At 71.5% G+C, this 41,442-nt stretch carries 39 protein-coding genes; 25 read left to right on the forward strand and 14 right to left on the reverse strand.

From position 1 onward, the window contains the following. Window positions 1-124: 124 nt before the first annotated feature. Window positions 125-895, reverse strand: coding sequence for a chaplin (locus tag AB0C75_RS34180; RefSeq protein WP_362896136.1), 771 nt, complete (start codon window positions 893-895; stop codon window positions 125-127). A 274-nt stretch (window positions 896-1,169) separates the two neighbouring features. Here AB0C75_RS34180 and AB0C75_RS34185 point away from each other — a divergent pair, with 274 nt between their 5' ends. The 6 genes from AB0C75_RS34185 to AB0C75_RS34210 all read left to right on the forward strand — a co-directional run bounded on the left by AB0C75_RS34185 (window position 1,170) and on the right by AB0C75_RS34210 (window position 4,088). After that, on the forward strand, window positions 1,170-1,571 hold the full coding sequence (locus AB0C75_RS34185; protein WP_362896138.1) for a rodlin: 402 nt from the start codon (window positions 1,170-1,172) through the stop codon (window positions 1,569-1,571). Window positions 1,572-1,834: 263 nt separating this feature from the next. After that, window positions 1,835-2,026 (forward strand): chaplin, encoded by a 192-nt coding sequence (locus AB0C75_RS34190; protein ID WP_362896204.1) that lies wholly within the window; start codon window positions 1,835-1,837, stop codon window positions 2,024-2,026. Window positions 2,027-2,203: 177 nt separating this feature from the next. Continuing rightward, window positions 2,204-2,509, forward strand: a complete 306-nt coding sequence (locus AB0C75_RS34195; protein WP_362896139.1) for a hypothetical protein — start codon at window positions 2,204-2,206, stop codon at window positions 2,507-2,509. 182 nt (window positions 2,510-2,691) lie between these two features. After that, on the forward strand, window positions 2,692-3,102 hold the full coding sequence (locus AB0C75_RS34200) for a rodlin (RefSeq protein WP_362896141.1): 411 nt from the start codon (window positions 2,692-2,694) through the stop codon (window positions 3,100-3,102). Window positions 3,103-3,342: 240 nt separating this feature from the next. Next, the gene (locus AB0C75_RS34205) at window positions 3,343-3,564 is read left to right on the forward strand and encodes a hypothetical protein (RefSeq protein ID WP_362896142.1); all 222 of its coding nucleotides are present in this window, start codon (window positions 3,343-3,345) and stop codon (window positions 3,562-3,564) included. Window positions 3,565-3,680: 116 nt separating this feature from the next. Beyond that, window positions 3,681-4,088, forward strand: a complete 408-nt coding sequence (locus tag AB0C75_RS34210; RefSeq protein WP_362896143.1) for a rodlin — start codon at window positions 3,681-3,683, stop codon at window positions 4,086-4,088. A 142-nt stretch (window positions 4,089-4,230) separates the two neighbouring features. Here the strand turns inward: AB0C75_RS34210 and AB0C75_RS34215 are convergent, their stop codons facing one another. Next, window positions 4,231-4,731: a DUF5949 family protein gene (locus AB0C75_RS34215; protein ID WP_362896144.1), complete on the reverse strand. Its 501-nt coding sequence runs from the start codon at window positions 4,729-4,731 to the stop codon at window positions 4,231-4,233. A 320-nt stretch (window positions 4,732-5,051) separates the two neighbouring features. On the opposite strand from AB0C75_RS34215, the gene rsgA reads away from it, so the two are divergent. Next, window positions 5,052-6,230 (forward strand): ribosome small subunit-dependent GTPase A, encoded by a 1,179-nt coding sequence (gene rsgA / locus AB0C75_RS34220; protein ID WP_362896145.1) that lies wholly within the window; start codon window positions 5,052-5,054, stop codon window positions 6,228-6,230. An 85-nt stretch (window positions 6,231-6,315) separates the two neighbouring features. Here rsgA and AB0C75_RS34225 read toward each other — a convergent pair whose 3' ends face one another. After that, window positions 6,316-6,798 (reverse strand): DUF456 domain-containing protein, encoded by a 483-nt coding sequence (locus tag AB0C75_RS34225; protein WP_362896147.1) that lies wholly within the window; start codon window positions 6,796-6,798, stop codon window positions 6,316-6,318. Between the two features lie 36 nt (window positions 6,799-6,834). Continuing rightward, a complete protein-coding gene (locus tag AB0C75_RS34230; protein ID WP_362896149.1) occupies window positions 6,835-7,821 on the reverse strand; it encodes a helix-turn-helix domain-containing protein in 987 nt (328 codons plus the stop codon). A 328-nt stretch (window positions 7,822-8,149) separates the two neighbouring features. On the opposite strand from AB0C75_RS34230, the gene AB0C75_RS34235 reads away from it, so the two are divergent. The 7 genes from AB0C75_RS34235 to AB0C75_RS34265 all read left to right on the forward strand — a co-directional run bounded on the left by AB0C75_RS34235 (window position 8,150) and on the right by AB0C75_RS34265 (window position 16,423). After that, window positions 8,150-9,622 (forward strand): protein phosphatase 2C domain-containing protein, encoded by a 1,473-nt coding sequence (locus AB0C75_RS34235; RefSeq protein WP_362896151.1) that lies wholly within the window; start codon window positions 8,150-8,152, stop codon window positions 9,620-9,622. A gap of 60 nt (window positions 9,623-9,682) precedes the next feature. Beyond that, window positions 9,683-11,425, forward strand: coding sequence for a pyruvate dehydrogenase (locus tag AB0C75_RS34240; RefSeq protein WP_362896153.1), 1,743 nt, complete (start codon window positions 9,683-9,685; stop codon window positions 11,423-11,425). Window positions 11,426-11,482: 57 nt separating this feature from the next. Then, window positions 11,483-12,256 (forward strand): AraC family transcriptional regulator, encoded by a 774-nt coding sequence (locus AB0C75_RS34245; protein WP_362896155.1) that lies wholly within the window; start codon window positions 11,483-11,485, stop codon window positions 12,254-12,256. Between the two features lie 213 nt (window positions 12,257-12,469). Then, window positions 12,470-13,507, forward strand: coding sequence for an iron-siderophore ABC transporter substrate-binding protein (locus AB0C75_RS34250; protein ID WP_362896156.1), 1,038 nt, complete (start codon window positions 12,470-12,472; stop codon window positions 13,505-13,507). Continuing rightward, window positions 13,504-14,547: an iron ABC transporter permease gene (locus tag AB0C75_RS34255; RefSeq protein ID WP_362896157.1), complete on the forward strand. Its 1,044-nt coding sequence runs from the start codon at window positions 13,504-13,506 to the stop codon at window positions 14,545-14,547. Before AB0C75_RS34250 ends, AB0C75_RS34255 begins: the two co-directional genes overlap by 4 nt. After that, window positions 14,544-15,596: an iron chelate uptake ABC transporter family permease subunit gene (locus AB0C75_RS34260; RefSeq protein ID WP_362896159.1), complete on the forward strand. Its 1,053-nt coding sequence runs from the start codon at window positions 14,544-14,546 to the stop codon at window positions 15,594-15,596. Before AB0C75_RS34255 ends, AB0C75_RS34260 begins: the two co-directional genes overlap by 4 nt. Continuing rightward, complete coding sequence (locus tag AB0C75_RS34265; protein WP_362896161.1) at window positions 15,593-16,423, forward strand: ABC transporter ATP-binding protein; 831 nt, start codon at window positions 15,593-15,595, stop codon at window positions 16,421-16,423. Before AB0C75_RS34260 ends, AB0C75_RS34265 begins: the two co-directional genes overlap by 4 nt. Here the strand turns inward: AB0C75_RS34265 and AB0C75_RS34270 are convergent. Both AB0C75_RS34270 and AB0C75_RS34275 read right to left on the reverse strand, forming a co-directional pair. Beyond that, the gene (locus AB0C75_RS34270; protein ID WP_362896163.1) at window positions 16,409-16,798 is read right to left on the reverse strand and encodes a barstar family protein; all 390 of its coding nucleotides are present in this window, start codon (window positions 16,796-16,798) and stop codon (window positions 16,409-16,411) included. The two genes, AB0C75_RS34265 and AB0C75_RS34270, sit on opposite strands and share 15 nt — an antisense overlap. Window positions 16,799-16,892: 94 nt before the next feature. Beyond that, window positions 16,893-17,291 carry a ribonuclease gene (locus AB0C75_RS34275; RefSeq protein ID WP_362896165.1) on the reverse strand — a complete coding sequence of 133 codons (399 nt, stop codon included), beginning with the start codon at window positions 17,289-17,291 and terminating at the stop codon, window positions 16,893-16,895. Window positions 17,292-17,542: 251 nt separating this feature from the next. Between AB0C75_RS34275 and AB0C75_RS34280 the strand changes: the two genes are divergently transcribed. Beyond that, on the forward strand, window positions 17,543-17,953 hold the full coding sequence (locus tag AB0C75_RS34280) for an ATP-binding protein (RefSeq protein WP_362896167.1): 411 nt from the start codon (window positions 17,543-17,545) through the stop codon (window positions 17,951-17,953). 3 nt (window positions 17,954-17,956) lie between these two features. Here the strand turns inward: AB0C75_RS34280 and AB0C75_RS34285 are convergent, their stop codons facing one another. Together AB0C75_RS34285 and AB0C75_RS34290 are read right to left on the reverse strand one after the other, a co-directional pair. Next, window positions 17,957-19,039, reverse strand: a complete 1,083-nt coding sequence (locus tag AB0C75_RS34285; protein WP_362896169.1) for a DUF2637 domain-containing protein — start codon at window positions 19,037-19,039, stop codon at window positions 17,957-17,959. Between the two features lie 203 nt (window positions 19,040-19,242). Beyond that, a complete protein-coding gene (locus tag AB0C75_RS34290; protein ID WP_362896170.1) occupies window positions 19,243-20,091 on the reverse strand; it encodes a (2Fe-2S)-binding protein in 849 nt (282 codons plus the stop codon). Window positions 20,092-20,236: 145 nt separating this feature from the next. Here AB0C75_RS34290 and AB0C75_RS34295 point away from each other — a divergent pair, with 145 nt between their 5' ends. Continuing rightward, window positions 20,237-20,998: a GntR family transcriptional regulator gene (locus tag AB0C75_RS34295; RefSeq protein ID WP_362896172.1), complete on the forward strand. Its 762-nt coding sequence runs from the start codon at window positions 20,237-20,239 to the stop codon at window positions 20,996-20,998. Window positions 20,999-21,044: 46 nt separating this feature from the next. On the opposite strand, the gene AB0C75_RS34300 is transcribed toward AB0C75_RS34295, so the two are convergent. After that, entirely contained in the window at window positions 21,045-21,830 is a 786-nt protein-coding gene (locus AB0C75_RS34300) for a hypothetical protein (RefSeq protein ID WP_362896174.1), read from the reverse strand. A gap of 193 nt (window positions 21,831-22,023) precedes the next feature. Continuing rightward, window positions 22,024-23,745: a PucR family transcriptional regulator ligand-binding domain-containing protein gene (locus tag AB0C75_RS34305; protein WP_362896176.1), complete on the reverse strand. Its 1,722-nt coding sequence runs from the start codon at window positions 23,743-23,745 to the stop codon at window positions 22,024-22,026. A 288-nt stretch (window positions 23,746-24,033) separates the two neighbouring features. Here AB0C75_RS34305 and AB0C75_RS34310 point away from each other — a divergent pair, with 288 nt between their 5' ends. From AB0C75_RS34310 to AB0C75_RS34330, 5 genes are all read left to right on the forward strand, one after another. Beyond that, window positions 24,034-24,924 (forward strand): xanthine dehydrogenase family protein subunit M, encoded by an 891-nt coding sequence (locus AB0C75_RS34310; RefSeq protein ID WP_362896178.1) that lies wholly within the window; start codon window positions 24,034-24,036, stop codon window positions 24,922-24,924. Between the two features lie 2 nt (window positions 24,925-24,926). Next, on the forward strand, window positions 24,927-25,529 hold the full coding sequence (locus AB0C75_RS34315; RefSeq protein WP_362896180.1) for a (2Fe-2S)-binding protein: 603 nt from the start codon (window positions 24,927-24,929) through the stop codon (window positions 25,527-25,529). Beyond that, complete coding sequence (locus AB0C75_RS34320) at window positions 25,526-27,943, forward strand: molybdopterin cofactor-binding domain-containing protein (protein ID WP_362896182.1); 2,418 nt, start codon at window positions 25,526-25,528, stop codon at window positions 27,941-27,943. Before AB0C75_RS34315 ends, AB0C75_RS34320 begins: the two co-directional genes overlap by 4 nt. Before the next feature lie 224 nt (window positions 27,944-28,167). Continuing rightward, entirely contained in the window at window positions 28,168-29,625 is a 1,458-nt protein-coding gene (locus tag AB0C75_RS34325; RefSeq protein ID WP_362896184.1) for an NCS2 family permease, read from the forward strand. A 68-nt stretch (window positions 29,626-29,693) separates the two neighbouring features. Further along, on the forward strand, window positions 29,694-30,833 hold the full coding sequence (locus tag AB0C75_RS34330; RefSeq protein WP_362896186.1) for an XdhC/CoxI family protein: 1,140 nt from the start codon (window positions 29,694-29,696) through the stop codon (window positions 30,831-30,833). Window positions 30,834-30,872: 39 nt separating this feature from the next. Here the strand turns inward: AB0C75_RS34330 and AB0C75_RS34335 are convergent, their stop codons facing one another. Continuing rightward, window positions 30,873-31,703: a DUF3626 domain-containing protein gene (locus AB0C75_RS34335; protein ID WP_362896188.1), complete on the reverse strand. Its 831-nt coding sequence runs from the start codon at window positions 31,701-31,703 to the stop codon at window positions 30,873-30,875. A gap of 335 nt (window positions 31,704-32,038) precedes the next feature. Continuing rightward, entirely contained in the window at window positions 32,039-33,595 is a 1,557-nt protein-coding gene (locus tag AB0C75_RS34340) for a peptidoglycan-binding protein (protein WP_362896190.1), read from the reverse strand. Between the two features lie 428 nt (window positions 33,596-34,023). On the opposite strand from AB0C75_RS34340, the gene AB0C75_RS34345 reads away from it, so the two are divergent. Genes AB0C75_RS34345 through AB0C75_RS34355 form a run of 3 tightly spaced genes read left to right on the forward strand, consistent with a single transcriptional unit; the run spans window position 34,024 to window position 36,476 of the window. Continuing rightward, window positions 34,024-34,257, forward strand: coding sequence for an acyl carrier protein (locus AB0C75_RS34345; RefSeq protein ID WP_362896192.1), 234 nt, complete (start codon window positions 34,024-34,026; stop codon window positions 34,255-34,257). Beyond that, window positions 34,254-35,528 (forward strand): beta-ketoacyl-[acyl-carrier-protein] synthase family protein, encoded by a 1,275-nt coding sequence (locus tag AB0C75_RS34350; protein ID WP_362896194.1) that lies wholly within the window; start codon window positions 34,254-34,256, stop codon window positions 35,526-35,528. The genes AB0C75_RS34345 and AB0C75_RS34350 overlap by 4 nt, the downstream gene beginning before the upstream one ends. A gap of 18 nt (window positions 35,529-35,546) precedes the next feature. After that, window positions 35,547-36,476 carry an alpha/beta fold hydrolase gene (locus AB0C75_RS34355; protein ID WP_362896196.1) on the forward strand — a complete coding sequence of 310 codons (930 nt, stop codon included), beginning with the start codon at window positions 35,547-35,549 and terminating at the stop codon, window positions 36,474-36,476. Between the two features lie 14 nt (window positions 36,477-36,490). Here AB0C75_RS34355 and AB0C75_RS34360 read toward each other — a convergent pair whose 3' ends face one another. Next, window positions 36,491-38,911 (reverse strand): endonuclease/exonuclease/phosphatase family protein, encoded by a 2,421-nt coding sequence (locus AB0C75_RS34360; protein WP_362896198.1) that lies wholly within the window; start codon window positions 38,909-38,911, stop codon window positions 36,491-36,493. A gap of 267 nt (window positions 38,912-39,178) precedes the next feature. Here AB0C75_RS34360 and AB0C75_RS34365 point away from each other — a divergent pair, with 267 nt between their 5' ends. Further along, a complete protein-coding gene (locus AB0C75_RS34365; RefSeq protein WP_362896200.1) occupies window positions 39,179-39,736 on the forward strand; it encodes a DUF2165 domain-containing protein in 558 nt (185 codons plus the stop codon). Between the two features lie 110 nt (window positions 39,737-39,846). On the opposite strand, the gene AB0C75_RS34370 is transcribed toward AB0C75_RS34365, so the two are convergent. After that, window positions 39,847-41,310: a carboxylesterase family protein gene (locus AB0C75_RS34370; RefSeq protein WP_362896202.1), complete on the reverse strand. Its 1,464-nt coding sequence runs from the start codon at window positions 41,308-41,310 to the stop codon at window positions 39,847-39,849. Window positions 41,311-41,442 lie beyond the last annotated feature (132 nt).

The raw sequence follows: 41,442 nt of genomic DNA on the forward strand, positions 1-41,442 counted from the left end.
GGCGGTGCCCGCTCCCCCCGTCCCGGGGGGGGCCCTGCCCCGCCCCCCACCCCGGGCCCCCCCCGGCCGGGGGGGCCCCCCCGCCCCCCCCGCGCCGGCCGGGCGGCCCCTCCGCGTTGCCGGACTACCTGCGCGAGGCGCGGGTACGGCGCATGAGCACCGCACCGCCCAGCAGCAGCGCGGCGCTCGCGCCGGCGGCCATACCGATGTCACCCGCACCGGTCTGGGCCAGCTGGGTGCCGGGCGTGTTCGGAGCAGGGGTCTCGGCCGGCGGCTGCTCGGCCGGGGGGACCTCGGCGGGCGGTTCCTCGGTCGGGGGAACCTCGGCCGGAGGCTCCTCCACCGGCGGCTCGACCGGCGGGTGCTCGTAAGCACTGTCGTTGACACAGGTGTTGCCGCTCGCGGGGTTGAGCAGGCCGACCACGTTGACGCTGTTGCCGCAGGCGTTCACCGGGACGTCCACCGGTGCCTGGACCAGGTTGCCGGACAGGACGCCGGGCGAACCGACGGCCTTGCCGTCGGCGCTCGCGCCGGAGCCGCTGTGGCCACCGTGCCCGCCGCCCTTCTCGTCGCCGTACGCGCCGCCCTTCTCGTCGCCGTACGCACCGCCGTGCTCGTCGCCGTACGCGTTGTCGTCATGGTGGTCGGCCGAGCTGACGTTCGCGCAGGTGTTGCCGAAGGCCGGGTTGAGCAGGGCGATCACATTGACCGTGTTGCCGCAGACGTTGACCGGAACGTGCACCGGCACCTGCACGGCGTTGCCCGATCCGACGCCGGGGGAGTTCGCGGCGACCCCGTCGGCCGAGGCGTCGGCGTGCGCGTAACCGCCGGCGGCGGTCAGGATGCCCGACGCCGCCGCCATGACGATCATGCTTTTATTCAGAACCTGTCGCATTACATGCCCTTCTCCGGGAAATTCGCGTGGGCGGTGACCCTGGTGGCGGTCATTCCATCGACGCGGACGAATCCATAACGACGCGAAGGTTGCGGGGGAAACTTGGAGATCGGTGGAAATTGTGTAACCACCCGAAAGGGTCACGTACGCGTGTTCGCCCGAGGGGGAGTTCCGGCATTCGGGTGAACGGGGGCGAACGAGGGGAACCAAACGTCCGGCGACGAGTTGATCAGGGTGCTCCGCTGCGGGGCACTCGGTACGAGAAGGGTTCATCGTGATCAAGAAGGTTCTGGCTACGGGCGCCGTCGCCGCCTCCATCCTCGGTCTCTCGGCGACCAGCGCCATGGCGATCGGTGACGACACCGGCACCACCACGGTCAACGGCAACGGCTCCGAGTCCGCGTTCGGCAACAGCGCCACCGCGGGCGACCAGAGCCCGCAGCTCAGCCTCGTGCAGGGCTCGCTGAACAAGCCGTGTGTCGCCCTGCCGGTCAAGGCCAACGTGGGCTCGCTCGTCGGCCTGATCCCGGTCGCCGTCCAGGACGTCAACGTCCTGTCCAACCCGCAGAACCAGCAGTGCGCGGACAACTCCACCCAGGCCAAGGGTGACGAGCCGCTGTCGCACATCCTGTCGGACATCCCCGTCCTCTCGGGCAACGGCGCCGGCAACAGCTGACCGGGCCACAACGACCGGTCCGGGCCGCCGACACTCCTCCATCGTGCGGCCCGGGCCTGCGGCATACGGGCGGTTTTCCGAGAAACAGCGCGCATAACGTTTCGGTGCCGCCCGTCAATCGTTACGTATGACAGCTCCGGAGTCACGAGTGCATTCACGTAATCGCTCGTGCGGCACGAAAGACGTGTCCGCTCAGGACTCCGCTGCAGAAAGGGACGAAAGTGAAGTTCACCAAGGTTGCCGCCGTCGCCGCCGGAACCCTCATGGCGCTCGGCGCCGCTGCTCCGGCCATGGCCGACTCCGGCGCCGAGGCCGCTGCCGTCGGTTCCCCGGGCGTCCTGTCCGGCAACGTCGTGCAGATTCCGGTCCACATCCCGGTCAACGTCTGCGGTAACACCGTCAACGTGATCGGGCTGCTCAACCCGGCGTTCGGAAACACCTGCATCAACGGCTGATCTCCCGGTCGTTCCGAGCCGACGGCTCGTCATGAGAAGGCCCCGGTGCGCGTAAGTCGCTCCGGGGCCTTCTCGCTGTCCACGGTGAAATTACCGTGTGTGCAGTTTCCCCTTGTGCGGCTTGATCGTTGTCCCGGTCAAAGGCGGCGTACGCCGCCCGTAGAAGGGATGCCGGAAATGAAGTACGCGAAGACCGTCGCCGTTGTCGCGGGTTCCGTGGCCGCTCTCGGGGCGGCCACCCCCGCCTTCGCCGCGACCGCCACCCCCACGGCCCCCAGGATCAGCCTCACCACCGGCGTGAACGAGCTGACGTCCACCGCGCCGCAGATCCCCGACCAGGTGGTGAACCCCGTGGTCGGGGCCGTCGGGCAGACCTCCGAAGCTTTGCACGAGGACGGCACGGTCGGCCGGTCGGCGGACGCGGTGGGCGAGGTGGCCAAGGCGGCGGGCCCGCTCATCGGCGGGCTGCCGGTGGGCGGCTGATCCTCCGCACGGCCTCTGCCCGTCCTTTCGCGGCGCTGTTCCACCGCACTGCGCCCCGCGAATTCCGCGGCGGTCCTGCCGGGGAAATCGTTCGGGTGAAATGGCGCAACCGAATGCCGTCCGGGGAGTTGAACAGAGTGCTCCGGACAGGCGGGCAACAGAAATACCAGAAGGGCACGTTCATGATGAAGAAGATTCTGGCGTCGGCGGCAGTCGCCGCCTCCGTCGCCGGTGTTTCCGCCGCCGCGGCCCCCTCGGCCATGGCGATCGGCAACGACAACGGCACCACGTCGGTCAACGGCAACGGCGCCGACCAGTACTACGGCAACAGCAGCACGCACGGCGACATGAGTCCGCAGATCGGCCTGATCCAGGGCTCGTTCAACAAGCCCTGCATCGCGCTCCCGGCGAAGGCCAACGTCGGCTCGCTGCTCGGGCTCGTCCCGGTCTCGGTCCAGGACATCAACGTCCTGTCCTCCCCGCAGAACCAGCAGTGCACCGAGAACTCCACCCAGGCCAAGGGTGACGAGGCGCTCTCGCACATCCTGGACGACCTCCCGATCCTCTCGGGCAACGGCGCGGGCAACAGCTGACACCCCGCGACTTCGGCTCCCCTGCGCCCATCCCGGCCCAGGGTGCACCGTTCCCGCCTCGCCGTGGTCGATGAAGAGACGCGTGGGGCCGTTCCACCCTTGCCGTGACCGGTCGTTGGCCGATCGCGAGGGCGGGCCGGCCCCACCCGTATGTCCGTCGGGTAGCCCGATAGTGCGGGAATTGGGCCGGTTGCCGCACCGACGGTCCACGCCGAGTGCGTGGACGGGTAGGTGCGCCTCATGGACCCGTACGACAGTCATCACGCGTCCGGTCGCGACCGGTTGCCGGAGAGCTCCACGCCCATCTACGACCGGCTGCTCGCCGAATGGCGGGACTCGGCACGGCGCGAGGCCGGGCAGGGCCCGGCGAAGGCATCGGGCCCGCCCGGGGCCCGCGGTTCCGCGCAGGGCCGGAAGGGCGCGTTCGTCCCCGCAGCCCGCGCGGAGGAAGGCCGTAGGTAGCGGCCGGGTCGACAAGTAACGCGCTACAACTCGTTCGAGTGGTGTAGCGGAACCAAACCCTCCGGTTTTGGTTAACAGTACGTTCCACAACGGGACGCTCCGAAAGGTGAAGCGTAATGAAGAAGATGATGGCCGGCGCCGCTGTGGCTGTGTCCCTGATCGGTCTCTCCGCCGCCGCGGCCCCCTCGGCCATGGCGATCGGTGACGACCACGGCACCACCACGGTCAACGGCAACGGCTCCGAGTCGGCGTTCGGCAACAGCGCGACCAAGGGCGACCAGAGCCCGCAGCTCAGCCTCGTGCAGGGCTCGCTGAACAAGCTCTGCGTCGGCCTGCCGGCCAAGGCCAACGTGGGCTCGCTCGTCGGCCTGATCCCGGTCGCCGTCCAGGACGTCAACGTCCTGTCCAACCCGCAGAACCAGCAGTGCACGGACAACTCCACCCAGGCCAAGGGTGATGAGCCGCTGTCGCACATCCTGTCGGACATCCCCGTCCTCTCGGGCAACGGCGTCGGCAACAACTGACACCACCGGATGCGGGCGGCCCGGGGCGTATCGCCCGGGGGCCGTCCGCATCCGGCTGTCCGGCGCGCGCATACGGCGATGCCCACCACTCCACGGGGGGTGGTGGGCATCGCTGCCTGCGTCGCTCGGCGTGGGGAGCGGGTCAGCCCAGGCTGCGTACTGGCATGAGGCAGTGGGCGGAGGAGCTGATGACCTCGGGGTCGCCCACGAAGGAGCGCAGCAGCTCCTCGCTGACCGGCTGTCCGGGGACGGCCACCGGCCACGGACGCGTGGCGAACATCCCGTGCACCCTGCCCTCCGACCGCGCCACCGCGAGCCACTCGGGCGGCACGGTGTACTGCGCCGTGAAGTGAGGAAGCGTCAGGACGGCCTGGCCGGCCTGGACGATCAGCTTGACCGGAAGGTTCGGCAGCTCCGAGGCGTCCAGCGTCTCGCCTCCCACCCGCAGACCACTGCGCTCCAGCGCGGTGCGCATGGCCCTCTCGCCGGCCTCCTGCCCGCCCGGGGCGTCGCCGAGCGAATAGGTGAGCAGGAAAGCGGTCTCACGCCCTGTTCCGGGATTCGACCCGCTCCAGCCGATCAGGATCTGGGTGCCCAACTGGGCAGGGGAGAAAGGGGCGGTGGCGGATTTGGGTGAGGTCATGTCCGGCACCTTAACGGCCCGAGACCGGTCCTTGTGCACGCGTATCACCTGATCGGGGAATATCTCTGCCAACTCGGCACAATCCACTGTGTGTGCTCCCGCTTCCCGGAAAACCCGTTGACGGGCCGGGCGGGCCCCGGGCTACGGTGTACGCAGTTCGAGGAAGCAGGAGGTGAGGACATTGATGACTGTCGTTGCGGTGGGCACTGCCCACGACCCGAAGTGCATCGTTCCCACCCCCGTGGCCGCCGGCTGACCTTGACCTCTTCTCTCCGCGCCTGAGCGCGCGGCGCCGGGGCCGCCCTTGTGAAGGGTTTCCCTTGTCTTCCTCTCTTTCCCAGACCTCCACTTCGCAGGCCACCACCCCGCCGCATCCGCTGGCCGCCTACGGCTGGGACGACGGATGGGCCGACACCTTCGCCCCGTACGCCGAGCAGGGACTCCTGCCGGGGCGCGTGGTGCGGGTGGACCGCGGTCTGTGCGACGTGGTCACCGAGCACGGCACCCTCAGGGCGGACACCGCCTTCGTGGTGCCCCGCGACCCGATGCGGATCGTCTGCACCGGGGACTGGGTGGCCGTCGACGCCGACGGCGACCCGCAGTTCGTCCGTACGCTCCTGCCCCGCCGCACCGCGTTCGTACGCTCGACGTCGTCGCAGCGTTCCGAGGGGCAGGTGCTCGCCACCAACATCGATCACATCGTCATCTGTGTCTCGCTCGCCGTCGAGCTGGACCTGGGACGGCTGGAGCGGTTCCTGGCGCTGGCCATGTCCAGCACCGAAGGCGCCGCACTGCTCGGTGACGGGTCCAGGTCCGCGGAGCACCAGGCGTACGAGGCGCTCCCGCTCGTGCTGCTCACCAAGGCGGATCTCGTCCCCGACGCCACCACGGTGTCCCACCTCGTGGAGGACATCGAGCGCCTCGCCCCCGGGGTCCAGGTGCTCCCCGTCAGCTCCACCACGGGCGAGGGCGTCGACGTGTTCGGCGCGATCGCCGGCGGTGGTACGAGCGTGCTGCTCGGGATCTCCGGCGCCGGCAAGTCGACCCTCGCCAACACGCTGCTCGGCGAGGACGCGATGCATGTGCAGGAAGCGCGGGAGGTGGACGGCAAGGGCCGGCACACCACCACCACGCGCAACCTCCTCGTGCTGCCCGGTGGCGGAGTCCTGATCGACACCCCCGGGCTGCGGGGGGTCGGTCTCTGGGACGCGGAGACCGGCGTCGGCCAGGTCTTCTCGGAGATCGAGGACCTGGCCGGGCAGTGCCGCTTCCATGACTGCGCGCACGCGGCCGAGCCCGGCTGCGCCGTGCTCGGCGCGGTCGAGGACGGCTCGCTGCCCGAACGCCGTCTCGTCAGCTACCGCAAACTGCTCCGGGAGAACCACCGGATCGCGGCGAAGACGGACGCCCGGCTGCGCACCGAGACCCTGCGCGAATGGAAGCGCAGGGGCGCGGAGGGCCGGGCCGCCATGGAGCTGAAGCGCGGCAGGACGCGTTAGGCTCCGGCCCATGTGACGCCGGGGGAGGGGCCGCCTGCCTCGCCCCCGGCGGTCCCGTGTCCGGCGACTCCGTGTCCGGCGGTCCTCAGCCCCAGAAGACGGCGCCCAGCCATGCTCCGACCACCAGCAGGCAGCAGTAGAGCTCCAGGAGCACCGAGTACCCCGTCGCCCGCATCACGGACCCGAGCGACGCCCAGCCCGCCGCCCGGCTGCCCAGGCGCAGGCGCTCCGCGCCGTAGACCGCGCCCACGTATCCCAGGACCCCGCCCACCACGGGGACCACGAAGAAGCCGGTGATGGCCGCGATCCCGCCGGTCATCAGCGTCTTGCGCGGCGCCCCCGACTCGCGTGGGCGGCGCGAGGGCAGCAGCGCCTTCAGCGCCTGGTTCAGCAGGAGGAGGCACGTCGCGCCGATCAGCACGCTCCAGGCGAGCGGAGTCGGGTCCGTCAGTGCCCACCACAGGACCGCGGCCCAGACGATCGCCTGCCCCGGCACACCCGGCACCAGCACGCCCACCAGGCCGAGCAGCATCACCGTTCCGACGGCAACGAGCTGCCACACACTCATTCGACCAGGGTGCCGGAGTACGCCCGGTCCCGCCCGTCAGCGTGGGGCGCGGGCCACCCAGCCACGCTCGTACGCATGCCAGCCGAGCTGCAGCCGGGTGGTGACCCCTGTGAGCTCCATGAGCCCCTTCACCCGCCGCTGCACCGTCCGCAGCCCCAGGTCCAGCTGCTTCGCCACGCTCGCGTCCGTCAGACCGGCCAGCAGCAGCGAGAGGATCTCCAGATCGGTCGGATCCGCGCCCGGACCGTTCTCCTCGCCGATCCCGCTCCCGCCGAGCCGCAACGGCATCGCGTCGCGCCACACCGCCTCGAAGAGGCCCATCAGGGACTCCAGCAGCCCGCTGGCATGGATCACCAGCGCCGCCGGCTCCGCCCCCCGGCCGGTCAGCGGCACCATGGCCAGCGTGGCGTCGGAGACCACCAGCTTCGTCGGGACCCGGTCGACCACCCGGCACTGCTCGTCGCGGCCCAGCGCCGCCGACAGCTCCACGATCCCGGACGGCAGCGAGAGCACATCGCGCTCGACGACCACGCGGTAGGACACCCCCCGCATCGCCGCCCGCTCCTCGGACTCGTTCTCCATCCCGGTGACCGCGATCGGCTTCCCCGTGACCAGTGCGCAGACCTCGGAGGTGGCGCCCAGCTGCAGCTGATGGAAGCGGTGGGCCACCGCGCTCGCGCCCGTCACCACCTCCACCAGGTCGTGCACCGCGGGTTCAGCGGCCTCCGCCCGGTACTCCTCGGTGAGCAGCGCGGACGCCAGCTCCGCCTGTTCGAGCTCATGACGCTGCTGGGTCAGCAGCGCGCCCAGTGCGACCCCGGGCGGCGCGGCGACCCAGCGGTCCGCCCGTGACGAGGACTGGGCCACGAGCCCCCGCTGTTCCAGCCGGCGCAACGCGCGCTCGGTGTCGGCCTCCGGCAGGGCCAGCCGGTGTGCGAGGTCGGAGAGTTCCGCGGCGCCGGCCGCGACCAGCGCCCGGTAGGCCGCCTCCTGTCTCTCGTCGAGACCTATCGCTGACAGCATCCTCGGCCCTCCCCGGATCGGTGCCCGCCCATTCCTGCGCACGTCGGGCGGGGTGTGCCGTGGCGGAAAACAGCCACGGCGTAAACCCGCCGGGCCCATCATGCCCCGTAGCACCCGTCTCTCTGGCAACCTGGCGCCACCGCAGCAACAACCGCCCCACGGGCGGTGGGCTGAGCACACGGACCGGCCCGCCGGACGACCTTCCCGTGGGGGGTGGGGACGTCCGGCGGGTCTCCCCGGCCGGGCCAGGGCGGATGTGGATGCCACATCCGGGCCAGTTTTCCGGATGAGCCGTTTTCGTGCGCCCCGCGCGGTCGACAATATGAGCATGAGTCAGCAGGGGGAGAAGCCCGCCGCCCACGAGGACGACTGGTGGCGCGCGCTGTACGACGAGGCCGCGCCGGACACCGGGCCGAGCAGCGCGGCCGACAGTCTCGACGACCGCTTCGACTCGGCGGCGGACGCCGTGGGCGGAGCGGAAGCGGCCCAGGAGGCCGGGAAGACCCAGGAGGCCGAGGAGACCCAGGAGGGCGGGGAGGCGCGGGCCGCGCCGGAGGCCCGGGAGGTCCGGGCCGCGCAGGTGAACGACCACCCGGTCACTGTGGTGCCGCTGCCGGATCCGCGCCTGCCGGAAGCGGACCGCCCACCTGAGCCGCCCGTCTCCAGGAGGCCGACGCCCGTCCGGCCCGCGCCGGAGCCGCCCGCGCCGCAGCCACCCCCCGGCGCCATCGAGGTCGGCCGCGCGCCCTGGGAGGCCCCCGCCGGGCCCCCTCGGGTCCGGACCTTCGCCGTACGGGCGCAGGCCGCGCCGCCTGCCGCCGCGCCGCCGGCGTCCCCGGAGCCACCGGTGCGCCCCGTCGTCGGCCACGTAGGGGACCGGCCCCCCGTCTACGACGCCGAGCCCGCCGCGCTGCCCGCCTCCGGCCCCGGCGACCTCGCGGACGTGGTCCCCGACACGGTCCTCGACGGCGCCAGGTACGGGACGTACACCCTGCGGGCCGCGTCCGTGCGCGGGGACTCGGCGCGCTTCCGGGGCGAGCCCCGGCGAGACGCCCTGCTCACCGCGCGCTTCGGCGACGGTGCCGGCGCCCTGGTCCTGGTCGCGGTGGCCGGCGGCGCCCGGGGCGCGGAGGCGGGCCACCTCGCCGCCGCCGACGCCTGTCGCTGGATCGGCGGATCCGTCGCCCGCAGTCATGCCCGGCTCTCCGACGACATAAGGGCGGGCCACCGCGGCGACCTCAAGGCAGGGCTGCACCGCCTCACCGACCGCACTCACGGCAAGCTCCGCGCCCGTGCAGCCGAGCTCGGCCTCGAACCCTCCGCGTACAGCTCCGGCCTGCGCTGTCTGCTGCTGTCCGCCGACCCCGAGTGCCGCACCCGGGTCTTCTTCGGTATCGGACCCGGCGGGTTCTTCCGCCTCCGCGACGGTGTCTGGCAGGACCTCGACCCGGAGCTCCCCGCGGCCGACGGCCGGGCGGGCGAGGAGAGCCCCGGCGGTGACCGGCTGACGATGGATCTGCAGATCACCACGCCCGCGTCCCCGTACGGAGAGCACCCGCCGCCACCACCGGCGGAGCCCTTCCGCTTCCGCGCCTCCGTCGCCAGGCCCGGGGACACGCTGCTGCTCTGCGGGAACGGCATGGCCGAGCCGATGCGCGGTGAGCCCGCGCTCGCCGAGGAGCTCGCGCGGCGCTGGGGCACCGGCGGTCCGCCCGGGCTGCCCGCCTATCTGGCCGACACCCAGCTGCGGACCAAGGGGTACGCCGACGACCGTACGACCGCCGCGGTCTGGGAGGCGTAACCCGGCGCGCCGTGGGTTGATGGACTCACGGACAGCCGAAGGCAGAGAGGGTGCGCACCCATGGCCAAGCAGAACGTGTCGGAACAGTTCGTCGACATCCTCGTACGGGCGGGGGTCAAGCGGCTGTACGGCGTCGTCGGTGACAGCCTCAACCCGGTGGTCGACGCCGTCCGGCGTCACGCCGGCATCGAGTGGGTGCAGGTCAGACACGAGGAGACCGCAGCGTTCGCGGCCGGCGCCGAGTCCCAGGTCACCGGCACCCTCGCCGCCTGCGCCGGGTCGTGCGGCCCGGGCAATCTCCACCTCATCAACGGCCTGTACGACGCCCACCGCTCCATGACGCCGGTGCTCGCCCTGGCCTCGCACATCCCGTCGAGCGAGATCGGACTCGGCTACTTCCAGGCGACGCACCCTGAGCTGCTCTTCCAGGAGTGCAGCCACTACAACGAGATGATCTCCAACCCGCAGCAGATGCCGCGGCTCCTCCAGACGGCCATCCAGCACGCGATCGGCCGAGGCGGTGTCAGCGTCGTCTCGATGCCGGGTGACATCGCCTCCCAGCCGGCCCCTGAGAAGTCGATCGAACACGCCCTGGTCACCTCGCGGCCCTCCGTGAAGCCCGGTGACGAGGAGATCGAGAAGCTCTGCGCCATGATCGACGCGGCCAAACGGGTGACGCTGTTCTGCGGAAGCGGAACAGCGGGCGCGCACACCGAGGTCATGGAGTTCGCCGAGCGGGTGAAGGCCCCGGTGGGTCACGCGCTGCGCGGCAAGGAATGGATCCAGTACGACAACCCGTACGACGTGGGCATGAGCGGGCTGCTCGGCTACGGCGCCGCCTACGAGGCCACCAACGAGTGCGATCTGCTGATCCTGCTGGGCACCGACTTCCCGTACAACGCGTTCCTCCCGACCGACGTCAAGATCGTCCAGGTCGATGTGCGCCCCGAGCACCTGGGCCGGCGGTCCAAGCTCGATCTCGCCGTCTGGGGTGATGTCCGCGAGACGCTGCGCGCCGTGACCCCGCGCGTGAAGGCCAAGACCGACCGCAAGTTCCTCGACCGGATGCTGAAGAAGCACGCCGACGCGCTGGAGGGCGTCGTCAAGGCGTACACGCGCAAGGTCGAGAAGCACATCCCGATCCATCCGGAGTACGTCGCCTCGGTCCTCGACGAACTCGCCGACGACGACGCCGTGTTCACCGTCGACACCGGCATGTGCAATGTGTGGGCGGCCCGCTATCTCACGCCCAACGGCAAGCGCAGGGTCATCGGTTCGTTCAGCCACGGCTCCATGGCGAACGCGTTGCCGCAGGCGATCGGAGCGCAGTTCACCGACCGCAACCGGCAGGTCGTGTCGATGTCGGGCGACGGCGGATTCACCATGCTGATGGGCGACTTCCTCACGCTCGTCCAGTACGACCTGCCCGTGAAGGTCGTCCTGTTCAACAACTCCTCGCTCGGCATGGTCGAGCTGGAGATGCTGGTGGCGGGGCTGCCCTCGTTCGGTACGACCAACAAGAATCCCGACTTCGCCGAGATCGCCCGGGCCGCCGGGGCCTACGGGGTACGGGTCGAGAAGCCGAAGCAGCTGGAGGGCGCGCTCAAGGACGCCTTCAAGCACAAGGGCCCCGCACTCGTCGATGTGGTCACCGACCCGAACGCCCTGTCCATCCCGCCGAAGATCAGCGCCGACATGGTCACCGGCTTCGCGCTCTCCGCGAGCAAGATCGTCCTGGATGGCGGCGTCGGCAAGATGCTCCAGATGGCCCGCTCCAACATCCGTAACGTGCCGCGCCCCTGATCCGGGTGCCGCGGGGGCCGGGCCGGGCCCCCGCGGCTCCCTCGGTACTGTGAGGCCATGACCAGGGAGACCCGCACCGTGCCGGAGCAGGACCCGGGAGCGGTTCGGGCACCCTTCGTCATCCACGGCTACGACGAGACCGTCGCGCGTGACACCAGCTGGAACGCGCACGGCCACCCCTGGGACGAACTCCTGTGGAACGAGCGGGGCGCCTCCATGGCCGTGGTGGGCGCGCGGGCCTGGACCATCACCCCGACCCTGGGCCTGTGGATGCCGGCCGGCACCCTGCACTCCGGCTCAGCGGTCGCCGGCACGTGGTTCCGCGCGACCTTCTTCGGCCGTGCCGTCACCCCCTCGCTCTCCGACGTCCCCGTGGCCGTGGAGATCACGCCGCTGCTCCGCCTGCTGCTGGAGCGTCTCGGCGGCACCGGCCTGGATCCGGGTTCCCGGGCCGCCACCGAGGCGATGGTGCTCGATGTGCTGACTCCGTCGTCCCGGGAACTGCTGGTCCAGGTCCCGACGTCGCCGCTGCTGCGCCCGATCGCCGACGCCGTGCGCGAGAACCCCGGCGATCAGCGGACGCTGTCCCGGTGGGCGGCCGAGCTGGGCGTGAGCACCCGCACGGTGACCCGGGCCTTCAACGCCGAGACAGGCACCAGCTTCGCGCGCTGGGTCGCCGGGGTCAGGGCGCAGCACGCGGTCGGACTCCTCACCCGTGGCTGGGCGGTGGAGGTGGTCGCCGAGGAGGTCGGCTACCGCTCGGCGAGTGCGTTCGGCGCTGCTTTCCGGCGTACGACGGGGCTGACGCCGGGGGCGTTCCGGGCTCATTGAGGACCCTGCCCCGCGCTCCTTCGTGCACAGGGGCAGCCGCGATCCCCGCCGGATCGTCCGAGTGTGAGGATGCCACGCCTGGATGTCCCGATCGCTACAACGGGTGTCTGAAACGGCTGATTGCGACAACCCTGTGCGTTCCATAAGGTCAAAGGGAAGCTAAGCCTTACCTAAGTTTCAGTGCTCGGCCATCCCGAACTGGAGTACGGATCCATGCGTCCACACCGCCTTCGCGTAGTCGCCGTCGCGGCTGCCCTGCTGGTGGGCCTCACGGCCTGCGGCGGGGAGTCCGATTCCAAGAAGGGCGAGAGCGGCAAGGCCGGCTCCGAGGCGTTCCCGGTCACGATCGAGCACGCGCTGGGCAAGACCACGATCCCGTCCAAGCCCGAGCGCGTGGCCACGGTGAACTGGGCCAACCACGAGGTGCCGCTGGCCCTCGGCGTCGTGCCCGTCGGGATGGCCGCCGCGAACTTCGGTGACGATGACGACGACGGTGTCCTGCCCTGGGTCGCCGACAAGCTGAAGGAGCTGGACGCCAAGACCCCGGTCCTGTTCGACGAGACCGACGGCATCGACTTCGAAGCCGTGGCGGACACCGAACCCGACGTCATCCTCGCCTCCTACTCCGGGCTGACGAAGCAGGACTACGAGACGCTGAGCGACATCGCTCCCGTGGTGGCGTACCCGGAGGCGGCGTGGGCCACCCCGTGGCGCGAGATCATCGAGATGAACAGCAAGGCGATCGGCCTCGCAGACGAGGGCGAGAAGCTGATCGGCGAGGTCGAGGGTGACATCAGGAAGACCGTCGCCAAGTACCCGCAGATGAAGGGGAAGTCGGCGATGTTCATGACGCATGTCGACCCCAACGACGTGAGTGAGATCGGCTTCTACACGGCCCACGACACCCGCACCCTGTTCTTCGAGGACCTCGGTCTGAAGATCCCCGGCAGCATCGCCGAGGCGTCCAAGGGCACGGACAAGTTCGCGTTGACCAAGAGCGCGGAGCAGATCGACGCGTTCGACGACGTCGACATCATCACCGGCTACGGCGACGAGAAGGGCGACCTGCTCAAGACGCTGCGGAAGGACCCACTGCTGTCGAAGATCCCCGCCGTGAAGAACGGTTCGGTCTACCTCCTGCCGGGCAGCGCCCCGCTGGCCACCGCCGCGAACCCCACGCCGCTGTCGATCTCCTGGGTGCTGGAGGACTACGTGGCCGAGCTCGCCAAGGCCGCGGACAAGGTCAAGTGACGACGGTCGACACCCGACACACGCCGGACGCCGCCCTGGTGCGGCGTCCGGCACGTGTCCGGATCCTGTGGCTCCTGCTGACCCTCGTGGTGCTGGCGGCGGTGGCGGTGCTCTCGGTCGCCGTCGGCTCGCGCACCGTCGCCTGGTCCGACGTCTGGAGCGCGCTCGGCGGCGCGGACGGCACGCTGGAGCAGGCGGCCGTCACCAAGCGGATCCCGCGCACCCTGCTGGCCGTCGTGATCGGCGCCTCGCTCGGCCTTTCGGGCGGCGTGATGCAGGGGGTGACCCGCAACCCGCTGGCCGACCCCGGCATCCTCGGCGTCAACATGGGCGCGTCACTGGCCGTGGTCACCGGGGTCGCCTTCTTCGGGCTCACCTCGCCGACCGGATACGTATGGGTCGCGATGGCAGGGGCGGCGGCCTCGGCCGTGTTCGTCTACACCGTCGGCTCCCTGGGGCGAGGCGGGGCCACGCCCCTCAAGCTCGCCCTCGCGGGCGCCGCCACCTCCGCGGCGTTCGCCTCGCTGGTGACCGCCGTCGTCCTGCCCCGCAACGACATCTCCGGGTCCTTCCGGCTCTGGCAGATCGGCGGGGTCGGAGGCGCGTCCTTCGAGCGCATCGGCCATGTGCTGCCGTTCCTCGGCGTCGGCGCCCTGATCTGTCTGCTCTCCGCGCGGGCGCTGAACTCGCTCGCTCTGGGCGACGAACTCGCCGCAGGACTCGGCGAACGCGTCGCCGTCGCCCGCGCCACAGCGGCCGTCGGCGCCGTCGTCCTGTGCGGCGCGGCGACGGCGGCCGCCGGGCCCATCGCCTTCGTCGGACTCGTCGTCCCGCACGCGTGCCGGATGATGGTCGGCGTCGACCACCGCTGGCTGCTGCCGTTCTCCGCGGTGACCGGGGCCGTACTGCTCACCGCGGCCGATGTCGTCGGACGGATCGCGGCCCGCCCGTCGGAGGTCGACGTGGGCATCGTGACGGCCCTGATCGGCGCCCCGTTCTTCATCTACACCGTCCGCCGTCAGAAAGTGCGTGCCCTGTGAGCGCCCCCGCCGTCACCCGGCCTTCCGTCCTTCGCGAGGTCACCCGCGGGCGCGTCAGGAACGCCTCCCGCCGACGCCTGATCGCGCTGGTCCTCGCGGTGCTCGTCGTCGCCGTGTTCGCCGTGACGCTGATGGCAGGGAAGACCTTCTACCCTCCCGGGGACGTCCTCAGGGTGATCCTCGGGGACCAGGTGCCCGGGGCGTCGTTCACCGTGGGACGGCTGCGGCTGCCGCGCGCGGTACTCGCGGTGGTGGCCGGGTTCAGCTTCGGCATGGCCGGTGTCACCTTCCAGACGATGCTGCGCAACCCGCTCGCCAGCCCCGACGTCATCGGGATCAGCTCCGGTGCGAGCGCCGCCGCGGCCATCGCGATCGTGACCCTGTCGCTCGACGAGACCCAGGTGTCGGTCCTCGCGATCGTCGCCGCCCTCGTCGTGGCCCTGCTGGTCTACACCCTGGCGTTCCGCGACGGGGTCGTCGGCACACGCCTCATCCTGATCGGCATCGGGATCTCCGCGATGCTGGACAGCGTCACCTCGTACGTGCTGTCCCGCGCCGCCGAGTGGGACCTCCAGGAGGCCACGCGCTGGCTGACGGGCAGTCTGAACGGTGTGGGCTGGGACCAGGTCGTGCCCGCCGTCGTCGCGCTCGCCGTGCTGACCCCCGTACTGCTGTCGCAGGGCCGCAACCTGTCCGCCCTGCGGCTGGGCGACGACACCGCGTCGGCCCTCGGGGTCCGCGTCGAACGCACCAGGATCACGGTCATCGTCGCCGCCGTCGGGCTGATCGCCTTCGCGACGGCCGCCGCGGGACCCATCGCCTTCGTGGCGTTCCTGTCCGGGCCGATCGCGGCCCGGCTCGTGGGGGCGGGGGGCTCCCTCCTGGTGCCGGCCGGCCTGGTCGGCGCGCTCCTGGTCCTGGTCGCCGACTTCGCGGGCCAGTTCGCCTTCGACACCCGCTACCCGGTCGGCGTCGTCACCGGGGTGCTCGGTGCGCCGTACCTCGTCTATCTGATTGTCCGCACCCATCGGGCTGGAGGCTCGATATGACCACGTCCCACACCCTCGGCGCCGAGCGGCTGACGCTCGGTTACAGCGACCGCGTGGTCGTCGAGTCCCTCGACCTGACGGTGCCGCCCGGCAAGGTCACGGTGATCGTCGGGGCCAACGCCTGCGGGAAGTCGACCCTGCTGCGTTCGATGTCGCGGCTGCTCGCGCCCCGCGAGGGGCAGGTGCTCCTGGACGGCAGGCAGGTACACCGGATCCCCGCCAAGGAACTCGCCCGCACCCTGGGGCTGTTGCCGCAGTCACCCATCGCGCCCGAAGGCATCACCGTGCTGGACCTGGTGGGCCGGGGGCGCCACCCCCACCAGGGTGTCTTCACCCGGTGGAGCGAGAAGGACGACGCCGCGGTGGCGTCCGCCCTGGAGACCACACAGACCGCGGAGCTCGCCGACCGCGCGGTGGACGAGCTCTCCGGTGGCCAGCGGCAACGCGTCTGGATCGCCATGGCGTTGGCGCAGCAGACCGATCTGCTGCTGCTCGACGAGCCCACCACGTTCCTCGACGCCAGCCATCAGATCGAGGTGCTCGACCTGCTGACCGATCTGAACAGGTCCCGGGGGACGACCGTCGTGATGGTGCTTCACGACCTCAACCTGGCCGCCAGGTACGCGGATCACCTCATCGCTCTCGCGGCGGGGAGTATCCATGGCGCCGGTACTCCCGCTGAGGTGCTGACGGAGGAGACGGTCGAGACGGTGTTCGGTCTCCGGAGCCGCATCATCGAGGACCCGGTCTCGGGCAAACCGCTGATGCTGCCCATCGGCCGGCACCACGTGCTCAGCGAGTCCGGCGCGGCCTCACAGCAGGCGTAGGGTCCCGGGTCCGGTCCGTTCGCCGATGATCCCGACGAGCTGGTCGAAGAGCGTCGGACCGCGGCCCGCCCTGGCATCGGCGAGCTCCCGTTCGAGCCGGGCACGGTTGGTGGGGTGCGCCCGGGTGAGCAGACCGGCCAGGCGGCGGGCGGTCTCCTCGTGGCCCAGCGCGAGGACGGAGCGGGCGTGGTCGTGCCACTCGATGACGAAGGACTCGTCCTGCGGGGTGCCGAGACCGCCGCTGAGGCAGTCCGCGAAGGCGTCGAGATTGCGGCCGAAATAGCCGCCGGGCCCGTTCACCGCCTCGCCGATCACGTCCCAGAAGCTGTCCAGGCCGGTGATGCGGGAGCCGTCGATCACATAGGTCACGGTCATGCGTGGAGCGTACAAGCGCGCTTCCTGACGCCGGCCCGATGGCCCGCGCCGCAGGTGGGGGACTACGGCGCGGACCTGACCGGGGGAGTGCGGATCAGCAGTCGTGGTCGACCAGGTCGAAGGACTCGTAGTGGTCCGCGGTGTAGTAGTCCTCCTCGGTCGCCTCACCCGTCACGATGCGGCGGGCGCCGCGGTCCGACGAGCCGGGCGTGATGACCGTGTACTCGTGGTAGTAGCCGGTGCTCTGGCTCGGCAGCAGCGCTTCGCGGTTCTGGAAGACGGTGCCGTCCTGGTCGTACGGGAAGGGGCCGCCCGCGTCGATGAGGTCGAGTGTGTCGTGGGCCTGGGAGGGCAGCGCGGAGTAGCAGACGCTGCCGACCGCGGTGGTCGAGGGAGCCGTCGCGGCCGATGCGGTGACCGGGCCTCCGACGAAGAGGACGGACAGGAGGGCGGCGATGCCGCCGAGCGTGGTGATCCGTGGGGGGATTCGCATGTCCACCATGATGACGCGCGTAGATCCCCATCCGTCAACGCCAACACGGGTGAATTTTTGGGAAGTTAACCGTGGGTACGAAAACGTAACGTGCCGGCCGCCCGGACGGGCTTGCGCAGCGGTCCGTTCATATGTTGACGCCCGAAGACGCGTGACCGCGGCTCTGCGGGGCATGCATCCGTGGAGGCGTTCGAGACATGACGGCATGAACCGGAATCAAGGGAGGCCGATTCAGCGTGCGTACGGGGGACATGACGAGGCGACAGGAGAGCCGTCCGACACGGCTGCACCGCAGACTCGGGCACACCGATCTGTCGGCGGTGGGGGAGATGCGAGCCGCGCTGCGGGACTTCATGCGCTGTCACGACCGCCCTCAGGAGACAGAAGTGGCGGAGCTCCTGCTCAGCGAACTGGTGACGAACGCGCTCATCCACACGAGGAACGGCGCCGTGGTCACGGTGACCTCGGCGCCGGCGCGACTGCGGGTCGAGGTGCGTGACTTCCTCACCGGGCAGGAGCCCACACCGTACGTACCGAACGCCGACGACGGTACGCACGGCAGAGGACTGCTCCTCGTCCAGAGCCTGGCGGACTCCTGGGGAGTCACGACGCAGGCGCTGGGCAAGGTGGTCTGGTTCGAGCTGGACGCCGGGATCTCCTGACGCTCAGCCGAACTGCTGCTCCAGGTCCTTGAGTTTCTGCTCCAGCGAATCGAGCCGGGGCAGGGCTTGTGTGTCGTCCTCGGTGGTGAGGTCGACGGTGCCCGGCTCGTCGGCCACGGGCTGCGCCGAAGCGCCCCTGGGCGTCGAGCCGTTCACTGCTTGCAGGGACGGCCGGGGGCGAAGGGGCAGCTGTCCGGGCTCCGTCGCGGCGGGTTCCACGGCGGGCGGGGCGCCGCCCTGCGCCCGGGCGATGGCCTCGGCGTCCATCTGCCGGCCGATCCGGGCGGCGCGCCCCCAGATCCGGTGCTGCCGGTTCAGAGCCTTGATCTGGGCCCGGTCCAGCTTCGCCTGGTCCCTCCTGCGGTGCCGGTCCTGCTCCTTCTCCTGCCGGTCCTCGCGCACGTCGTCCACGGCCTCGTCGAGGCTGCGTACGCCCTCCAGGAGCATCAGCGACCAGGCGCCGAAGGTCTCCCTGGGCGCGCGCAGCCACCGTACGATCCGGATCTGCGGCAGCGGGCGGGGCACCAGGCCCTGCTCGCGCAGCGCCGCCCTGCGGGTCTGCTTCAGCGCGCGGTCGAACAGCACCGCAGCCGAGAGCGACATCCCCGCGAAGAAGTGAGGTGCGCCCGCGTGCTCCAGGCCCCGCGGTGCGTGCACCCAGTTGAACCAGGCGGCGGCACAGGCGAACGCCCACACCAGCAGCCGGGATCCGAGGGCGGCGTCACCGTGGCTGGCCTCGCGCACGGCGAGGACCGAGCAGAACATCGCCGCCCCGTCGAGGCCGAAGGGCACGAGGTACTCCCAGCCCCCGGAGAGGCTGAGGTTTTGCCGGCCGAAGCCGACGAGGCCGTGGAAGGAGAGTGCGGCGGCGACCGCGGCACAGCAGAACAGCAGGACGTACGAGGCGGTCGCGTAGAGAGCTTCCTTGCGCCTGCGGCGCTCCTCGCTGCGTTCCCAGCTGTCGTCGGCCGCGGACTTGTCAGCGGCACGCCTGCCGCGTGCGACCACCGTCACCGCCGCCAGTACCCCCACGAGCAGTACGGCGCCCGGAAGCAACCAGTCGAGCGAGATGTCGGTCAGTCTCATGCGCGTCCCTTGCGTCGCGGAGGGCGTTTCGGGCGCCATTGTGGCTGAAATACCGTCTCTCACAGGCGCTTTCAGGGGCCCGGGACCCTATTGGGGGGATTGGACGCCCCGATAGGCCTAATCGGCCCGAACTGCCTCTCGATGAGCCTGAGTTACGTTCGAATTCCAATCGCCCTGCCGGGTGGTGTGAGCCCCCGCGGGGCTCAGGTGGCGGGCGTGAGCTTGCGGACGCGGTCGGCGTCGCAGGTGCGCGGGCAGGTGACGCAGGTGTCCTCGGGTCGCAGCGTGTAGAAGAGGCAGCAGCTCGCGCGGTCGCGGGTGGGGAGCGATTCGCCGTCGGGGCCCGTGAGTTCACGGAATCCCGCCGTGCCGACGTACGGCTCGGTCGTGCCCGGCAGGAGCAGCTCGAGCTCCCTCATCGCCCGGCTCTCCTCGCCGAGCAGATGGGCGATGTACCAGAGCCCCTCGACGATTTCGTCCGTCGCCATGCCCCACAGGGCGCGCTTCCCGCGCCGCATGCGTGGCCGGAATCCGTCCAGCACCGGACCGAGGTGCTGCGCGACGGAGTCCAGGACCTCGGCCCGCAGCGCCGACTCGTCCGGGACGACGCGGGCGCCGGGCAGCTCCGCCGCGGGGTCGTCGGGCAGGCAGGCGAACTCACCTACGCGCAGGGTCAGATGGCCGAGGCCCCGGTGGAAGGAGACGTCAGGGGCGGGGATCCGCGGCACCCGGCGGTGCGTGAACCACGGCAGGGTCACCAGGAGACAGGCGGGCCAGGCGTACCGGTGCAGTCCGAAGCTCGCCACCACGTCGGGGCGCGCCCGGGTGCCGTAGTCCCGCAGTACCTGAGCCTCGTCCCAGGCGAGGAACGCGTCCAGCGCCCCGCCACCCGCCGCCAGCTCGGCTGCGCCGACCCATCCACTGCCCGAGGGTGCCGCGACGTCGTCGGGCAGTACCTCGGCACGCAGTCCGGGGAAGACCTCGGCCAGACGTGTGTACGCCGCCGTCAGCGGGGACGGGGCGGTGGCGGCGAGCAGGGCGGGCACGGTCATTCAGGGACCACCGAATCACGATCTTCTAGAGGTAAGGCTTACCTTATCCGAAGAGATCGGTGTTTGAACCGGGACCCGCTCCGCCTATCGTGCACAAGGGGCCCGGCGCGCGCGAGCCGGACCCGCCAGTGCGAGGAGGTTCCCGGTGGAGCAGAGCAGGGCGCGTGAGGACGTGCGGCCGTACGCGTCGGCGGGCACCCCACGGGATGTCCGCGTGCCCGAACAGGTGCGGGGCGAACAGGTGCGCGGCGAACACACCCACGGCGAGCCGCCCGCGCCCCGTGCGGTCCAGCGGCACTCCGTGCGCGGCCAGATCCTGGACGCCCTGCGCACCGCGCTGGTCGGCGGGGAGCTGGCCCCGGGTGAGGTCTACTCCGCCCCGGCGCTCGGCGCCCGCTTCGGGGTCTCCGCGACCCCGGTGCGTGAGGCGATGCAGCAGCTGGCCGTCGAGGGCGCCGTGGAGGTCGTGCCGAACCGCGGCTTCCGGGTGAGCGAGCGCGGCCCCCGTGAGCTGGCGGAGCTCGCCGAGGTGCGCGCGCTGATCGAGGTCCCGGTCATGCTGCGGCTGGCCCGCGCGGTCCCGGCGGCCCGCTGGTGCGCGCTGCGTCCGCTGGCCGACGCCACGGTCGCGGCGGCCGCCGTCGGCGACCGTGCGGCGTACGCGGAGAGCGACCGCGCGTTCCACGGCGCCGTGCTCGCGCTGGCGGGGAACCAGCAGCTCGTCGCGGTCGCCGACGATCTCCACCGCAGGTCCCAGTGGCCCCTGGTCGACAGCCGTGCGGGCCGCAGGGCCGAGCTGCTCGCCGATGCGTCGGAGCACATCGCGCTCCTCGACGCGCTCATCGCCCAGGACCTGACGGTGGTGCAGTCCCTCGTACGGGAACACTTCAACGGCGCGGACGTCTGAGACGGCTCCCCGGCGGGCCAGCGCGGGCCCGCGCGGGCCCGGCCGGTCAGTTCGCCTCGGCCGTCTCCGGGTCCGGCGGTTCGAGCCGGGGCGCGAGCCAGGTCGGTACGCCGCCCAGCAGCCGGAACAGCCGGCCGGCCTCGGCGCGCAGCCGGTCGGCCGCCTCGGGTTCCGGCTCGGCGTCCGCGAGCGAGATGAGCGCCGGGGCGGTGCCCACGAGATAGCCCAGCTCCTCCCGTATCCGCAGCGACTCCGCGAAGCCGTGCCGCGCCTCGGCCAGCTCGCCCTCGCCCAGGGAGAGCGAGGCGAGGTGCCGCCAGGTGAAGGAGAGCAGGAGCTGGTCGCCCCGGGCCGTGGCACCGGCGTGCGCCCTGCGGTAGGCGGCGCGGGCCGACTGGGGCGAATCGGCGATGTTCTGGGCGATCAGGCCCCGGCGGAAGTCCAGCAGAGGGCGGCCGGGGGCCGAGGGCGAGAGCAGGGCGGCGGCCCTGCTGAGCGCCACGCTGGCCTCGTCGGCCCGGTCGCGCGCCCCGAGCAGGGTCGAGGCGTAGGCGAGATAGCCGCGCTCGCAGGCCGCGGCCCCGCGCTCGGAGTCGTCCTGGGCGAGTGCCTCGGCGGTGCGCAGGGCGTCCTCGGCGTCCGTCCAGCCGGCTCCTGTGTAGAGGCACCGCTCCGTCAGCAGCGAGGTCCGCTGGAGAGCGGCCGCGGGGTCGGTGGCCGCCCGGGGGCCGAGCAGCGCGGCGGCGTCGGTCCAACAGGCCCGTGAGCGCAGCCGCCATACCGCGGTCTGGAGCGGCGGATCGTCATCTGCTGTCGTTCCGGAACCAGACATGGCGGTATGCGCCACATTGCCCTCCCCGAGCGCGCCATCGAGCTGTGGAGGCCGGCCGGCTTGCGCCGGTTCGGCCAGGGTCTGCGCGCATCTCAGCACGGAATGGCACGCCGGGCCAAGGGGTCGGATCAATGTCAGGTGAAAGATTTCACAATCGACCGGAGTCACGGAGGGCCCCGAAAGGCCCGCGAAGTCAGCTCATACGCAGGGCGAGGAAGAAGTCCAGCTTGTCCTCGAGGCGCGAAAGGTCACGTCCCGTCAACTGCTCGATACGTCCGACGCGATAGCGCAGTGTGTTGACGTGCAGGTGCAGCCGTGCCGCGCAACGGGTCCACGATCCGTCGCAGTCCAGGAAGGCCTCCAGCGTCTCGATCAGCTCGGCGCGGTGCCGCCGGTCGTAGTCGCGCAGCGGGTCCAGGAGCCTGGCGGTGAAGGCGCGGCGGACGTCGTCGGGGACGAAGGGCAGCAGCAGGACGTGGGAGGCGAGCTCGTGGTGGCCGGCCGCGCAGACCGCGCCCGGCCGGGCCGCGGCGACCCGGCGGGCGTGCCGGGCCTCCTCCAGTGCGCCCCGCAGCCCCTCGGCGGAGTGGACGGCGGCGCTGACACCCAGTGTCAGACGGCCGTCGTCCGCGAGACCGGCGGAGAGCGGCGCGCGGACGGTGTCGAGCAGGGCATCCGCGTGCAGGGCGCCGGCCCGCTGCTCCGGAGTGCCCGATTCCGCCGGTGCGCCCGTCCCCTCGGTGTCCGGCGCGGGAAGCGCGGTCAGGGGTACGAGGGCGATGGCCTCGTCGCCGGTGTGCGCCACGGCGATCCGGTCGGCGGAATCAGGGCCCGTCACCGCCGGATCGACGAGGATCTCCTCCAGCAGGGCCTGTGCCGCCTGGCCGCCCGACGGCTCTGTGCTCGTGCTCTCCGTCGGCCACTCGACCCTGGCCACCACGACCTGCCAGTGCGGCGCCGTACCGAGGCCCGGCAGCAGGACGGGGGCGGCCACTCGCAGCCTGGCCGCGATCTCGGCGGGGGCGGCGCCCGTCTGGACCAGCTCCAGGACCTCCTGGGCGAGCCTGCGGCGTACCGCGCGGGCGGCGTCGCGGCGGTCCCGTTCGACGGCGATCAGCTGGGTGACGCCCTGGAGCAGGTCCAGTCGGGCCGCCGGCCAGTCGCCGGCGTCCGCCGCCACGGCCAGCAGCCATTCGGAGAGCACGGACTCGCGGACGTCGTGGGACGGGCCGGGCAGCGTTCCCCGGCCGGTGTTCCGGATCGGGAACAGCGAATAGGCCGTGCCGTCCACCTCGGCGCGATGCGGCCCGGGGCGGCCGGTGCGGGTCGCGGCGAGATGCAGGCCCGCCAGTTCGGCACCGGTGCGCGGCGGCAGGGGCTCGCCGGCCCCGGCGATCTGCCGGCCCGTCGGTGACAGGACCCAGGCGTGCAGGTCCAGGTCGGAGGTGAGCAGATCGAGCACCACCTCGGGACCGCCGCCCGCCGGGCCCGAGGTCATGAGCCTGCGGTGACGGTCGACGACCGCGGCCAGGTCGCCGGCCCGTTCGCCGGAGACCTGGCGCACCACATGCTCGGTGATCGTCGCGAACGCAACGGTTTCGTCGACTGCGAAGAGCGGCAGTCGGTGCCGCAGGCACGCCTCGACCAGATCGTCGGGAACGGCCCCGAGCTCCGCTTCGCCCGCGCCCAGACCGGCCACGCCCGCGTTCGCCAGGATCCGTACGAACGGCTCCGTGTCCGACGCGTCCTTGCGCCACGCAAGACCCGTCAGCACCAGCTCACCGCCCGAGAGATAGCGGCTGGGGTCGCGCAGGTCCGTCGTCATGACGCCCCGGACCGAACGGTCCAGCTCGTCCTCGCCGCCGAGCAGCCGAAGGCCCAGTGCCTCGGTGTCCAGCAGTGCGCGCAGCCGCATCGTCGATTGCCGCCGTTCTCTTCGTTGGTGCGGGGGAGGACGGAGGCCACTTGTGGATGTCGGTGAGGTTACCGGTGACCGCCGTTTGTTCGAATCTACAAGACGGTGACGGGGACCAGCCAATTCCTTCATGGTTTCGGTGACTGCACCGAGTGGAGCAAGGCTTGTGTACTGGGCCACACACCGCGTCAACAACACAGGAACAGACCCGGTCGAAGGCCACCAGGCCGGCGGGCCGGCCGTCCCCAGCCCAGCTGAACGACCCGATCGAGAAGAAGAGAGCCACTCATGGACTTCCTTCGCCCCGCCAGCTGGGAGGAGGCGCTCGCCGCCAAGGCCGAGCACCCGGCGGCCGTGCCCATCGCGGGTGGCACCGATGTGATGGTCGAGATCAATTTCGACCACCGGCGGCCCGAGCACCTCATGGACCTCAACCGCATCGGTGAGCTGTCCGAATGGCAGGTGGGCCAGGACACCGTACGTCTCGGCGCCTCCGTGTCCTACAGCGCCGTCATGGAGCATCTGCGGGCCGAGCTGCCCGGTCTCGCCCTCGCCTCGCACACCGTCGCATCGCCGCAGATCCGCAACCGGGGCGGCGTCGGCGGCAACCTGGGCACCGCATCGCCCGCGGGGGACGCCCATCCGGCGCTGCTCGCCGCGGGCGCCGAGGTCGAAGCCGCGTCCGTACGGGGGACGCGGATGATTCCGATCGACGCCTTCTACACCGGCGTCAAGCGCAACGCCCTCGCCCCGGACGAGCTGATCAGGGCCGTGCACATCAAGAAGGCCGACGGACCGCAGCAGTACTCCAAGGTCGGCACCCGCAACGCGATGGTCATCGCCGTCTGCGCCTTCGGCCTCGCGCTCCACCCCGGGACCCGCACCGTGCGCACCGGCATCGGCTCCGCCGCCCCGACCCCGGTCAGGGCCCGGGCGGCCGAGGAGTTCCTGAACGCCGCGCTGGAGGAGGGCGGGTTCTGGGAGAGCGGAAAGATCATCACGCCTTCCGTGGCCAAGCAGTTCGCCCAGCTCGCCGCCGGGTCCTGCAACCCCATCGACGACGTACGGGGCACCGCCGCCTACCGCAGGCACGCCGTCGGCATCATGGCCCGCCGCACGCTGGGGTGGACCTGGGAGCAGTACCGCGGAGCGGGACGCACCCTCGAAGGAGCTGCTTGATCATGCGAGTCAACTTCACGGTCAACGGCCGCAAGCAGGAGGCCGACGACGTCTGGGAGGGCGAGTCCCTCCTGTACGTCCTGCGTGAGCGCATGGGCCTTCCCGGCTCCAAGAACGCCTGCGAACAAGGCGAATGCGGCTCCTGCACGGTGCGCCTCGACGGCGTGCCCGTCTGTTCCTGTCTCGTCGCCGCGGGCCAGGCCGAGGGCCGGGAGGTCGTCACCGTCGAGGGCCTTGCGGACTACGCCCGGCACCGCGAGGACGCCCACCCCGGTGCCGGCTGCGCCGCCGGCACCTGCGGCACCTCGCTCGACGCGGCCCAGAGTTGGCAGGCCAGGCCCACCGACGGGCAGAGCGCCGAGGCCGAGGAGCTCTCCCCGGTCCAGCAGGCGTTCATCGACGCGGGCGCCGTGCAGTGCGGCTTCTGCACCCCCGGCCTGCTGGTCGCGGCCGACGAGCTGCTGGAGAACCGGCCCTCCCCGTCCGACCAGGACATCCGCGAGGCGCTCTCCGGCAACCTCTGCCGCTGCACCGGCTACGAGAAGATCCTCGACGCGGTCCGCCTCGCGGCCGCCCGGCAGGAACAGGCGGTCCGACAGCCATGACGCTGCACCCACGAACCACGTCCGTGCCGGCCGGCACCCCCACCCGGATCACCCAGGGCGCCAAGACCCGGGGCGGCATCGGCGAGTCCACCCTGCGCCCCGACGGCACCCTCAAGGTCACCGGCGAATTCGCGTACTCCTCCGACATGTGGCACGAGGACATGCTGTGGGGCCACACGCTGCGCTCCACCGTCGCGCACGCCGAGATCCGCTCCATCGACATCGGCGAGGCCGTCGCCACACCCGGCGTGTACGCCGTCCTGACCTACGACGACCTGCCCGCGGAGATGAAGAACTACGGTCTCGAGATCCAGGACACGCCCGTGCTCGCGCACGGCAAGGTCCGCCACCACGGCGAACCCGTGGCGCTGGTCGCCGCCGACCACCCGGAGACCGCGCGCCGCGCCGCCGCCAAGATCCGGATCGACTACGCCGAACTGCCGCTCGTCACCGACGAGGCGTCCGCGACGGCCCCCGACGCGATCCTGGTCCACGAGGGCCGCACCGACCACCACATCGGCCACGTCCCGCACCCCAACATCGTCCACCGCCAGCCCATCGTCCGCGGCGAAGCGGACGCGGCAGCCGAGCGGGCCGATGTGATCGTCACAGGGGACTACGTCTTCGGGATGCAGGACCAGGCCTTCCTCGGCCCCGAGTCCGGCCTCGCCGTCCCCTCCGAGGACGGCGGCGTCGAGCTGTACGTCGCCACCCAGTGGCTGCACTCCGACCTCGGTCAGATCGCCCCCGTGCTCGGCCTCCCCGAGGACAAGGTCCGCATGACGCTCTCCGGCGTGGGCGGCGCCTTCGGCGGACGCGAGGACCTGTCGATGCAGATCCACGCCTGCCTGCTGGCGCTGCGCACCGGGAAGCCCGTGAAGATCGTCTACAACCGCTTCGAGTCCTTCTTCGGGCACGTCCACCGCCACCCCGCGAAGCTCCACTACGAGCACGGGGCGACCAAGGACGGCAAGCTCACCCACATGAAGTGCCGGATCGTGCTGGACGGCGGCGCCTACGCCTCCGCCTCCCCGGCCGTCGTCGGCAACGCCTCGTCCCTCGCGGTCGGACCGTACGCCGTCGACGACGTCGACATCGAGGCGATCGCCCTCTACTCCAACAACCCGCCCTGCGGCGCCATGCGCGGCTTCGGCGCGGTCCAGGCGTGCTTCGCCTACGAGGCACAGATGGACAAGCTGGCCGCAGCCCTGGAGATGGACCCGGTCGAACTACGGCAGCTGAACGCCATGGAGCAGGGCACTCTGCTGCCCACCGGCCAGCCCTGCGACTCGCCGGCCCCGGTCGCCGAGCTGCTGCGCCGCGTCAAGGCCCGCCCCCTGCCGCCCGAGCAGCAGTGGCTCTCGGCCGACGCGGGCGGCAGCTCCGTCGACGTACGCGCGCTGCCCGGCGGGCTGTCCAACACGACGCACGGCGAAGGGGTGGTGCGCGGCGTCGGGTATGCCGTCGGGCTGAAGAACGTCGGCTTCTCCGAAGGCTTCGACGACTACTCCACCGCCCGGGTACGGATGGAGGTCATCAACGGCGAACCCGTCGCCACCGTGCACACCGCGATGGCCGAGGTCGGGCAGGGCGGTGTCACCGTCCACGCCCAGATCGCCCGTACGGAACTGGGCGTCAGCCAGGTGACCATCCACCCGGCGGACACCCGGGTCGGCTCCGCGGGATCCACCTCCGCATCCCGGCAGACGTACGTCACCGGAGGCGCCGTGAAGAACTCCTGCGAGGCCGTCAGGGAACAGGTCCTGGAGATCGGCCGCCGCAGGTTCGGCACCTACCACCCGGCCTGGGCCACCGCCGAACTCCTCCTGGAGGGCGGCAAGGTCGTCACCGACGGCGGCGAGGTGCTCGCCACCCTGGCCGATGTGCTGGAGGACGAGGCGGTCGACATCGAGCTGGAGTGGCGCCACCGGCCGACCGAGGCCTTCGACCTGCGCACCGGGCAGGGCAACGGCCATGTCCAGTACTCCTTCGCCGCACACCGCGCGGTTGTGGAGGTCGACACCGAACTCGGCCTGGTCAAGGTCATCGAGCTCGCGTGCGCCCAGGACGTAGGCAAGGCCCTCAACCCGCTGTCGGTGGTGGGCCAGATTCAGGGCGGCACCACCCAGGGTCTCGGTGTCGCCGTCATGGAGGAGATCATCGTCGACCCGAAGACGGCGAAGGTCCGCAACCCCTCCTTCACCGACTATCTGATCCCCACCATCCTCGACACCCCGACCATCCCGGTCGAGGTGCTCGAACTCGCCGACGACCACGCCCCGTACGGGCTGCGCGGCATCGGCGAGGCCCCGACCCTGTCGTCCACCCCGGCCGTCCTCGCGGCGATCCGGGACGCGACGGGCCTGGCGCTCGACAGGACACCGGTACGCCCCGAACACCTCACCGGTACCTGACGGCCCCTCAAGAACCTCCGGGCGGTGCGGGAGCGCCGTGAACGTCACACGTCCCCGCGCCACGCACCGCCCGGAGTCCCTTGCTCAACAGATCCGACCGATCCATCGTCACGAAGAGTTCGTCTCGGGCCGTCCCCCGGGTCGTGCGCCTCGCAGTCATCCCAAATCCCGCAGTCTCCAGAGACCCACGCGGGTGCCCCAGTGAACCTTGGGAGTCAGGCAACATGACCCAGCAGTCCGTGGAACCCAGGACGAGCGCGGAGGACGCGGGCCCCGGCTCGCGTGTCCCCGCCGGACGGTCCTGGCTCGACCGGTACTTCCACATTTCAGAGCGGGGATCGACCGTCGCACGCGAAGTGCGCGGCGGCGTCACGACCTTCATGGCCATGGCGTACATCCTCCTGCTCAACCCGCTCATCCTCGGCGGCAAGGACGTCGACGGCCAGTTGCTCGGCCAGTCGGGACTGATCACCGCCACCGCGCTCGCCGCGGCGGCCACCACCCTGCTCATGGGCTTCATCGGCAAGGTGCCCCTCGCGCTCGCGGCGGGCCTGAGCGTGTCCGGTGTGCTCGCCTCGCAGGTCGCACCGGCCATGACCTGGCCGCAGGCCATGGGCATGTGCGTGATCTACGGGGTGGTGATCTGCCTCCTGGTCGTCACAGGGCTGCGCGAGATGATCATGAACGCCATCCCGCTCGCGCTGAAGCACGGCATCACCATCGGCATCGGGCTCTTCATCGCCCTCATCGGCCTCTTCAAGGCCGGCTTCGTCCACCAGGGGGAGGCGACGCCCCTCTCCCTCGGCCCGGGGGGTGAGCTCGCCGGCTGGCCGGTCCTCATCTTCGCGGTGACCCTGCTCCTGATCTTCATGCTGCAGGCGCGCAACGTGCCGGGCGCGATCCTCATCGGCATCGTCGTCGGCACCCTGACCGCGATCGTCGTCAACGCCGTGGGGGACATCGGCCCCAAGGCGTGGAGCAGCGGCCCGCCCGAGCTGAGCGGCAGCGCGGTCTCCTCGCCCGACTTCTCGCTCTTCGGGAACGTCGAGTTCGGCGGGTGGGGCGACGTCGGCGTCATGACGGTCGGCATGATCGTGTTCACCCTCGTGCTGGCCGGGTTCTTCGACGCGATGGCCACCATCATCGGGGTGGGCACGGAGGCGAAGCTCGCGGACGACAAGGGCCGGATGCCGGGCCTGTCGAAGGCGTTGTTCATCGACGGTGCGGGCGGCGCGATCGGCGGTGTGGCCGGGGGTTCGGGCCAGACCGTGTTCGTCGAGTCCGCGACCGGCGTCGGCGAGGGCGCCCGCACCGGGCTCGCCTCCGTCGTCACCGGCCTCTTCTTCGCCGCCTGTCTCTTCTTCACCCCGCTCACGGCGATCGTGCCCGCCGAGGTGGCCTCCGCCGCCCTGGTCGTCATCGGCGCGATGATGATGCAGAACGCCCGGCATGTGGACTGGGGCGACCGCTCCGTGGCCGTACCGGTCTTCCTCACCGTGGTCCTGATGCCGTTCACGTACACCATCACCACCGGTGTCGCGGCGGGCGTCATCTCGTACGCGGCCATCAAGCTCGCCCAGGGCAGGGCCCGGGAGGTCGGCGTCTTCATGTGGGTCCTGACGCTGGTCTTCCTCGTCTACTTCGCCCTGCACCCCATCGAGAGCTGGCTCGGCGTCAGCTGACGTCGCGCCCCCGTCGCCCGATACGACCGACAGCGCCCGATGCCGTCCGTTCAGGAAGGAGACACGCCATGCTGGACATCGCCGAAGAGCTGGACCGGTGGGCCGCGCAGGGACGCGTATTCGCCGTGGCCACCGTGGTGGCCGTTTCGGGGAGCGCGCCCCGCCGGCCGGGCGCCGCCCTCGCCGTCGACAGCGAAGGCACGGCCATCGGATCGGTCTCCGGCGGATGTGTGGAGGGCGCGGTGTACGAGCTGTGCCGGCAGGCGATCGAGGACGGTACCACCGTGCGCGAACGCTTCGGCTACAGCGACGACGACGCCTTCGCGGTCGGCCTGACCTGCGGTGGCGTCATCGATATCCTGGTGACACCGGTGCGCGCGGACGACCCCGCGCGCCCGGTGTTCGCCGCCGCGTTCGCCGCCGCCGCGGGGGGCGGTGCGGCGGCCGTCGCCCGCGTCACCTCGGGTCCCGACTCCCTGCTCGGCCGCCTCCTGCTGGTCCACCCCGACGGCACGTACGACGGCGGGCTCGGCGGGCATCCGGAGCTGGACCGCACGGCGGCGGCCGAGGCCCGCGCGATGCTCGACGCGGGCCGCACCGGAGAGATCGTCATCGGCGCCGAGGGCTCCCGCTGCGGAAGCCCGCTCACCCTGCTCGTCGAATCGAGCGTCCCGCCGCCCCGGATGATCGTCTTCGGGGCCATCGACTTCGCAGCCGCCCTGGTGCGAGCCGGACGTTTCCTCGGCTACCGCGTCACCGTCTGCGACGCCCGCCCCGTCTTCGCCACGGCGGCCCGCTTCCCGGACGCCGACGAGATCGTCGTCGACTGGCCGCACCGCTACCTCGCCGCCACCGAGGTCGACGCCCGCACGGTGCTCTGCGTCCTCACGCACGACGCGAAGTTCGACATCCCGCTGCTGGAACTGGCGCTGCGGCTGCCCGTGGCCTATGTCGGCGCGATGGGCTCGCGACGCACCCATCTGGAACGCAACGAGAGGCTGCGCGACGCGGGTGTCGCCGAGCACCGGCTGGCCGCGCTGCACTCGCCGATCGGGCTTGACCTCGGAGCGCGTACCCCGGAGGAGACGGCGCTGTCGATCGCGGCGGAGATCGTCGCGGAGCGGCGCGGCGGCAGCGGTCTGCCGCTGAAGGGGGCGCACACCCCGATCCACCGCGAGAGCACCGCACCGCTGGTCCCGATGGCCTGAGCAGGGCCACCGCGCCGTGCGGCAGCCGTCGGCTCTCGCTCACCGCCCGAAGCGCGCCAGTAGATGCCACACCTTCTTGAGGTCCTGCGGATCGTGCCGCCCCGTCCTGGCCGCCTCCCCGATGATCCGCGCGTCGAGGAAGCCGCCGACCGCGAGTGCGGCGCCCAGCTCGATGTACTCCGCGCCACGGTATTCCGGATGGCGCATCAACTCCGCGGTGGCCAGGCGGAATCCGCTGTGCCATTCGACGGGGCAGGGCAGGAGGAGGGCGGCCTTCTCCACGGCGGTGCCACGGAAGCACGGGTCGAGGACGAGCGCCTCCACATGACGGTCGAGCCGCACCGGGCCGTGTATCTGCGCCTCGATGTAGTCGTCCAGGGCGTCCCGGCCGCCGGCCTCGGCGAGCGCGATGAGCCGGCTCCCGGCCGCCGCCACACCGAAGTCGGACGGCTCCAGGTAACTGTCCGGATAGCAGAACGTGGCGTGGGGCAGGGCCCCGGCGCTCAGCCTGAAATGCGCGGACCCGAAGCGGGGCGCCGCGCCGTAGGGGGAGCGGCGGAAGTCCAGCGCGCCGTAGACCGGCCGCTCATGAGCGCTCGCGCCGTCGTAGGCGCCGCCGAAGATCCGGCTCTCCCAGCGCCAGCGGTCACCGCCCGGATGCGCGGTGAGGCCGCCGTTGCTGGTGCCGGTGACGAACTGGGAGACGTACACCCCGTCCTCCGCCAGGCGTTCCAGCACCGTACGGCCCCCGCCGCGGTCCGGGTGGAAGTTCAGGGTCACCCGCAGGGACGGGTCGAGCGGCGGCCCGGAGGACTGTGCGGCCACATGCCTCAGCGCGCGCGCTCGGGACTGGAGGGTGTCGGCGCTCATCGGTCCATTCTGTATGAGCGCCGACCATGGGAGCAGCCGGGTTTCACCGTCTGCGGCCCGCCTCCTACCGCCCCTTGCGCCGTGCGATCGTGTACTTCGACCAGTCGCCCCGGTGCCGATCGCACCGGGAGGCGTCCTTCATCGCCAGCCGCCGGCAGCGCGTGCCCTTCTGCGTGAGAGCTCCGCATCTCGACTGCGTACGAGCCATGTCCGACCGTCCTCCACGTCCTGCCGACCGGGGTGCCGGCAGTCCCCAGGTTCGCCCGGGGGCATGATGCGGGGGAAGGCGCACCCGTACCTTCCGGGTGCGCTCCGGAGCGTAAGGGCGGGCGGGCTCAGCGTCCGGACTGCAGGGCTTCCCAGGTGTCGGGGCCGACGCTGCCGTCGGCCGTCAGCTTCCGGGTGCTCTGGTAGTCGCGGACGGCCTTGTCCGTGTCGGTGCCGAAGGTCCCGTCGGCCTCCACGGTTGTGCCCAGCGCCGCGGTCAGGGCCCGCTGGAGCCGCTTCACCGTGTCTCCCGTGGCGCCCGCGGTGAGTGTCGGTGTGGTGCCGGCGGAGAGCAGCGCGGTCCAGGTCTGCGGGCCGACCGTACCGTCGGCGTCGAGGCCGCGGGCCGTCTGGAACGCCCGTACGGCGTCCTGCGTCCTGGTCCCGAAGACGCCGTCCTCGGTGCCGGCGTCGTAGCCCTGCTGGTTGAGCAGCGTCTGGACGGCCTTCACCTGCGGGCCCGTCGAGCCGGACTTCTGGGCGGTGTACGACTCGAAGCTCAGCCCGTCGGCCTCGCTGCCCGAGCCGCCGCCGACGAGCTGCATGTAGTGGGTCCAGTTCCAGTTGGGGCCCGGGTCGGTGTGGTCGTTCCCGGGGGCCTCGCTGTGCCCGATGATGTGCGTCCGGTCCTTGGGGATGCCGTGCTGGTCGCACAGGTAGGCCGTCAGCGCGGCCGATGAGCGGTACATCGTGTCCGTGAACCATGACGGGTCGTCGACGAACCCCTCGTGCTCGATGCCGAGCGAAGAGGCGTTGGCGCTCCTGGCGTGGTACGCGGTGTCCTTGTCGCGCACCATCTGGGTGATCTGGCCGTCCGAGGAGCGCACCACGTAGTGGGAGCTGACCTGGGACGTCGCGTTCTGGAACCAGCTGATGGTCCCGGCGTACGAGCCCTGCGTGACGTGGATGACCACCTTGTCCACCGTCGCGGAGCGGCCCGTCGCGAAGTTGGCGGAGTTGGCGGGGACCCAGAGCGCCGCGGGGTAGTCCTCGCTCTTGGCCGTGATGTCGGCCTTCGCCAGGGGGCCCTTCTCGGGGGAGACGGGGCGTGAGGTGACCGTGACCTGTTCGCCGCCGGCGACGGTGGCCCGCAGCCCCTGGGCGAGGAAGGTGTAGACGGTGTCCGCGTAGAGGGCGGCGACAGCGCCCTCGGTCCCGCTGTAGCGGGCCACGGCCGGGTACCAGGCATCGACGTCCGCCCGCTCGGCCGGGTCGAGGCCGAGCGTGTCGGCGTGGCTCCGCAGCACGGCCGCGCCGCCGAGGATGTTGGCCTCGGTGTCCTCGCGCAGATCGGCCGTGGACCTGCCCGTCAGCTCGGCTGCCTTCTCCAGGGAGTGGTTGACCGGGTTGCTCACGAGGTGCATCACGCCGTAGCCGTTGTCCTGGCTGGGGAGCCCGGCGTGCCCGTCCAAATGCGTCTCGCCGTAGCCGACGGCGGCGAGCACGTCACGGGGTACGCCGTACTGCTCGGCGGCCTGCTCGAAGGCCTGGTTCATCGGGTCCGTGTCGGCGGGGGCGGCGCCGGCCGGGTGGCCCGTGGCGACGAGGACGGTGGCGGTGAGAGAGGCCAGAGAGGCCAGAACGGCTGCGCGGCCTCGGGTGTGGCCGGAGGGACGTCGGGGCATACCTGCTCCAGGTCTGTGGGGGGAGAGAGGGACCGCCGGCCGGTGGGGTGGGCCGGGGGCCGCTGAGTCCGCACAGGCTATCCATCTGGCAAAGGCATGACAATGATGCCTCCGTGTGTCCAAATCCCTTTCACTCCAATGGAGTTGGGTGGCCGGAAGGTGTTACTCGGCGGGGTGCGGAGGCCGGCGCCCCCGGCGGATCGCATCGGTGCCCCGCAGGACCCCCCGCCCGAAGAGGTGTCATCCGCCGTCGCGGCGCGCTGAAATCGCACACCTGGCCGCACCCCCTCCTCACGGGGGAACGGGGTCGGGGACGGAGGCCGCGAAGGCGTATAAAGGGTCCCTCCCGAGCAGCCGGCGTCCCCGATGGCCACCTCACCCCCCACGCGGCCGGCGTCACCGCGTAACGAGAGCGGAGGAGCGTCCCCATGAGCACCTCGGAAGAGATCAGCGCCTTGCTCGTCACCAGGTTCGGAACCGATCCGGAGGCCATCAGGCCCGAGGTGCCGCTCCGGCAGCTGCGGCTGGACTCGCTCGCCCTCGAGGAGCTCAGGCTTCTCATCGAGGACCGGATGGACATCGATCTGGGCGACGTCGTCCTGTCGTCGCGCGACACCGTCGGCAATCTGGTCACGGCCGTGCGCGCCAGGGCCGGCGCGTGACGGGCCGCAGGCCCTTCGGACACGGGCCGGGCCGGCCGGGCATCGAGCCGTTCAGTGCCGCGGTCACCGGCATCGGTCTGGTCACCGCGGCCGGCGTGGGAGCCGAGGACGCCTGGCGCGGCGTGTGCGACACGACCGTCGCCCCCTCGGTGCCGCACCTGCCGGAACTCGACGGGCTCGCCTGCGACTTCATGTACACCGTCGACGCCCTGGACGCCACTGCCGTCCTGGGCGTCGCCGCGCAACGGCTGATGGACCGCTTCTCGCAGCTCGCGGTGATCGCCGCCCGCGAGGCGGTCGCGGACGCGGGCCTCGACCCCTCGGTCTGGGACAGCGGACGGGTCGCCGTCGTCATCGGCTCCGCCCACGGTGGCCTGCCGTTCTACGACCAACAGCACACCGCCCTCACCGAACGCGGCGCGCGGCGCGTCTCCCCGAAGCTCGCCCCGCTGAGCGTCGTCAACGGCGCCGCCAGCAGTGTCGCCATGGACCTGGGCGTGCACGGCCCGAGCCAGGCCGTCTCCACCGCGTGCTCATCGGGCACCGTGGCCATCGGCACGGCCCACCAGATGCTCCGCTCCGGGGCCTGCGACATCGTCGTCGCGGGCGGCGCCGAATCGGTCCGCTCCCGGCTCCTCATCGCCAGCGCCTGCCAGATGCGGGCCGTCTCCACCCGTCGCGACGACCCCCTGGCCGCCTGCCGCCCCTTCGACACGCACCGCGACGGCTTCGTCGTCGGCGAGGGCGCGGGTCTCCTCGTCATGGAGCACCCCGAGCACGCCCGCGCCCGCGGCGCCACGGTCCGCGCCCGGGTCGCCGGCTACGGGGCGTCGAGCGACGCCCACTCCGCCGTCGCCCCCGACCCCGACGGCATCGGCATCGAACGGGCGCTGCGCACGGCTCTGGCCGACTCCGGCATCGACGCCTCCGACATCGGCCATGTCAACGCCCATGGGACATCGACCGTCGCCAACGACCTCATCGAGTCGACCATGCTGCGCCGTGTCCTGGGCGAACACCCCCTCGTCACCTCGACGAAGGCCATGACCGGACACACCCTGGGCGCCGCCGGCGGCATCGAGGCGGCGCTGACCGTCCTGGCGCTGCAGCACCAGCTCGTCCCCCCGACCGCCAATCTCGACGCCCCCGACCCCGCGATCCCCGTCGAGGTGGTGAGCAAGGAGGCCCGTCGCGCCAGGTTCGACTGCGCCGTCAAGACGTCGCTCGGCTTCGGCGGCCACAACGCGGCGCTCGTGCTCACCAGAGCCTGACGGGAAGCGAGGAGCATCATGTCCGAGGACATCATCCGGTCGCTCACCGTGGAAGGACTGCGTTACGGCTACCGTCTCCTGCCCCGTGACCCGGCCGCGGGCGGGGCGCCCCCGACCGAACCGGTCCTGGTGATCGGCGGCGCGCTCCAAGGCATGTTCGGCTGGCCGCAGATGGACGAGCATCTGGGTCCGGTGGCCGATGTGATCACCGCCGATCTGCCCGGCATGGGCTCGGCCGACCCTCTGCCGCCGGGTCCCGGCGCCCCGGTCCTGCGCGCGGCGGTCGCCGGGATCATCGACGATCTCGGCATCCCCCGGATCAATCTCTACGGCTTCTCCTACGGCGCGGCCGTCGCCTTCGGCTACGCGCAGCAGAACCCGGGGCGGGTCGCCCGGCTGGTACTCGGCGGCGTACCCACCCACGTCGGTGAGGACCAGCTGGACTACTGGCGGCGGGCGGTCGAGGCGCTGGGCGAGGGCGACGCGGAAGGCTTCGCCGCGCTGGCCACCGACGGGCTGATGTGCCTGGACCCGGACCGCCCCGTGCACCGCAGGGAGCTCGCCCGGCGCTATGTACGGCGTTCCTTCCTGCACGCCCTCGCCCACTCGGAGCACGCCGCCGACTCGCTGCGGCGGGCGCTGAACGACCGGCCGGACTTCTCCGGCGGACTGTCGGGCGTACCGGCCCTGGTCTTCACCGGGGAGCACGACACCGTGACATCGCCGGAGATCCAGCGGGAGTTCGCCGGGACGATCGAGGGGAGCCGCTTCCTCACCCTCCCGGAGTCCGACCACTGGGTCGTGCTGGAGCGCTCCGAGGAGGTCGCCGCCCTCGTGACCCGCTTCCTCACCGACCGGCCCCTCGAACCGGGGCCGGAGCCGGATCAGGCCACGGCCCCGACGACGTTCCCGCAGCAGGCGCGGGCCGGTTCGCCCGCGCCGACCTGATGCCCCTGCCGTGGTCAGTGCCCGTGTCCCCGGCCCTTGACGTCGATCCGCACGATCTGCGGGTCGTGGTCGCTCGCCTGGTCCGCGAACTCCGCGTTGATGTGCACCACGTCGTAGTCGAAGCGGCGGATCGCGGGGCTGGTCAGGATGTGGTCCAGCGTCTGCGAGTTGCCGTCGTAGACATAGCTGTACTGCTCATGCGCGGGCAGTGTGGTGATCAGTGGCTTCAGCACCTTGCCGCTGGTCAGTGCCTTCATGGTGGGGGAGAAGGCGAAGTCGTTCAGGTCGCCGAGCGTGACAACCCGGGCCGACCTGTCCGCCTTCAGCAGTGAGGTGACGAAGGTGTTGACCTCCGCGGCCTGCCACACCCGCTGGGTCTCCGAGCTGCGCACCGGCTCCTGGTAGCGGCCGTGCAGGGGCTGGTCGCCGCCCTTGGACGCGAAGTGGTTGCCGATGACGAAGACCGGCTCGCCATGGAAGCGGAACTCGCCGACCAGCGGCTTGCGGCTGTTGTCCCAGGCCGTGCTCGTGGGGTCGATCCGGCCGGGTGAGACGGAGAGCGTCGCCCCCTTCTTCGTCTTCACCGCCTTCACGGCAGTGGTCGCGTCGCCGCCCGCGCGGTCCACGAAATCGACCCGGTCGGGGTTGAAGAGGAAGACGTTGCGGATGTTGCCACCGGGCTCGCCGCCGTCCTGGCCGTCGGCGGGCGCCACATAGCGCCACGCGTAGCGGGGGCCGCCCGCCGCGACGACCGCGTCCGTGAAGCGCTTCAGCGTCGCCTCGGATCCGACGGTGCCGTCGTCCACCGCGCCGTTGTCGTCCTGGATCTCCTCCAGGGACACGATGTCCGGGGACGAGAGGCTGACCGCGACACCCTGGGCGAGCGTGTCGAACTTGGCCTGTTCGTCGTCGGCGTCGAGGTTCTCCACGTTGTACGTGGCGACGGCGAGCTCCCCGGACCTCTGCTTCCGGGTCACCTCGCGCTTCAGGCCGTTGTCCTTCAGCGCCCCCAGCTCGGTGGCCTGGACGTTGTAGCCGCCGTACGTCGCGTAGTCGATGACGCCCGTGGTGGAGCCGGACAGCACATCGCCCACATCGGCGACCGGGACGGGCTGCGCGGCGTCCAGCGACATCACCTTGAGCCGGCCGGTGTTCCGGTCCTCGTACGAGCGGTAGAGCGTGCCGCCGCGCCGGGTGGGGTTCTCCCGGGGCTTCACCGTCACCCAGACCTCGTCGTACGCCGTCGTCGCGCCGGTCACCCGGGTGTCGGCCATCGTGACGCGGGTGCCCTCCAGTGACTCGTACAGATCCAGGGCGTAGGCCGCCGGGTCCAGGCCGAGGGACTCGATCGAACCGCCGTCGGCCGTGGGCACATAGGCGTCCGGCACGGAGGAGGAGTCCAGGACGACCGCGTCCGGCAGGGGGTTGCCCGAGGACAGGACGGTGGTGAGGGGTGCGGTGATCTGGGTGAGCGACTGGGCGTCGGCGGCCGGGTAGTACTCGGTGACCTGGCCGCTGACCAGCACCGAGTCACCGACGGCCACGGCGGGGGTGGCTGAGCCGGTGTAGACGAACACGCCCTCGCTCGTGCGGGGGTCGTCGTCCGGCGCCGTGTCCTGGATCCAGAAGCCGCGTGAACCCGTGGTCCGTACGCCGGTGACGACGCCGGGGACCCCGCTCACCGACCGGCCGGCAAGCGGCGAGATCCGGGTCGTGCCCTGGATGTCGTGCACCCGGACCGTGCCCGGCTCGCCCGGACCGCCGGGCTCACCCGGCTCGCCCGGCTCCGAACCTGACGTCTCGCCCGCCGTGTTGACGGGCGCCGGGGTGCCCGCGGCCAGGTCGGCGGCGTTGTCGTCGGTGTCGGCCAGGCTCGCGCCGCGCGCCACGGAGGCGGTGGCGGACGCGCCCGTCGCCGGGCCGCTGCCCTCGCGCACGACGGCGGCGCCGTAGCCCACGAGGTCGACGATCCGGGTGTCGGCGGCGCAGTCCGCGGCGGTCCTGCAGGTCAGCGGCGTGGTGCCGGAGACGAGCGCGACGGTGCCGCTCGCCGCGGACATCGGGATCGTCCCGGTCGCGTCGGCGGCCGGCAGGCCCACCGTGCCACCGGTCCCCGCGGCCTGCGCGACGAGGTAGCGGCCCCCGGGCGCGACGTCGCCCGAGAGCTCGGAGACCTGCCACCGCGATGCGGCGGAGGGCGTACCGGGGAGGTACTGGACGCTGAAGCCGGACAGCGCGAAGGAGCTCCGGCCGGCGTTGGCCAGCTCGATGTAGTCACGGGTGAGCGTCGCGCCGGAGTTGCCCCCGCCGCCGTACACCTCGGAGATGACGGCCGACGCCGACGGTGCGGCGAAAGCGGCGGGCAGCGCGGTCACCGACAGGGTCACGGTGACGGCGGCGGCCAGCAGGGCGGAGCCGGGTCTGGATATCTGCACGGTGAGCTGCCCCTCGGAGTGTGGTGAGGGCCATAAGCTATGCGCGTAGAACAGGTCATGACAAGGCATCCGAGGTTAATTCCAGGAAGCGCTCCGGCGGGATCCCGGCGCGCTGGGCACAGTCACGTGGCTGTCCGTGACGCGGTCAGGCGTTTGACCGACGGCGTTGCGGATGCGTTGCGTGACATGCCGCGATCAGACTGACCCGCAAGGGGCTCGTCGCCCTGGACTCTTCCCACCGGTCCCCGCCCGGACCATAGTTGGATCATGGACTATTCACTCGATGCGCCGCCCGTCCCACCCGAGGGAACGGCACCGCCGCGTACACGTTCTCTCGGATCACACGACGTCGCCGCCGCGCTGCTCACCGCGACGGTCGCACTTCTCGTCGCCCTCGTCGCCTTCGGTAACATCACGGACTTCGGCACGAACCGGGACTTCGTGCGTCATGTGCTGGCGATGGACACCACGTTCCAGGATGAGGACTTGATGTGGCGGGCGGTCACCTCGCGCACCCTGCAGGACGCGGCGTACGTCGCGATCATCGCCTGGGAGACCGTGGCCGCCCTCGTCCTGCTCGCCGGCACCTGGCTCTGGGCGCGCCGGAGTCCGCGAGCCCGGCAGATCTCCACCGCAGGCCTGGTGATGGTGCTGCTCTTGTTCGGTATGGGGTTCCTCGCGATCGGCGGTGAGTGGTTCGCGATGTGGCAGTCGGACGACTGGAACGGTCTGGACGCGGCCACGCGCAACGTGGTCCTCAGCGGATTCGCTCTGCTGGTGGTGCTGGGGGCCGGCCGGCGGGACCGTGGCACCGCCGCTCCGTGACCTCCACGACGTGGCCTTCGGGCAACCGGCGGTGACGTTCCTTGCTCCTCGACCGCCCGGGCAGGGCTCCGGTGAAGTCCTCGTACGGCGCGGCGCTTCGGGCCTGCGGACTACTGCCAGGTCCAGGTGTCGGTGATGTGCGCAGCATGGGGACGCCGGGTTTCGTGGGGAGGCCATCCGGGGTCGCCGGTGGTGGCGAATCGGATCCAGGTCCGGTGCATCCGTTCCGCGAGGCCGGCGGGCGGGGGTGTGGTGCCGAGCAGCGCCTGCGGGCCGTGGAGGCCGGGGAGCTGGACATTGTCGAAGACGAAGGGCAGCTCGATGGTGTGGGCGGCGCCGAGCCGTCCTTCGAGGGCGTCGGACCGCCAGCCGAACTCGTAGAGGAACGTTCTGGCGGGGTGCGCGGTGGCGTGGGCGCCGGCTGCGCGCCGGGTGCCGTTTCCGAAGAGGGCATCGCTGACGATCGCGGAGTGCAGCTCGGGGTTGGACGCGCCGGGGTGCCGGCTCCGGTATTCCTGGACGAGGACGGAGGGGCGCGGGTGGGACTGTGCGGCGGCCAGGAGGAGGTCTTCATCGCTGGTGTCGGTCAACTGGCCGCGCGGGGCCAGGTAGAGGTTGCCTTCCTCCGTGTTCGAGCCGATGAGCAGGTCGACCTCGGCGCCGCCTCCTGCGGCGATGGTGTCGGCGGGCTGCTGATCGAGGACGAGGCTGAAGGGCGTGATCCCGCCCAGGGGGTGGAAGGCCTCCCGTGTGCGGAGGTCCACCGATCCCAACTGGGGTGTGAATGCGACTAGTTCCTTGTCGGACAGGTCGGCCAGGGCCGCGGCGGTGGGCGGGCGCCGGAGCTGCCGGCCGACCGCGTCCGTGATGCGGTCGGCCTGGTCGGGAGTGAAGGCGCCGGTGCCGGTCCCGCTCTGGACGATCATCCGGTGGACGAGCCCCCGGGCGGCGGGGTCGGCCAGGATGCCGGTGACGAGGATGGCGCCGGCGGACTGGCCGAAGAGCGTGATGTTGGCGGGGTCGCCTCCGAAGGCGGCGACGTTGTCCTGGATCCATCGCAGTGCCGCAAGGACGTCCAGCATGCCGCGGTTGTCGGGCGCGTCGTCCAGGTGCAGGAAGCCTGGAATGCCGAGGCGGTAGTTGACGGTGATGAGCACGACGCCGTCCCGCGCGAAGGCCCGGCCGTCGTAGAGCTCGCAGTGGGAGGAACCGGCGACGAATCCGCCGCCGTGGACGAAGACCATGACCGGTGCCGGACTGTGTCGGGGTTCGGGAGCCCAGACATTGAGCGTGAGGTAGTCGTCGCCGTGGATCCAGCCCGGACCGAAGTACGGTGACATGTCGAGGGTGCCGAAGCTGTCACGGCGGGGCTGGGGCGCGGTGGGGCCCTGCCGGGTGGCGTCCCGGACGCCGCTCCAGGGTTCGTGCCGCCGCGGCGGAGCGAAGCGGTCGGCTCCTGTCGGGGCGCCTGCGTAGGGCACGCCGAGGAACGTGGTGCCGTCGGCGTGGCGGCGGCCTCGGACCGTACCCGAGGTGGTGCTGACGTTCGGGCCGGCGGGGTCGGGGGATGCCATCTCGTGTCCTTGTCCGTGGTCGGGGCGGGGCGGGGCGGGGCGGGGCGGGCCGCCCCGCCCGAACGGGAGAGGGGCGGGGTGGGGAAGAGGGGTGTAGTGAGAGTGTTGGAGAAGGGGGGGGGCGGGGGAGGT

The sequence above is a fragment of the Streptomyces sp. NPDC048565 genome (assembly GCF_040650935.1).
GTDB lineage: Bacteria > Actinomycetota > Actinomycetes > Streptomycetales > Streptomycetaceae > Streptomyces.

What these genes read in the sequence shown, in the direction of transcription:
- AB0C75_RS34180 (WP_362896136.1), bottom strand. Translation starts at nt 895, where the DNA reads ATGCGACAGGTTCTGAATAAAAGCATGATCGTCATGGCGGCGGCGTCG.
- AB0C75_RS34190 (WP_362896204.1), top strand. Translation starts at nt 1,835, where the DNA reads ATGGCGCTCGGCGCCGCTGCTCCGGCCATGGCCGACTCCGGCGCCGAG.
- AB0C75_RS34195 (WP_362896139.1), top strand. Translation starts at nt 2,204, where the DNA reads ATGAAGTACGCGAAGACCGTCGCCGTTGTCGCGGGTTCCGTGGCCGCT.
- AB0C75_RS34200 (WP_362896141.1), top strand. Translation starts at nt 2,692, where the DNA reads ATGATGAAGAAGATTCTGGCGTCGGCGGCAGTCGCCGCCTCCGTCGCC.
- AB0C75_RS34205 (WP_362896142.1), top strand. Translation starts at nt 3,343, where the DNA reads ATGGACCCGTACGACAGTCATCACGCGTCCGGTCGCGACCGGTTGCCG.
- AB0C75_RS34210 (WP_362896143.1), top strand. Translation starts at nt 3,681, where the DNA reads ATGAAGAAGATGATGGCCGGCGCCGCTGTGGCTGTGTCCCTGATCGGT.
- AB0C75_RS34215 (WP_362896144.1), bottom strand. Translation starts at nt 4,731, where the DNA reads ATGACCTCACCCAAATCCGCCACCGCCCCTTTCTCCCCTGCCCAGTTG.
- AB0C75_RS34225 (WP_362896147.1), bottom strand. Translation starts at nt 6,798, where the DNA reads ATGAGTGTGTGGCAGCTCGTTGCCGTCGGAACGGTGATGCTGCTCGGC.
- AB0C75_RS34230 (WP_362896149.1), bottom strand. Translation starts at nt 7,821, where the DNA reads ATGCTGTCAGCGATAGGTCTCGACGAGAGACAGGAGGCGGCCTACCGG.
- AB0C75_RS34235 (WP_362896151.1), top strand. Translation starts at nt 8,150, where the DNA reads ATGAGTCAGCAGGGGGAGAAGCCCGCCGCCCACGAGGACGACTGGTGG.
- AB0C75_RS34240 (WP_362896153.1), top strand. Translation starts at nt 9,683, where the DNA reads ATGGCCAAGCAGAACGTGTCGGAACAGTTCGTCGACATCCTCGTACGG.
- AB0C75_RS34245 (WP_362896155.1), top strand. Translation starts at nt 11,483, where the DNA reads ATGACCAGGGAGACCCGCACCGTGCCGGAGCAGGACCCGGGAGCGGTT.
- AB0C75_RS34250 (WP_362896156.1), top strand. Translation starts at nt 12,470, where the DNA reads ATGCGTCCACACCGCCTTCGCGTAGTCGCCGTCGCGGCTGCCCTGCTG.
- AB0C75_RS34265 (WP_362896161.1), top strand. Translation starts at nt 15,593, where the DNA reads ATGACCACGTCCCACACCCTCGGCGCCGAGCGGCTGACGCTCGGTTAC.
- AB0C75_RS34270 (WP_362896163.1), bottom strand. Translation starts at nt 16,798, where the DNA reads ATGACCGTGACCTATGTGATCGACGGCTCCCGCATCACCGGCCTGGAC.
- AB0C75_RS34275 (WP_362896165.1), bottom strand. Translation starts at nt 17,291, where the DNA reads ATGCGAATCCCCCCACGGATCACCACGCTCGGCGGCATCGCCGCCCTC.
- AB0C75_RS34280 (WP_362896167.1), top strand. Translation starts at nt 17,543, where the DNA reads ATGACGAGGCGACAGGAGAGCCGTCCGACACGGCTGCACCGCAGACTC.
- AB0C75_RS34285 (WP_362896169.1), bottom strand. Translation starts at nt 19,039, where the DNA reads ATGAGACTGACCGACATCTCGCTCGACTGGTTGCTTCCGGGCGCCGTA.
- AB0C75_RS34290 (WP_362896170.1), bottom strand. Translation starts at nt 20,091, where the DNA reads ATGACCGTGCCCGCCCTGCTCGCCGCCACCGCCCCGTCCCCGCTGACG.
- AB0C75_RS34300 (WP_362896174.1), bottom strand. Translation starts at nt 21,830, where the DNA reads ATGTCTGGTTCCGGAACGACAGCAGATGACGATCCGCCGCTCCAGACC.
- AB0C75_RS34305 (WP_362896176.1), bottom strand. Translation starts at nt 23,745, where the DNA reads ATGCGGCTGCGCGCACTGCTGGACACCGAGGCACTGGGCCTTCGGCTG.
- AB0C75_RS34310 (WP_362896178.1), top strand. Translation starts at nt 24,034, where the DNA reads ATGGACTTCCTTCGCCCCGCCAGCTGGGAGGAGGCGCTCGCCGCCAAG.
- AB0C75_RS34315 (WP_362896180.1), top strand. Translation starts at nt 24,927, where the DNA reads ATGCGAGTCAACTTCACGGTCAACGGCCGCAAGCAGGAGGCCGACGAC.
- AB0C75_RS34320 (WP_362896182.1), top strand. Translation starts at nt 25,526, where the DNA reads ATGACGCTGCACCCACGAACCACGTCCGTGCCGGCCGGCACCCCCACC.
- AB0C75_RS34325 (WP_362896184.1), top strand. Translation starts at nt 28,168, where the DNA reads ATGACCCAGCAGTCCGTGGAACCCAGGACGAGCGCGGAGGACGCGGGC.
- AB0C75_RS34330 (WP_362896186.1), top strand. Translation starts at nt 29,694, where the DNA reads ATGCTGGACATCGCCGAAGAGCTGGACCGGTGGGCCGCGCAGGGACGC.
- AB0C75_RS34335 (WP_362896188.1), bottom strand. Translation starts at nt 31,703, where the DNA reads ATGAGCGCCGACACCCTCCAGTCCCGAGCGCGCGCGCTGAGGCATGTG.
- AB0C75_RS34340 (WP_362896190.1), bottom strand. Translation starts at nt 33,595, where the DNA reads ATGCCCCGACGTCCCTCCGGCCACACCCGAGGCCGCGCAGCCGTTCTG.
- AB0C75_RS34345 (WP_362896192.1), top strand. Translation starts at nt 34,024, where the DNA reads ATGAGCACCTCGGAAGAGATCAGCGCCTTGCTCGTCACCAGGTTCGGA.
- AB0C75_RS34355 (WP_362896196.1), top strand. Translation starts at nt 35,547, where the DNA reads ATGTCCGAGGACATCATCCGGTCGCTCACCGTGGAAGGACTGCGTTAC.
- AB0C75_RS34365 (WP_362896200.1), top strand. Translation starts at nt 39,179, where the DNA reads ATGGACTATTCACTCGATGCGCCGCCCGTCCCACCCGAGGGAACGGCA.
- AB0C75_RS34370 (WP_362896202.1), bottom strand. Translation starts at nt 41,310, where the DNA reads ATGGCATCCCCCGACCCCGCCGGCCCGAACGTCAGCACCACCTCGGGT.